This window comes from Pseudoalteromonas sp. J2K-J979 (genome assembly GCF_058169715.2).
Map to the genome: position 1 here is coordinate 3,115,172 of NZ_CM200281.1, position 57,671 is coordinate 3,172,842.

At 40.0% G+C, this 57,671-nt stretch carries 53 protein-coding genes, 1 tRNA gene and 1 pseudogene (2 of these 55 running past the window's edge); 20 read left to right on the forward strand and 35 right to left on the reverse strand.

Annotation, left to right across the window (positions count from 1 at the left end):
* Positions 1-51, reverse strand: partial view of a hypothetical protein gene (locus AC3KVK_RS14185; RefSeq protein ID WP_490311814.1) — the 5' end (the start) only. The gene continues 1,704 nt to the left of window position 1, outside the view; 51 of the gene's 1,755 nt are visible here — the first part of the coding sequence; its start codon is at positions 49-51; the stop codon falls past the left edge of the window.
* A gap of 325 nt (positions 52-376) precedes the next feature.
* Positions 377-601 (reverse strand): annotated as a pseudogene (locus AC3KVK_RS14190) (integrase core domain-containing protein); the annotation flags it as partial.
* Between the two features lie 235 nt (positions 602-836).
* Between AC3KVK_RS14190 and AC3KVK_RS14195 the strand changes: the two are divergent.
* From AC3KVK_RS14195 to AC3KVK_RS14205, 3 genes are read left to right on the forward strand one after another with little or no spacing between them, the layout of a single operon-like run.
* Entirely contained in the window at positions 837-1,760 is a 924-nt protein-coding gene (locus AC3KVK_RS14195; protein ID WP_490311813.1) for a hypothetical protein, read from the forward strand.
* Position 1,761: 1 nt separating this feature from the next.
* Positions 1,762-2,223, forward strand: a complete 462-nt coding sequence (locus AC3KVK_RS14200; protein WP_490311812.1) for a hypothetical protein — start codon at positions 1,762-1,764, stop codon at positions 2,221-2,223.
* A gap of 2 nt (positions 2,224-2,225) precedes the next feature.
* Positions 2,226-4,259 (forward strand): P-loop NTPase family protein, encoded by a 2,034-nt coding sequence (locus tag AC3KVK_RS14205; protein WP_490311811.1) that lies wholly within the window; start codon positions 2,226-2,228, stop codon positions 4,257-4,259.
* A 387-nt stretch (positions 4,260-4,646) separates the two neighbouring features.
* Here AC3KVK_RS14205 and AC3KVK_RS14210 read toward each other — a convergent pair whose 3' ends face one another.
* The 8 genes from AC3KVK_RS14210 to AC3KVK_RS14245 form a co-directional block, all read right to left on the reverse strand.
* Positions 4,647-5,831: a BaiN/RdsA family NAD(P)/FAD-dependent oxidoreductase gene (locus tag AC3KVK_RS14210; protein ID WP_490311810.1), complete on the reverse strand. Its 1,185-nt coding sequence runs from the start codon at positions 5,829-5,831 to the stop codon at positions 4,647-4,649.
* 91 nt (positions 5,832-5,922) lie between these two features.
* Positions 5,923-6,447: a non-heme ferritin gene (gene ftnA, locus AC3KVK_RS14215; protein WP_490311809.1), complete on the reverse strand. Its 525-nt coding sequence runs from the start codon at positions 6,445-6,447 to the stop codon at positions 5,923-5,925.
* A 145-nt stretch (positions 6,448-6,592) separates the two neighbouring features.
* Positions 6,593-7,066 (reverse strand): peroxiredoxin, encoded by a 474-nt coding sequence (locus AC3KVK_RS14220; protein WP_490311808.1) that lies wholly within the window; start codon positions 7,064-7,066, stop codon positions 6,593-6,595.
* A 90-nt stretch (positions 7,067-7,156) separates the two neighbouring features.
* Positions 7,157-9,091: a methyl-accepting chemotaxis protein gene (locus AC3KVK_RS14225; RefSeq protein WP_490311807.1), complete on the reverse strand. Its 1,935-nt coding sequence runs from the start codon at positions 9,089-9,091 to the stop codon at positions 7,157-7,159.
* 139 nt (positions 9,092-9,230) lie between these two features.
* Positions 9,231-9,989, reverse strand: a complete 759-nt coding sequence (locus AC3KVK_RS14230; protein WP_490311806.1) for a class I SAM-dependent methyltransferase — start codon at positions 9,987-9,989, stop codon at positions 9,231-9,233.
* A gap of 66 nt (positions 9,990-10,055) precedes the next feature.
* Entirely contained in the window at positions 10,056-11,264 is a 1,209-nt protein-coding gene (locus tag AC3KVK_RS14235) for a response regulator (protein WP_490311805.1), read from the reverse strand.
* 158 nt (positions 11,265-11,422) lie between these two features.
* Positions 11,423-13,462 (reverse strand): oligopeptidase A, encoded by a 2,040-nt coding sequence (gene prlC, locus AC3KVK_RS14240; protein ID WP_490311804.1) that lies wholly within the window; start codon positions 13,460-13,462, stop codon positions 11,423-11,425.
* Between the two features lie 67 nt (positions 13,463-13,529).
* Positions 13,530-14,204: a DUF2461 domain-containing protein gene (locus AC3KVK_RS14245; protein ID WP_490311803.1), complete on the reverse strand. Its 675-nt coding sequence runs from the start codon at positions 14,202-14,204 to the stop codon at positions 13,530-13,532.
* A gap of 79 nt (positions 14,205-14,283) precedes the next feature.
* On the opposite strand from AC3KVK_RS14245, the gene gorA reads away from it, so the two are divergent.
* On the forward strand, positions 14,284-15,642 hold the full coding sequence (gene gorA, locus AC3KVK_RS14250) for a glutathione-disulfide reductase (RefSeq protein ID WP_490311802.1): 1,359 nt from the start codon (positions 14,284-14,286) through the stop codon (positions 15,640-15,642).
* A gap of 66 nt (positions 15,643-15,708) precedes the next feature.
* Here the strand turns inward: gorA and AC3KVK_RS14255 are convergent, their stop codons facing one another.
* Complete coding sequence (locus AC3KVK_RS14255) at positions 15,709-16,965, reverse strand: EAL and HDOD domain-containing protein (protein WP_490311801.1); 1,257 nt, start codon at positions 16,963-16,965, stop codon at positions 15,709-15,711.
* Positions 16,966-17,145: 180 nt separating this feature from the next.
* Between AC3KVK_RS14255 and AC3KVK_RS14260 the strand changes: the two genes are divergently transcribed.
* From AC3KVK_RS14260 to AC3KVK_RS14270, 3 genes are all read left to right on the forward strand, one after another.
* The gene (locus AC3KVK_RS14260) at positions 17,146-17,913 is read left to right on the forward strand and encodes a substrate-binding periplasmic protein (protein WP_490311800.1); all 768 of its coding nucleotides are present in this window, start codon (positions 17,146-17,148) and stop codon (positions 17,911-17,913) included.
* A gap of 96 nt (positions 17,914-18,009) precedes the next feature.
* A complete protein-coding gene (locus AC3KVK_RS14265; RefSeq protein ID WP_490311799.1) occupies positions 18,010-18,573 on the forward strand; it encodes a PhnA domain-containing protein in 564 nt (187 codons plus the stop codon).
* Between the two features lie 165 nt (positions 18,574-18,738).
* The gene (locus AC3KVK_RS14270) at positions 18,739-19,638 is read left to right on the forward strand and encodes a phosphoribulokinase (protein WP_490311798.1); all 900 of its coding nucleotides are present in this window, start codon (positions 18,739-18,741) and stop codon (positions 19,636-19,638) included.
* 63 nt (positions 19,639-19,701) lie between these two features.
* Here the strand turns inward: AC3KVK_RS14270 and speD are convergent, their stop codons facing one another.
* From speD to rpe, 9 genes are all read right to left on the reverse strand, one after another.
* Positions 19,702-20,508: an adenosylmethionine decarboxylase gene (gene speD / locus AC3KVK_RS14275; RefSeq protein ID WP_490311797.1), complete on the reverse strand. Its 807-nt coding sequence runs from the start codon at positions 20,506-20,508 to the stop codon at positions 19,702-19,704.
* A 105-nt stretch (positions 20,509-20,613) separates the two neighbouring features.
* The gene (locus AC3KVK_RS14280; protein WP_490311796.1) at positions 20,614-21,018 is read right to left on the reverse strand and encodes an OsmC family protein; all 405 of its coding nucleotides are present in this window, start codon (positions 21,016-21,018) and stop codon (positions 20,614-20,616) included.
* An 86-nt stretch (positions 21,019-21,104) separates the two neighbouring features.
* Entirely contained in the window at positions 21,105-21,455 is a 351-nt protein-coding gene (locus tag AC3KVK_RS14285) for a DUF3802 family protein (RefSeq protein ID WP_490311795.1), read from the reverse strand.
* Positions 21,456-21,609: 154 nt separating this feature from the next.
* Positions 21,610-23,076 carry a succinylglutamate-semialdehyde dehydrogenase gene (gene astD, locus AC3KVK_RS14290; RefSeq protein ID WP_490311794.1) on the reverse strand — a complete coding sequence of 489 codons (1,467 nt, stop codon included), beginning with the start codon at positions 23,074-23,076 and terminating at the stop codon, positions 21,610-21,612.
* An 18-nt stretch (positions 23,077-23,094) separates the two neighbouring features.
* Positions 23,095-24,111 carry an arginine N-succinyltransferase gene (gene astA, locus AC3KVK_RS14295; protein ID WP_490311793.1) on the reverse strand — a complete coding sequence of 339 codons (1,017 nt, stop codon included), beginning with the start codon at positions 24,109-24,111 and terminating at the stop codon, positions 23,095-23,097.
* A 76-nt stretch (positions 24,112-24,187) separates the two neighbouring features.
* Complete coding sequence (locus tag AC3KVK_RS14300) at positions 24,188-25,396, reverse strand: aspartate aminotransferase family protein (RefSeq protein ID WP_490311792.1); 1,209 nt, start codon at positions 25,394-25,396, stop codon at positions 24,188-24,190.
* 434 nt (positions 25,397-25,830) lie between these two features.
* Positions 25,831-26,409, reverse strand: a complete 579-nt coding sequence (locus AC3KVK_RS14305) for an anthranilate synthase component II (protein WP_490311791.1) — start codon at positions 26,407-26,409, stop codon at positions 25,831-25,833.
* Between the two features lie 59 nt (positions 26,410-26,468).
* On the reverse strand, positions 26,469-27,473 hold the full coding sequence (gene trpS / locus AC3KVK_RS14310) for a tryptophan--tRNA ligase (protein WP_490311790.1): 1,005 nt from the start codon (positions 27,471-27,473) through the stop codon (positions 26,469-26,471).
* A 103-nt stretch (positions 27,474-27,576) separates the two neighbouring features.
* Positions 27,577-28,248: a ribulose-phosphate 3-epimerase gene (rpe, locus tag AC3KVK_RS14315; RefSeq protein WP_490311789.1), complete on the reverse strand. Its 672-nt coding sequence runs from the start codon at positions 28,246-28,248 to the stop codon at positions 27,577-27,579.
* Between the two features lie 182 nt (positions 28,249-28,430).
* On the opposite strand from rpe, the gene AC3KVK_RS14320 reads away from it, so the two are divergent.
* Entirely contained in the window at positions 28,431-28,745 is a 315-nt protein-coding gene (locus AC3KVK_RS14320) for a hypothetical protein (RefSeq protein WP_490311788.1), read from the forward strand.
* Positions 28,708-28,929 carry a DUF2970 domain-containing protein gene (locus AC3KVK_RS14325; RefSeq protein WP_490311787.1) on the forward strand — a complete coding sequence of 74 codons (222 nt, stop codon included), beginning with the start codon at positions 28,708-28,710 and terminating at the stop codon, positions 28,927-28,929. Before AC3KVK_RS14320 ends, AC3KVK_RS14325 begins: the two co-directional genes overlap by 38 nt.
* Here the strand turns inward: AC3KVK_RS14325 and AC3KVK_RS14330 are convergent, their stop codons facing one another.
* The 9 genes from AC3KVK_RS14330 to AC3KVK_RS14370 all read right to left on the reverse strand — a co-directional run bounded on the left by AC3KVK_RS14330 (position 28,930) and on the right by AC3KVK_RS14370 (position 37,746).
* Positions 28,930-29,748, reverse strand: coding sequence for a Dam family site-specific DNA-(adenine-N6)-methyltransferase (locus AC3KVK_RS14330; RefSeq protein ID WP_490311786.1), 819 nt, complete (start codon positions 29,746-29,748; stop codon positions 28,930-28,932).
* 20 nt (positions 29,749-29,768) lie between these two features.
* On the reverse strand, positions 29,769-31,160 hold the full coding sequence (locus AC3KVK_RS14335; protein WP_490311785.1) for an AAA family ATPase: 1,392 nt from the start codon (positions 31,158-31,160) through the stop codon (positions 29,769-29,771).
* Positions 31,150-32,229, reverse strand: coding sequence for a 3-dehydroquinate synthase (aroB, locus tag AC3KVK_RS14340; protein ID WP_490311784.1), 1,080 nt, complete (start codon positions 32,227-32,229; stop codon positions 31,150-31,152). The genes AC3KVK_RS14335 and aroB overlap by 11 nt, the downstream gene beginning before the upstream one ends.
* Positions 32,230-32,251: 22 nt before the next feature.
* Positions 32,252-32,770, reverse strand: a complete 519-nt coding sequence (aroK, locus tag AC3KVK_RS14345; protein ID WP_086744747.1) for a shikimate kinase AroK — start codon at positions 32,768-32,770, stop codon at positions 32,252-32,254.
* A 151-nt stretch (positions 32,771-32,921) separates the two neighbouring features.
* On the reverse strand, positions 32,922-34,967 hold the full coding sequence (locus tag AC3KVK_RS14350; RefSeq protein WP_490311783.1) for a type IV pilus secretin PilQ: 2,046 nt from the start codon (positions 34,965-34,967) through the stop codon (positions 32,922-32,924).
* Positions 34,968-34,986: 19 nt separating this feature from the next.
* On the reverse strand, positions 34,987-35,517 hold the full coding sequence (locus tag AC3KVK_RS14355; RefSeq protein WP_490311782.1) for a pilus assembly protein PilP: 531 nt from the start codon (positions 35,515-35,517) through the stop codon (positions 34,987-34,989).
* Positions 35,517-36,116, reverse strand: a complete 600-nt coding sequence (locus AC3KVK_RS14360) for a type IV pilus inner membrane component PilO (RefSeq protein WP_490311781.1) — start codon at positions 36,114-36,116, stop codon at positions 35,517-35,519. The genes AC3KVK_RS14355 and AC3KVK_RS14360 overlap by 1 nt, the downstream gene beginning before the upstream one ends.
* Positions 36,113-36,679, reverse strand: a complete 567-nt coding sequence (locus tag AC3KVK_RS14365) for a PilN domain-containing protein (RefSeq protein WP_490311780.1) — start codon at positions 36,677-36,679, stop codon at positions 36,113-36,115. Before AC3KVK_RS14365 ends, AC3KVK_RS14360 begins: the two co-directional genes overlap by 4 nt.
* Positions 36,667-37,746: a pilus assembly protein PilM gene (locus AC3KVK_RS14370; RefSeq protein ID WP_490311779.1), complete on the reverse strand. Its 1,080-nt coding sequence runs from the start codon at positions 37,744-37,746 to the stop codon at positions 36,667-36,669. The genes AC3KVK_RS14365 and AC3KVK_RS14370 overlap by 13 nt, the downstream gene beginning before the upstream one ends.
* 135 nt (positions 37,747-37,881) lie before the next feature.
* Here AC3KVK_RS14370 and AC3KVK_RS14375 point away from each other — a divergent pair, with 135 nt between their 5' ends.
* Positions 37,882-40,359 carry a penicillin-binding protein 1A gene (locus AC3KVK_RS14375; protein ID WP_490311778.1) on the forward strand — a complete coding sequence of 826 codons (2,478 nt, stop codon included), beginning with the start codon at positions 37,882-37,884 and terminating at the stop codon, positions 40,357-40,359.
* A gap of 205 nt (positions 40,360-40,564) precedes the next feature.
* Here AC3KVK_RS14375 and AC3KVK_RS14380 read toward each other — a convergent pair whose 3' ends face one another.
* The 5 genes from AC3KVK_RS14380 to AC3KVK_RS14400 form a co-directional block, all read right to left on the reverse strand.
* Complete coding sequence (locus tag AC3KVK_RS14380; RefSeq protein ID WP_490311777.1) at positions 40,565-41,929, reverse strand: S41 family peptidase; 1,365 nt, start codon at positions 41,927-41,929, stop codon at positions 40,565-40,567.
* Positions 41,930-42,063: 134 nt separating this feature from the next.
* Positions 42,064-44,220 carry a winged helix-turn-helix domain-containing protein gene (locus AC3KVK_RS14385; protein ID WP_490311776.1) on the reverse strand — a complete coding sequence of 719 codons (2,157 nt, stop codon included), beginning with the start codon at positions 44,218-44,220 and terminating at the stop codon, positions 42,064-42,066.
* A gap of 218 nt (positions 44,221-44,438) precedes the next feature.
* Positions 44,439-46,085 carry a chaperonin GroEL gene (gene groL, locus AC3KVK_RS14390; RefSeq protein ID WP_490311775.1) on the reverse strand — a complete coding sequence of 549 codons (1,647 nt, stop codon included), beginning with the start codon at positions 46,083-46,085 and terminating at the stop codon, positions 44,439-44,441.
* A gap of 67 nt (positions 46,086-46,152) precedes the next feature.
* Complete coding sequence (locus tag AC3KVK_RS14395; RefSeq protein WP_086744754.1) at positions 46,153-46,440, reverse strand: co-chaperone GroES; 288 nt, start codon at positions 46,438-46,440, stop codon at positions 46,153-46,155.
* 109 nt (positions 46,441-46,549) lie between these two features.
* Complete coding sequence (locus AC3KVK_RS14400) at positions 46,550-47,047, reverse strand: FxsA family protein (RefSeq protein WP_490311774.1); 498 nt, start codon at positions 47,045-47,047, stop codon at positions 46,550-46,552.
* A 193-nt stretch (positions 47,048-47,240) separates the two neighbouring features.
* Here AC3KVK_RS14400 and cutA point away from each other — a divergent pair, with 193 nt between their 5' ends.
* The 7 genes from cutA (at position 47,241) to AC3KVK_RS14435 (ending at position 53,858) form a co-directional block, all read left to right on the forward strand.
* Complete coding sequence (gene cutA, locus AC3KVK_RS14405; protein ID WP_490311773.1) at positions 47,241-47,558, forward strand: divalent-cation tolerance protein CutA; 318 nt, start codon at positions 47,241-47,243, stop codon at positions 47,556-47,558.
* Entirely contained in the window at positions 47,558-49,348 is a 1,791-nt protein-coding gene (locus AC3KVK_RS14410; protein WP_490311772.1) for a protein-disulfide reductase DsbD, read from the forward strand. Before cutA ends, AC3KVK_RS14410 begins: the two co-directional genes overlap by 1 nt.
* 206 nt (positions 49,349-49,554) lie before the next feature.
* The gene (aroQ, locus tag AC3KVK_RS14415; RefSeq protein WP_490311771.1) at positions 49,555-50,001 is read left to right on the forward strand and encodes a type II 3-dehydroquinate dehydratase; all 447 of its coding nucleotides are present in this window, start codon (positions 49,555-49,557) and stop codon (positions 49,999-50,001) included.
* Between the two features lie 35 nt (positions 50,002-50,036).
* Positions 50,037-50,486, forward strand: coding sequence for an acetyl-CoA carboxylase biotin carboxyl carrier protein (accB, locus tag AC3KVK_RS14420; protein WP_490311770.1), 450 nt, complete (start codon positions 50,037-50,039; stop codon positions 50,484-50,486).
* 26 nt (positions 50,487-50,512) lie between these two features.
* Entirely contained in the window at positions 50,513-51,853 is a 1,341-nt protein-coding gene (gene accC / locus AC3KVK_RS14425; protein ID WP_490311769.1) for an acetyl-CoA carboxylase biotin carboxylase subunit, read from the forward strand.
* Between the two features lie 316 nt (positions 51,854-52,169).
* Positions 52,170-52,246 (forward strand) — tRNA-Ile (locus AC3KVK_RS14430).
* A gap of 430 nt (positions 52,247-52,676) precedes the next feature.
* Positions 52,677-53,858: an alpha/beta hydrolase-fold protein gene (locus AC3KVK_RS14435; RefSeq protein ID WP_490311768.1), complete on the forward strand. Its 1,182-nt coding sequence runs from the start codon at positions 52,677-52,679 to the stop codon at positions 53,856-53,858.
* A gap of 274 nt (positions 53,859-54,132) precedes the next feature.
* Here AC3KVK_RS14435 and AC3KVK_RS14440 read toward each other — a convergent pair whose 3' ends face one another.
* Positions 54,133-54,366 (reverse strand): hypothetical protein, encoded by a 234-nt coding sequence (locus AC3KVK_RS14440; protein ID WP_490311767.1) that lies wholly within the window; start codon positions 54,364-54,366, stop codon positions 54,133-54,135.
* A gap of 531 nt (positions 54,367-54,897) precedes the next feature.
* On the opposite strand from AC3KVK_RS14440, the gene AC3KVK_RS14445 reads away from it, so the two are divergent.
* The 3 genes in view from AC3KVK_RS14445 to AC3KVK_RS14455 are tightly spaced (at most 8 nt apart) and all read left to right on the forward strand, a layout consistent with a single transcriptional unit that may run on beyond the window.
* Positions 54,898-55,734, forward strand: coding sequence for a DUF350 domain-containing protein (locus AC3KVK_RS14445; RefSeq protein WP_490311766.1), 837 nt, complete (start codon positions 54,898-54,900; stop codon positions 55,732-55,734).
* Positions 55,735-55,742: 8 nt separating this feature from the next.
* Complete coding sequence (locus AC3KVK_RS14450; protein ID WP_490311765.1) at positions 55,743-56,558, forward strand: hypothetical protein; 816 nt, start codon at positions 55,743-55,745, stop codon at positions 56,556-56,558.
* Positions 56,558-57,671, forward strand: the 5' portion of a protein-coding gene (locus AC3KVK_RS14455; RefSeq protein WP_490311764.1) for a polyamine aminopropyltransferase. The gene runs 401 nt beyond the window's last position; the window shows 1,114 of its 1,515 coding nt (coding positions 1-1,114); it begins with the start codon at positions 56,558-56,560; the stop codon falls past the right edge of the window. Before AC3KVK_RS14450 ends, AC3KVK_RS14455 begins: the two co-directional genes overlap by 1 nt.

Consider the following 57,671-nt stretch of genomic DNA (forward strand, 5'->3'; position numbering starts at 1 on the left):
AGGGTTTGAAAACGTAGCTCTCTCACTATCAAGAGACATTTCATGGGACATGTTATACCAACAGTCTAGAAAAAAAGCTTGCTCTATTGAAAATCCCTTTGTTAGAATTGCCTTGTCTGTCCGCATTGTTATTTTTATTTATCCGTTCTACAATTTTAATGCAGATACTACACGAATTTTAATTAGTTGCTCAAGGGGCAGCTAATGTACCGAAAGAATGGTCGCCTATTTGGACTGGTGCTTAGTCCCGCAAGTAGACCCGACCAACCTATACAAAAGCCCTCAAAATTGAGGGCTTTTCTTTTTTAAATTTTTCCTAACGTCCGTAATACAGCCTTTGTCAAAGGTGTTTTGGTCAACTCCAGCCGGACACTTTTCAAAAAGAATTTTCATACTCTACTGGTAACTGATCGTTATTAGCTGAGTGCAGCCATTCTAGGTTGTAATACTTCATATATTCAGCAACATCATTTTTCATATGTTCACGAGTTGGTTGAGCCACTTTTAGCAAAAAGTCATGTTTAAAGCTACCAAAGAACCTTTCAACAACAGCGTTATCCCAACAAGCTCCTACATCACCCATGCTTGCTCGCATACCTAACTGCTTCAACATGTTCCGGTATCATTTACTCGTATGTTGTAAGTTCGTTATTGGAAACTTCAGCAACGCCAATAAATTCAAATAATGAAGAACTACATAAATTCATGTTGGATTTCCTTTAAGACGGAGAATTTGCTCAATATTTATCAGTGATATCACAAACTAAAAGCATGGTTTCCAAAAAAGGAATTAGCTTATATAGTGGTCGCTACTTTAGGGAAAAAGAATAATAAAAATGGCAATTCAATTTGAAGAGATAAATAATCCTAAATCTTGGGAAACTTATTTTAAATCTTTGCTTAAATATCGTTACGGTCAAGAGAACGTATTTGACATCCCTGATCAAAATGAAGGGGACTGGGGGGTAGAATGTTATACTGCCTGTGGAAAAGTATTCCAATGCTATTTCCCAGACAAAAATCATTCAGCAACAAAACTTTATGAAAGTCAAAGAGACAAAATCAATAATGATTTGAAGAAGCTGACAGCGACCAATGCTGATATTTGGCAAGATATTTTTGACAATCATGGAATAAAAGTTAAGTCGTGGATTCTAGCTACACCGCGTTATACTAATAAATTACTCGCTCAATATATTGCGAAGAAAACTAGTGAAGTCAGGAATCTAGGGTTGAGTTTCGTTGACGATGATTTTAGGGTTTCGGTACAAACAGATGAAGACTATCCAGTAGAAAAGCAAAATTTGATAAACTGCTTTACCCAAATAAAAATACATGTTGATGATATTTCTGATTCTGACCTAGCTGATTGGATTAGCGAGCAAGTCGGCTTTTTAGCCGACTTACATCCTAAATTAGAGATATTAGCTGATGGTGATTTAAAAGAAATAGATAATCAAAAGTTAGCAATCTCAAACTTTTATTTGACTTACCAAAACATGCTGGACATCTTAGAAAGGGATTATCCACAGATACACTTATCAGTCATTGATTGCGTAAATGCACGGAAACAAAAACTCAAACAGAGAATTTCTTTGTTTGCCAGAGGTAAAGCTCCGGCAGAAATTCTAGAAGAAAATCTTAAGCAACTTGAAAATGACTTAGCTGAAATAATGCCTAATTTTTTTGGTGGTACTCGTTCAGATATGTGTGCAGGTGTTATTGCTGGTTGGTTAATAGAATGCCCCTTGAGGTTTTAAAATGGACTTGAAACAACTGGTTACTAAAAAGCCATTCTATATCAGTGAAAGAAAGGAGTTTATTTCATGTGATTTAAGGCCAAATTGGCGGATCTCGTTATTACTTCTCATTTTACGTTTAGTTGGTAGAGGGAATAAAGCTTCTAGAAACAAGATACACATTGTTAATTGGGCATTGAAAAATGAAGAACATGTTCAAAGTTATCTTGCGTATATAGAAAATGGACAGGGAAAACGCCCGTTTATAAATTTAGACCCGGCAATGGATAAGGCCATTGATTATGCACTGTATTCCAAGTTGCTTAATATTGAAAATAACAGAGTGTTTCTGACCGAAGATGGTATCAAAATAGCAAACAAATTAAATAAAGCTGATGTTTTTAGTTGTGAAAAAAGAGTATTGGAAAAATTAAAACAGGCGTTAACTGAAGATAAAGTAAAAAAAGTGCTTGAAGGGAAATAAATATGTCATTGAGTTTAAAGCGTCTGCTTGTAAAAATTAAAGCAATGGATGGTGGGCCATTCGGTTTAGATATTACCTTCGAACAAGGACTAGTTATAATACGATTGGATAACACTCACGGTAAATCAACGTGTTTAAACTCCATTGCTTACGCTTTAGGTATGGAAAAAGGTATTGGAGCGACGAGTCGTTTTCCGTTTACTCCTGTTATGAATAAAACATTGGTTTTTGAAGGAGAAAGCTATTCAGTTGTTAGTTCCGAAGTGTTTTTGCAAATATCAAATGGTAATGAAGAATACACTTTACAACGGGATATTCATGCATTTGATTGCGATACAAATATAGTAAAAGTTCAGCAAGGAAGTATTGATAATTTTTCCCCAGTTTTAAGCGAAAAGTACTACATAAATAAAGTTAATGATACGAGCAGTGAAAAAGGGTTTTATACTTGGTTATGTAAATTCATTGGTTGGAAATTACCTACCGTGCCCAAAACTGACGGTGGTGAAAGCTTACTATATCCGTCCACTATTTTCCCGTTATTATTCGTAGAACAAAAGCGAGGCTGGACAGGAATTCAATCCACTCTACCTTATTATTTTAAAATCAAAGATGTTAGAAAACGTGCTATTGAATTCATAATGGAATTAGGTGTTCATGATCTTTTAGTTAAAAAGCAAAAACTAAAAATGAAGAACGAGAAATTGCTGGGATATTGGCATCAGTGGCATATGCAGCTTAGTAATAAAGCTAAGTTAGTTAGGGGTGAAGTCGTTGGTTTAAAAAAACATCCTCATAAAGAGTTCTCGCAATATTCGATTGAAGTTGAGATAGCTGTTGATAAAAAAAGAGCTTTATTAGATGACTTGCTAATAACTAAACAAAAAGCCTTGGATGAAGCTAAAAGTAAGCGGGTTAAAGAAAGTGGGAATGACTTTGATGTGTCACGCGTGAAATCGAAGATTGCGGATAAAGAAATACAACAGCAAGTCACCCAAGATAATTTTGACGAAGCAAGTCAAAAACTTCAGTTTCTGGCAACTAATGTATCTTCCGTTAGTACTCGACTGAGTTCACTTAACGAAAATAAGCGGAAATATGAGGACCTTAAAAAAGTCAACGAATTGGCTTTATTTGACGGTCTTAGCATCGATGAAGGGATTTGCCCTGCGTGTGAACAACCTGTTGCCGATGCTCTATTACCAAATATTGTCGAGCATGATGTAATGTCGGCAGATGAAAGTTTGGTGTTCTTAAAAAATCAAATTAAAACTTTTACTTTTATCCTCGATAACTCGACACAAGAGTTTGAGAAACAACAGCAATTTGTTAATGAAGTTAGAAATGATTTATTTGATTGCAAAGCTGAAATACGGAGGTTAAAAGAAAGTATAACTGATGTAAGTAAGACTAACTTAGAAGAGTTTATTCGTGAAGAAGTAAAGCTTGAAGAGCAAATTAAACTGCTTGAAGAAGTAAGAGTTTTTAGAGAACAGGTTAAGGAAAAAATAACTGCACTTCATCGGGAGATTATTTCTACTGAAAAATCAATTAACAACATCCCTAAAGATGGTTTAACAAAGTTAGACAGGCAAAAACTATACAGGTTGAGAGAAATTCTGATATCACACGAGAAAGAATATGGCTTTAGTAGCTTTTCGCCAAATGATCTAAATATTTCTTTTGATTCATATTTACCAACACTCGAAAATTATGACTTAGGTTTTGATACTTCGGCTAGTGACGGTATTAGAATTATTTGGGGGTACTTATTGAGTATGCTAGAACTTTCACGCGAATATGAAATGAACCACCCCGGACTATTAATATTTGATGAGCCGAGGCAACAAGATGCAGACCCCGTGAGTTTTAGTTCTTTGTTAAAGAAAGCGTCAGAGACTAAGAAACATAACCAGCAAGTCATTTTAGCAACATCTGAAAAAACTGAGCCATTGAATAAGGCAACTGTGGGCTTAGACTACAAGCTAATTGATCTCACTGAAAGTGGTGAAAAAATAATGCGCCCATTGAATTAACTGCTAGCGGAAACTCGGTTTTTCCAGTTTGATTTCAAAAGCTAAGTTTGGATTGCCCATCAAACTTAATGTGGCATTGTTGAAACATAGTTTACTTAAAACAGCAAGTGGCAGTATTTATAAGGTAGTGGGCCGAGGTGGTAAAGCGAGTATAGATTACCGAGACTTTGGAGCTACTGCGTAATGGTATTAGCTGTATTAGCCCTGAGCAAATTCATTCGTTGAAAACCGCAACACACCAGCATTAACATAAAGCTGTACGTTGCGGCAGCTATTCTATAAACAATAGCACTTCTTTACTTAAAACAAGCCAGATTGTATCTATTTAATAAACACTTGTGCCTGTTTAGTTCTGAAAGTATCTGTTTTCATTCTGAGCAACTAAAACTAAACAGCGCCGCCGCAGGCGACGCCTGAACTCCAGGCGAACTGGAAGTTGTAGCCGCCAAGCCAACCAGTCACGTCGATGACTTCGCCGATAAAAAACAAGCCTGGGGCTTTTTTCGCTTCAAAGGTTTTTGAGCTAAGCTCGTTCGTATCGACGCCTCCTAAAGTTACCTCGGCTGTACGATAACCTTCTGTGCCATTAGGTTTTATGTGCCATTGATGAATATAAATTGCTAACGCATCTATTTCGCTATGAGTTAGCTGATTCAATGCTTTATCAGGAATATCATGATGTTTTATCATCACCTCGACCAAACGTTTAGGTAGCAAAGTGCTAAGGATATTTTTTAAAGATTTTTGCCCTTGTTGTTCACGTAAGTGATGAATGTGTTCAGCTAAATCCAGCTCTGGCAATAAGTTAATGATCACAGCCTGACCAGCTTGCCAAAAAGAGGATATTTGTAAAATAGCCGGGCCTGATAAACCTCGGTGGGTAAACAGGATATTTTCACGAAATTGCGTGCCCTCTTCACTACTCACCAAGCAATCAACACTCACTCCTGAGAGTCCATCAAAACGTTGTTTATCGTGATCATGCAATGTAAACGGCACCAGTGCAGCACAGGTTGGTAAGACGTTTAGACCAAATTGCTCTGCAATTTTATAACCGATTGGGGAAGCTCCCAATTTCGGCATAGTTAACCCGCCAGATGCCACCACGAGCGATTGGCACTGATAGCTGCCTGCCGATGTGCTGATTTGGTAACCGGCATTTGTTCTGCTCACGGCTAAGACTTCTGAACGCAGCATTACTTGAACACCCGCCCATTCACATTCAGTCAGTAAAATATCAACGATGTCTTGTGCGCTATTGTCACAAAACAGTTGTCCTAAAGTTTTATGGTGATAAGCCAAACCGTGTCTGTCCACCAGCTCAATAAAGTCATGTTGGGTATAGCGACTTAAACATGATTTCACAAAATGTGGGTTTTGACATAGATAGTTATCTGGGTGGGCATTTTCGTTAGTGAAATTACATCGGCCGCCACCACTGATAAGAATTTTTCGCCCTGGCTTTTTGCCCATATCGAGTACCGCCACTGATCGTCCGCGATATCCGGCTGTTGCAGCAGCCATTAATCCCGCCGCCCCTGCACCGATAATGACTACATCAAATTCTTGCATTATAAAAAACCCTATTCACTGTGTCGCAAAATCTAGCCGATAAAAAAAGGATGCCGATGCATCCTTTTTCTATAATGGCGATTTTACCGCATTACGCTGCGGGATCCATAATAGAAGTTGAACCTGATTTCGCAAGTTCAGCTAAGTCTTTGTCTATCCAGAATAATGCTTTGCCATCTTCACCAACTAATTCAATTTTATCGATGATACCTTTGAATAGTTTTTCTTCTTCATGCTGCTCTGCCACATACCATTGTAAAAAGTTAAAGGTCGAGTAGTCATGTGTAGTGAATGCGGTATGAGTCAGTTCGTTAATTTCTTTGGTGATCAAGCATTCATGCTCGTAAGTGGCTTTAAAGATCTCACCTAAGCTCGAAAACTCATGAGGCGGCGCTTCAACCGTACCTAAAATTGGCAATGCTCCCGTCTCACTCACGTATGTGAATAGGCGGTTCATGTGATCCATTTCTTCACGTGCATGTTTGCGAAGTAATTCTGCTGCCCCTTCAAACCCTTTATCTTCACACCATGCACTCATTTGCAGATATAAATTGGAAGAATAAAACTCAAGGTTAATTTGCTCGTTTAATTTTTCGACCATAGTAGGTGCTAGCATGAAAATTCTCCTCTAAAAAATGAGGGTGCATTGTTGGTGATCTAACAAAAAAAATCAAGTTAACTGATTGCTCTATTAACTTGATTTTTAATATTTTTTGCTGATTTTATTTGATTGTAATTCGCATTACGAACCAAGTTCGCATTTAAAGTTGCGCCAATATTTGCTCAGCTTTTGATACTTCAAATTCTTTGCCTTGTTCCACAGCTAAATAGCTCACTACTGCATCATCAACAATCATGGCATAACGTAATGCACGTGTCCCACCAAAGGCGCCGGTTTCTTGAGAAAGACCGATGGCTTTACTAAAACTGGCATCACCATCAGCGAGCATAATCAATTGCTCTGCATTTTGGCTTTCACCCCACGCTTTCATCACAAATGCATCGTTAACCGATAAACAAATAATACTGTCGACTCCCTTGGCTTTCATTTCATCTGCCAAGACAACATAACCTGGTAAATGTGCTGCCGAACAAGTTGGAGTAAAAGCGCCCGGCAGAGCAAATAAGACCACTTTTTTTCCTGCAAACAGATCTGCGGTGGTTGGATTACTCATACCATCGGCGGTTAAGACATTAAATACATGTGTCGGAAGTGACTGTCCTACTGTAATCATCTGAGTTCCTTAATTTAATTTGTTAAGTACAACTCATTACTTGTAACCCATCAGCGTGCTAAAAGCCAGTGACTCTCACGATATTCGGCATTAATTGAGCCCTAAACTGTGTCGCACGCTTTGCATTTGTTTTTGCAAGCTTTGTTGCACTTGTCCGACTAACTCATTTGCTTGAGTGACCTGGCTTTTCATTTGCCCCATAGCGCTGGAAAAGTTTTCGAGTAAATTATGCTGATTAGCAGCTACTTGGCTGGCATCTTTTGCGACTTGACTGGCTGACTGTGCATTGATCGCAACTTGCTCTGAGTTTAGTTTCAATTGCTCTGCATTACTGGTTTGGCTTTGCGAATCTTCCGAGAGCGCGTTAATTTGTGTTGAGACTTGCTGCGAGCTTTGAGTCAATAAATCGAGCTGACTTTTAATATCTGCTAATGAGCTTTGAGTTTGTTGGGCTAACTTTCTCACCTCATCTGCGACCACAGAAAAACCTCGGCCATGTTCACCCGCCCGAGCGGACTCTATCGCCGCGTTGAGCGCTAACAAGTTTGTTTGCTCTGCAATTGATTGAATGACATCAACCACATTGTGCACATCCGACACACCTTTAAGTAATTCGTTTAAACTTTCCATACCTTGGCGAACTTTAACGTGCGTCGAAGAGCTCGCAGCCAACATTGACTGCGCATATCCAAGACTATGATCCATCGCGCTAAAAGTATTTTGTGCATTGTTTTCTACTTTGGCGTTCACTTGGTTGAGTTGCTCCGCCATATGTTTAATATCAATTAATAAGCCTTCATTGCGCTCAACTTGATCAAAGGTATGGTGTGAATGGCCACTAATATTATTGAGATTATCATTCATGTCTTGCATAAACTCATTGATCAACCCTAACATCTGTTCACGTTCAGCCAATTGCACTCGCTGCTGCTCAATCAGTTGATTAAAGTACGCAGTAATTTCACCTGTTTCGGTATCAGCACGGCTGTTTTCGAGCGCTTTGAGTTCGCTAGTTTCGAGTAAGCTTTTAAATGCATTACGTAAATTTCGCAGTGGATTGAGCACCTGTTGGCGCTGGGTAAAATACACAGCAATCGCTAAAATAAACAGCCCGCCAATATTAGCCGTAAAAATCAGCAGCACTTGCTGCTGTGTAGATTGCTGCTCAGTCAGTAAGTTTTTCTCTGCAACCAGCACCGTTTTGGCCAACTCCGCGATTTCTTGGCGCAGTGCATCAATCCCTTCAAGGCGCTCTTTTGCTTGCTGGGCGGTACTCCTTAAGTCACGAATAAACCGGTTCGGCCAGCTACTCAGTTCGGCTTTAATTTCATCTGATAATTCCTCTTTTTCGTCATCGAAAAACAGGGCATCTTCCTCGTCATTCTCTAAATACAGTTTGAGGGTAGGTAAATCATGAATCTGGTTAGCTAACATTTTTAACGACTGCACCACCTGCTTTACGTTATTTTCACTCTCAATCGAATATGCCTGATTCAGAGTATGGCTATACATAGCCAAATTTAGCGTCTGCGCAGCATAATCGGCAGCTAACACTGAGTATTTGTTCGCTAAGGCTTGTTTATCTTCGGCTGTTTTTTGTGCGTAGTTTGTCAACGCGATTGCACTGCCTGACATTTGCCTGATAGCGTTATCAATCAAGGCGTTTTCATTTCCTGATAATTTACCTAACGCCCGATATTTCGTTTCGATACCCTGTTGCAAAACCGCAAACTGTGCTGTCAATTGCTGCTGCAGTGCCATTGGCAAGCTAGCTAATTGTTCTGCTTCGATTTTGCTAATTAACGTTTGTGCTTGACTGAGTTCTTGGCTGTCACCCGATACCAAGTAATCTTCTATTTGACGAGATAATTTCACCACTAACGCATGTTTAACGGTGTTGTAAGACTGAGTTTGAGCCATTAAGGCCTGCTGTACCGACACAGCCCAAAATAAAGTGACGGCCAAAATAACACTGGCACTGAGCAAAAGTACCGCAAGCAATCGAGTAAAAGAAGAAACGCGCATTACATAAGCTCCTATGGGCTAGCTAATCGCGCCGACAGTACCTGTTTTGCATGACGTTTTTATTGAATATTTATGACAAAGTGAGTTAACGCAACATTCAAGTCGCAACCCACTGAATTAACTAATTAATCGTAAATTATTAATTAGTCATTGCCGCTTTGATATAGACATCAAAACGGTTTTTCTTGGTCGCTATCACCATTGATGGCTTTTGTTGATTTAAATCTGGCGCATAATCAGGGCGCTTTACTACCACTCGCTTATTCGCTAACGCTAGCGCATCAGGAAGCAAGGCATCTGCATCTAAATCTTGACCCACCAAATCTTGAAAAACCCGCATTTCTTTTTTAACTAATGCTGATTTTTCACGGTGGGGGTACATAGGATCGAGATATACCACATCAATGACATGAGATGAGTTAGGTAACAATTGATGGCTACTACCAAACTCCATTTGCATGTTTTCTTGCATCCACTGGCCAATTTCAGCATCTTGATACGCGCGCTGTAAACCATCATACAAGAGTGCAGCCACAATAGGATTACGTTCATGCAAAATCACTTTACAACCTAACGCAGCAAGCACAAAAGCATCACGTCCAAGCCCTGCGGTCCCATCAAGCACTGTGGGTGTCACACCTTTATTTAACCCTACCGCTTTCGCGATGGCTTGGCCTTTTCCGCCACCAAACTTGCGCCGGTGGGCCGCCGCACCCGTGACAAAATCAACTCGGATCGCTCCAAGCTTTTTTTCATCTGTTTTATAAAGACTTAAACCTAGCTCATCGTAATGAAGCTCAAAGAGATTATCGGGATTGTGCCAAGCAGCTAAGTTAAATTGCTGCTCTATTTTATTTAGATAAGGGCGAAGTTCTGCAAATGGGCTGTGGATAATCAAAGCACGGCTCTCTCAATAGTGGACCTGTGCATTATACCCAAAGCGATAAAAAACTGCTGTAGTTGATTAAAATAATTCGATGTCGATTTGAGAGGTCACTTCGTTAACAGTTTCTTCTTGGTGTAATTGTGAAAACTGTTCGAGCATTTGCGCTCGTTGCACCATGATATGCTCCATATACGCAATCACATCATTAAAAGACGATCGCATTTGTTGAGTCATTTCTAAATGCGCCTGTAACTCTTTCATTGTGTGCTTAACAGAGTTTAAAACGAGATCTTCTTGCTTACTTTCAAGACCAAGTGTCGGGATAGTTTTAATAAAGTTACTGTAAAGCACCTTAACCATATCAACAGACACTTGCCCATGAGCATAGACTTTTTCGACTTGAGTACGTAATGTGCTATCAACCAAGTTAAATGTTTCGGTAATTTCGTCGGCCTGCTCCATAATGAGCTCATTAATTTCCATCGACATTACTTTGGCATTGGTTGCCTCTAATACATGTGGGAATAAATCTTTATAACGGCCATACGTGGCTGCATCATCAAGCGGCATGTTTTTCACTAATAGCGATACTTTGGGATAATTAACGATTGTCCGCGCGCCAAAATCGATAAAACGATCGCTATCTTGACACTTTTCGAGTAACTCTTGTTCAAGAGGGCACACCGCATCATGATTACTAAAATACGCAGCCCCTTCTTTATACCAATAAGCCACCACAACCTGTAAATCGAGCGGATTAAAAAATTCAAAAAAATGGTCACTTAATCGCTCTAATGAATGAGCATTGTAAGTTTGGCCAACATAGCGCATAACTCGCCCCATATCACTAAAATCAGTCAATGCCATTTCAGCTGTTGATTCAGCTTGAGCCACGTGATTTTTTAATCGGGTTGATTGCTGCCGATACTGATAGAGCACTTCAATTCGCGCCAATAATTCATCTTTAGCAAATGGCTTCACTATGTAGTCATCCGCACCGGAGTTATACCCTCTCACGCGATCTTCAAGCGCGCCACGGCCCGATAGAAACATCACAGGTATTTCATTGGTTGAGCTGTCTTTTTTTAGTTGTTGGCACACTTCGTAGCCTGTCATACCCGGCATTTCAACATCCAGTAAAATAATATCGGGGTTATGACGGATCGCTGCGCGGATCCCTTGTTCGCCATTTTCGGCCTGAATTACCTCACAATAATCGGATAAGGTTTGTTCGATTAAGTTTCGAATAAACTTATCATCATCAATCGCGAGAACCAATTTAGACATACTAGCGCTTCCTTTTTTTAAAAACGGCTTGGCATTTAATTTCGTTTAAAAAGCATAGTACGCTACTAGATGTTTGAAAAATTTTTATAGCAAATCAACGGTTAGTCTGCCCTGAAAATGAAAAAGCGCCAAATGGCGCTTTTTCATATATCGGTCTTTTATGCTGCTATGCCGCTATGGCGTAGCAATGCATCAATTTGTGGCTCTCGTCCCCTAAAGGCTTTAAACAACTCCATCGGCTCTTTTGATCCACCCATCTCTAAAACGGCGTGCATAAAGTCTCGCCCTGTTTGGCCATTAAAGACGCCTTCTTCTTCAAAGCGAGAGAACGCATCGGCAGATAACACTTCAGCCCATTTATACGAATAATAACCAGCACTGTAACCACCCGCAAAAATATGGCTAAACCCATGCTGGAAACGATTAAACTCAGGTGCTTTAAACACCGCAACACGTTGGCGCACTGCATTAAGCGTATTTTGTATATGACTTTGTTTCTCAGGAGTAAAGTCAGCATGAATATGAAAATCAAATAAAGAAAACTCTATCTGACGTAACATTTGCATGGCTGACTGGTAGTTTTTAGCCGCCAACAATTTATCGAGCAATGCTTTAGGAAGTGGCTCGTTACTCTCATAGTGGCCAGAAATAAACGCCAACGCTTCTTCTTCATAGCACCAGTTCTCAAGGAACTGACTGGGCAATTCAACCGCATCCCAAGCAACCCCATTGATACCCGATACTGCGCCTGCTTTTACTTGCGTGAGCATATGATGAATACCATGACCAAACTCATGGAATAACGTCGTCACTTCATTATGAGTGAATAATGCAGGCTTATCGCCTACGGGTTTATTAAAATTACAGACTAAATATGCGACAGGGTTTTGTAATTGCCCATTGGCGCGAACTTTGCGCCCCATGCAATCGTCCATCCATGCTCCGCCACGCTTGTTATCACGCGCATACAAATCAAGGTAGAATGACCCTCGATGTTGCCCTTGTTCATCGGAAATCTCAAAAAAACGAACATCAGGGTGCCAAGTATCAATACCTTTAACTTCTGTCACTTCAATACCAAACAAGCGTTTCACTGTGGCAAATAAACCACTTAAGACACGATTTTCTGGGAAGTACGGGCGCAATACTTCATCAGAAATTGCATACTTTTGCTGTTTGAGCTTTTCACTAAAATAACCTAAATCCCATGCTTCGAGTGAATCAAGATTGGCGGTCTCTTTTGCAAACGCAATTACTTCAGCTAACTCTTGCTCAGCTTGTGGTTTTGAGCGCTCAGCTAAATTATCTAAAAAGTCAAAAACTTGCTGTGTATTTTGCGCCATTTTAGTCGCCAAAGAAAGTTCAGCGTAATTAGAAAAATCCAGTAACAGAGCAAGCTCATGACGCAGCGCTAATAATTCATCCATGATAGCTGAGTTATCAAACTCATTGGCATTAGGACCTTGCTCTGAAGCTCGTGTTGCAAATGCAACATAGGTTTCTTTTCTGAGCTCTCGATTGTCCGCATAGGTCATGACGGGTAAATATGACGGAAAATCTAATGTAAACACCCAGCCTGTCAGCTCTTTGCTTTGCGCAGTGTGCGCCGCCAGTGCTAATGCAGATTCTGGTAAGCCACTCAACTGGCTTTCATCAGTAATATGTTTTTGCCATGCTTGTGTTGCATCCATGACATTGTTGCCAAATTTAGCCGCAAGCTCAGATAAGCGACGACTGATTTCACCATATCGTTTTTGCTTATCTGCAGAAAGTGAAATTCCTGATAGCTTAAAGTCTCTCAGCGCATTATTGATAACTTTTTGCTGCTCTGTGGAAAGTGACGTAAATTCAGCCGAATCAAAAATAGCTTGGTAAGCCTGATATAGACCTTGATGCTGACCAACAAAAGTCGAATATTCAGATATCAGTGGCAAGCATAAATCATATTGCTCTCGTAACTCAGGACTATTAACCACAGAATGCATGTGCGATACCGGCGACCATAAACGCGATAACTGATCGTCCACTTCTTCTAAAGGCGTTATAAAATTGTCCCACGTAAAAATCTCGTTGTTTAAAACCTCATCGATGGTCGTGCGACATTTTTCGATTCCTTGTTTAAGTGCTGGAACAATGTGCTCTGGTTTAATTTGTGAAAACGGGGGTAAACCTTCAAGGTTGATCAGTGGGTTACTCATATTTAGTCTCTTTGCGTTAACGTGCATTAATGATGAAGTTGGGGCTAAAGAAAAAAAAACAACTCTCTTAAAAGGGTTGCTCAAGGGCAAAACACAAGTAGCTCATTAAAGGCACGGCTTTTTTGTAGCGCTCTACTGCCATTTCAACCAACGTGCTAGAGCAGGTTTGCTGTGACGTTAGCGAACTAATTGCAATAAAATCTTTGCGTTTGAGCTCTTCGAGCAATGGGTGTTCTTTATCAAACCCTCGAGGTGGGCGCTTTAAAGAGTCCCCTGACATTACATATGCAGATTGAAACTCTGAATTAAATACTGCTTTTTTATAGCTATTGGGGTTTTCATCAATGCAATGGCGAATTTTATTTAACGCTTTGGATTCTGGCCGCCAAATGCCTGCGCCGACAAAACATTGCTGATTTGAAAGGTGGAAATAAAATCCCGGCGCGTGTACATCTTTCCCCATAAAGTGGCGAAACTGGATCCCGACATTTATTTTGTAAGGGGTCTTATCTTTGCTAAAGCGCGCATCACGATGAATGCGCATTAAACTTCCGCCTACTTTTTTATCGGATGCGACGAGGTGACTTGAAATCTCAGCCAAAGGGGCTTGCATTTGGCGAATGAAGTCCAGTGCGGGCTCCCTCACGTATTGCTCGTAGTGATCTTTTCGCTGGTTAAACCAATCTCGGGTATTATTATGTTCTAACTGTTCGAGAAATGTGAATGTTTTATCTGTAAACATAGGTCTCCTAATTTATTCTTTCTTTTATTTACTTAATGTTATGCTAAAGCGAATAACATTCAACGGTTAAGGATACAAAATGGCACAACATTTTGATTATATTGCAATTGGTGGTGGTAGCGGTGGTATCGCATCAGCCAACAGAGCAGCCATGCGTGGCGCCAAAGTCGCCCTCATTGAAGCACAACACATGGGTGGAACCTGTGTGAATGTTGGCTGCGTCCCTAAAAAAGTAATGTGGCATGGCGCGCAAGTCGCTGAAGCCATAAAGCTGTATGCACCTGATTATGGCTTTGACGTTGAAATTAAAAACTTTAATTGGTCAAAACTCATAGAAAGCCGCCAAGCTTATATTGGTCGAATTCATCAAGGTTATGACAAGTACCTCGCTAGCAATGGCGTGACTGTGATCAATGGATTTGCCAAATTTATTGATAACAAAACCGTCGAAGTAAACGGCGAACACTACACAGCAGATCATATTTTAGTGGCTGTGGGTGGTCGCCCAAGTATTCCAAACATTCCTGGCGCAGAACTCGGTATTGATTCAAATGGATTTTTTGAATTAACCGAACAACCAAAGCGCGTTGCAGTGATCGGTGCAGGCTATATTGCAGTTGAGCTCGCGGGTGTATTACATGGCCTTGGTACTGAAACACATTTATTTGTGCGTAAACATGCACCGCTGCGCAGTTTTGATCCACTGATTGTCGACACACTTACTGAAGTCATGGCTGCTGAAGGGCCAACCTTACACACACATGCAACCCCGAGTAAACTCACCAAAGAGTCTGACGGGAGTGTTACTTTGCACCTTGAAAGCGGCGAAACGCATACTGTTGACCAAGTAATTTGGGCGATAGGTCGCCACCCTGCCACAGACGCCATCAACATTGCAGCTGCGGGGGTTGAGCTCAATGAACACGGTTATGTAAAAGTCGATGAATACCAGCAAACGACTGCTAAAAATGTCTACGCTGTTGGCGACATAATTGAAGGTGGAGTCGAATTAACACCTGTTGCTGTCAAAGCGGGCCGCCTCCTTTCTGAACGGTTGTTTAACCCTGAGATGCCTGATGCAAAAATGGATTACAGCTTGATCCCTACAGTGGTGTTTAGTCACCCGCCAATCGGCACTATTGGCTTAACCGAGCAACAAGCGATTGCACAATATGGTCAAGATGATATCAAAGTGTACACGTCGAGCTTTGCCGCGATGTACACAGCTGTGACTCAACATCGTCAACCTTGTAAAATGAAACTTGTTTGCCAAGGTGCGAACGAGAAAATTGTCGGCTTACATGGGATTGGCTTTGCGGTCGATGAAATGATTCAAGGCTTTGCCGTCGCAATGAAAATGGGCGCAACAAAAGCTGATTTTGACTCAGTTGTCGCCATTCACCCGACAGGTTCAGAAGAGTTTGTGACTATGCGCTAAGCGCAGTATTATAATTGAATGATTAAGGGCAACCCTTTAATCATTCAATTAATCGCACAGTTTGCTTCACCGAATAAATGATAACGTGTCATCGGCATATAACAAGGCTGCGACGTAGGTTTTACCAATATGACGAAAGCTTGGCTTTTGTGGTAAAAACGCAGCGATCATTTGTTCATGATCATCAATTTCAATCGCTTTTACTAGCATCAGCATTTTTCCGATGGAGCCACTGTGGTCTAGCAATGCCGATACACAGGCTTCACTGAGCAAAAATTCTTCACAGATTTCCGCGATGGATTTATCGAGTATTGCATCGAGTACAGAAACAAGCCCCACTAAGTATCCCGTGTTCATCACTTCTTCGCCATGCTCTTCTAGCATATCAGCGATAAATCGAGCCCGAGTTAAGCCTAATTTGGTCAACTCAGATGGTTTATCTTGCCCTAATTCACTTAATGTCAGGACTGTAATAAATTGGCGAATTAAATCTTCGCCTAAATAGATAATCGCTTGTGATAATGAGCTAATGGAAGACTTTGCAGATTTACACGCGCCATTAGCCATTTTCAGCACCCGTGCAGTTAAACTAATATCTCGCGCTACTTTGTTCTGAACTTGCGTAAAATCAAGGCTATCTTGAAGCACTAGTTTCATCAAATCAATGACGACTAGTTTGAGTGGCGTGATATTTTTTAGGTTCATCATTTCTGGTTTTGCAAAAAAGTAGCCCTGATATAAATCAACCCCAACTTTAACCAGCTCTGCGAAGGTGTGATAATCTTCAATCCTCTCAACAACTATTTTTGTTTTAGGATAGAGCCGCTTGAGCCTTTTTACTTGTAGTAACGTGCGCATGAGCGGCGTTTCAACTTCAAGTTTAATATAGTTCACTTGACTCAGTAATGGCTGCCACTTCTCATCCCCATCATAATCATCAAGGGCAAAGATGTAGCCTTTTTTTCGCATTTGTTCGATATACCCGCTGACCTTTTCGACCTCATTCGTCCGCTCAACAATTTCGATCACTGCTTGCTTTGGTGACACCAAATTAGGAAGCTCAAGAATTAACCCTGATGTTGATAAGTTGATAAAAGCTCGTTGGTTATTCGTTAGTTTATCAATCCCATGCAGCAGTAATGCATCAAAAAACATTCGTCCTGTTGCCTGTTCATCTGTCAGGTGGCTAGGGAAAAAATTAGCTGCTGAATCGCGATAGAGCAATTCATAGGCATAAAGCTGTCTCTCGGCATTAAAAATTGCTTGTCGTGCAATAAATTGTTGTTCTATTTCGGGAACTTTTACGTCTAAAGGGTTTTCCATATCTCATCTCAATAAATCAATAACAACAGAAAAAAGACTCTGCCCATTGCTTGACTTAACTCTAGTCTATACCAGGCATAATTTCACAAAGAGACTCTATTTATAGAAAATAGCCTCTATTTTTTGAGTTTATCTGCATTGTAGGTCACTCTTAATAACAAGGTACCTTTCGGAAGCTGTATGCTTAAATTACATTGGCTAGGACTTTTTTTAATCTCGATAAGCGTAGGCGCATTTCCTGCTGATGACGTACGTCTGAAATATGATCTCAGTGCATCAAACGGCCTCATTCCATACTATAACAATGACCCAGATTTCCCTGGTATTTTTCCTGAGTTCATCCAACTATTATTAAAAGAAGCAAATATACGAGGTGAGGCGGTTGTTCTCCCTCCTGCACGTACTCAGTTGGCTCTCTCTAGAGGTGAGCTCGATTTTGATATAATTAGCCCTAGTTGGTTTAAAAACCACCAAATTCCAAAAGGCTTTATTCTTTCTGACCCGCTTTTAAAAATGACCGAGCATTTAATTTATCTGCCGAGTAAGAAACGAATGTTTAAAGACATCAAGTCGATTCGGGGTCAAACGATAGGCACAGTAAGGGGCTACTTTTACCATGATGACGATACGTTTTTTCGCTTTGACTTGATATCTGAAAAAGAAATTATTCAAGCGTTGTACAAAGATCGTATCGACGTAGGTATTTCTGGTGACTTACCCGCTTTATACTGGTCGAGAAAATTAAATATCCCAATTCAACTGGGGCCCATTCATTCTGAAGGGTATGTCCATCTTCGCTTAAGAGATGAGCACCAACACTTGTTACCACAACTCAATAAAGCGCTGAATCATTTACTCGAACAGGGCACTCTTGATGTGATCGTGCAACGTTACTTACAAATTATGGCCTCTCCTTCAAGCGCTCCTTTTGCGCCATCAGAAAAGTAGCAACCTTACTTTTTATCAGGGAATGGGGCTGTGTGACTCGCACTTAACCCGTCTAGGAGTATAATGTCGCCTTTTAAAAATCCAGGAACGCATACAATGAGTATTGAACAAGCTTTAATAGAACGTAGTGATAATAAATGTGAACTGTGTGGCTCGTTACACGACCTATCTGTTTATGAAGTCCCTCCTGTTGCTGAAGCACATTCAGATAAATGCATTTACGCCTGTCTGGTATGTAAAGATCAGATAGAAAAAAATACCGATTTAATTATTAATCACTGGCATTGCCTGAATGACAGCATGTGGAGCCAAACCCCTGCGGTTCAAGTGATGGCGTGGCGAATACTCAATCGCCTTACAACAGAAGGCTGGGCTAAAGATCTCCTTGATATGCTTTACCTAGAAGACGACACCAGAACCTGGGCAGAAAAAATAGTCGCTGAATCGGATGTTATTACACATGTCGATAGTAATGGCGTGATTTTACTAGCTGGCGATACAGTCACCCTCATTAAAGACTTAGACGTAAAAGGTAGCAGCTTAGTTGCTAAACGAGGCACAGCTGTACGCAATATAGGTCTCACCAACAATCCAGAACACATTGAAGGCCGTGTTGAAGGACAGCGTATTGTTATTTTAACTAAGTACGTAAAAAAGTAATGTATGCGATCCATATCCAAAGCATTTAAATAATCACATCCAATCACCCTTTACTAAGTTTTCTAACACATGTTGGGTAGCCTTTACCCAACATCTCTTGCACTCCCTCTTGACCTTGCTAACTCATAGCTTTATAAACGTTGTATCAAATAAATTGGTGCTACTATGTCAGCTAAACATCCTATCATTGCCATCACCGGCTCATCAGGTGCAGGAACAACGACCACGACTAACGCGATAAAACATATTTTTCGTAGTTTGAATATTGAAGCCGCTTTTGTCGAAGGTGATAGTTTCCATCGTTATACACGACCTGAAATGGACAAAAAAATCAGAGAAGCCCAACAAGACGGCCGTCATATTAGCTACTTTGGCCCAGAGGCCAACGACTTCGGTGCTCTTGAAGAGTTATTTTCCACTTACTCAGCCAAAGGCGAAGGTAAATCTCGCCGTTACTTGCACACCTTTGATGAAGCGGTGCCCTACAACCAATTACCAGGTACATTCACACCTTGGCAGGATTTGGATGCCAATACAGACATTCTATTTTATGAGGGCCTTCATGGCGCAGCCGTTGACGAGAACCATGATGTTGCTAAACATGTTGATTTGCTCATTGGTATGGTTCCCATCATCAACCTTGAATGGATCCAAAAGCTCATTCGAGACACGAATGAACGCGGCCACTCTCGTGAGGCTGTGATGGGCTCTATCGTGCGCAGTATGGATGATTATATTAATCACATTACGCCACAATTTTCTCGCACTCACATTAACTTTCAGCGCGTGCCAACCGTTGATACCTCTAACCCATTTAGTGCTAAAGATATTCCATCATTAGATGAAAGTTTTGTAGTAATACGCTTTAGAGGGATTGAAGATGTGAACTTCCCATATTATTTACAAATGATTGATGGCAGTTTTATGTCGCGCCGCAATACTATGGTGGTCCCTGGAGGAAAGATGGGCTTAGCCATGGAGCTGCTACTACGTCCATTAATCGAAGATATTATCAATAAAAAACGCGGTCTTGCTTCGTTGCAGCCTTCACAGTTACCCATCTAATCACGCTGAATTTGACATAAAAAAAGCTGCAATCATGCAGCTTTTTTTATGTCAAAGGCTTATTTAAATCGGATCTGGCAAGTTTCGCCCGTAGAAGATTTCTTGCATTTCGCGCGTTAGTTTTGCCCGTATTTCGTCTTCTTCTTCCTGACTTAAGTCGTCGGTTGTCATACCAAATAAATACATATTAAGATCGGTTTCTTTTAACATCATCTTAGTATGGAATAAGTTTTCTTGGTACACATTCACATCGGTCATCTGATACGCATCTTGCGTATCTTCAGTCATAAAGTTTTGAATAGAATTGATCGCATGATCAATGTAATGCTTTTGCCCATCAACATCACGTGTAAAGCCGCGTACACGATAATCAATCGTTACAATGTCAGACTCTAAAGAATGAATTAAGAAGTTTAACGCTTTTAAAGGAGAAATAACTCCACAGGTTGAAACTTCGATATCTGCACGGAACGTACAAATACCATCATGCGGATGAGATTCTGGATAGGTGTGAACACAGATGTGACTTTTATCTAAATGCGCAACCACTGAGTCAGGTAAAGGGCCTGGTGTTTCATCTTGATCGACATCATTAATGATCGGCTCTTCAGAAACTAAAATAGTCACACTAGCGCCTTGTGGATCATAATCTTGACGAGCCACATTCAGAATGTTTGCACCGATAATATCCACCACTTCGCCTAATATATCAGTCAGACGGTCGGCATTATATTGTTCATCAATATACTCAATGTATTCTTTACGTTGTTGTTCAGTTTTTGCGTAACAAATGTCGTAAATACTGAAGCTTAAACTTTTAGTTAAATTGTTAAAACCGTGGAGTTTAAGTTTTGTAAATGGTTCGTTCACGATAAACCACCCTCATATCTGACTGAGTAAATCTGCGCAAAGCAGCATGAAAAAAGATTGCGGATTTTATACGAATAATCCCTCATGACAAAGCTTTATTTTTGCCTAGAGAGAAACAACTTCGTGGCTGTGAGTAATATCAACAGTTTTATCAAGCATTAATGCAACTGAACAATATTTTTCTGCAGATAGAGATACTGCACGAGCGAGGTGTTTATCAGAGACATCTCGACCTGTAACAATGAAATGAAGATTGATTTTTTTAAACACTTTAGGAGCGGTTTCTGCGCGTTCAGCGGTGAGTTTTACTTCTACATTGCTAACATCTTGCTTCGATTTTTTTAAAATACTCACAACATCAACTGAAGAACAACAACCAACAGACATAAGTACCATTTCCATCGGGCTAGGTGCAGCACTATCGGATCCCGTATCAAAGACCACATTGTGACCTGAATTCGATAACCCTATAAATGTATCCCCTTCGACCCATTTCACACTCGCTTGCATGTCTTTCTCCACTTGTTATTTTTATGGCTCATTGCCCAAGCAAAGTGTATGGATTTACCATCAGAGTGCAAGATAAAAAAGACCAATTAGCTTCCAGCACTTGAAAATGCAGAGTCAAAGAGGTTTTTAACAAGTCCAGCAAATTCATCAATAAACTCTTTTTGCTCAACCGTCACAGGTTGATTAATGACACCTGAGAGCACTTCTTGTAAATCATAAACGATGCCATCTATTTCTCTCACAATTAAGCTGCGCTGCTCTGTCGTGAGCCCTTTATGTTGCTGACAAAAAGTCATGATTTGCTCGGCGATATCATCTTCTATAAACGAAATCACCGTGTTTCCTCCCTTAGCCACCTCTCCTGACTTCTCAAAAATAGATAAGTTTTGAGTCAAATACATGATGAGCTCATCATAACCTGGCGTATTAGTCACCATAATGGTTCCTGTCTCTTTTTTGATAAAATGCAATACCATTATTTAAGCAGAAAGCCTGATGAAATACTAGGCACAAGGCTTTATTAGCTTTGCACCTGACTGATTGAAATCTAACTACAAAAAAAGCAGCTTTCGCTGCTTTTTAATCATGGGTTTATATCGATAAACCGGGACTTAACGTCGCAGGCATGCTGACCTGCTCAAGCTCAACCGAAGCAACCGGATAAGCGCAGTAATCGGCGGCATAAAATGCACTAGCTCGATGATTACCTGATGCACCAATGCCACCAAAAGGCGCCGCACTTGATGCTCCTGTGATAGGACGATTCCAGTTTACTATCCCAGCACGAATACGACGTAGAAAGTGCTCGTAATCAGCCTCGTTATCACTTAATAGGCCTGCAGATAACCCAAAATCAGTATCATTACCTTTGGCAATCGCTGCATCAAAGTCAGTGTAGCGGAATACCTTTAACAACGGACCAAAATGCTCGTCATCAGGGAAGTTAACCACGTCAGTACAATCGATTATGCCAGGAGTTACAAAGCCCGTTCCAGCTGTATGCTGTAACTCAACTAATACCTTAGCACCTAAAGCCACCAACTCTTGCTGTGCTTTAACCATTGAAAGCGCTGCTGCCTCTGAAATCATTGATCCCATAAACGGCTGCACTTCATCATTATAATGACCCACTTTAATCGCTTTAGTTGCAGTAATCAGCTGATCTAAAATCGCATCACCTTGCTCATTTTGGCTTAAAAACAGTTTACGTGCACATGTACAGCGCTGGCCGCTTGAAATAAACGCCGATTGGATAATGTCATGCACTGCAGCTTTAGTATCTGCAACATCTTTGACGATCAATGGGTTATTACCACCCATTTCTAACGCTAATATTTTGCCTGGCTGACCAGCAAATTGCTGATGAATGAGGTGACCTGTTCGCGAAGATCCCGTAAAGAACAAACCATCAATACCACGATGAGACGCTAAAGCTTTGCCCGTTTCAACTTCGCCTTGAACCAAATTTATCACACCTGTCGGTAAGCCTGCTTTTTCCCAAAGTTTCAAGGTGAGCTCAGCAACCATTGGTGTCAATTCAGATGGCTTGAAAACCACTGTGTTACCTGCCAATAACGCAGGCACGATATGTCCGTTAGGCAAATGCCCGGGGAAGTTATACGGGCCAAAAATAGCAACAACACCATGAGCCTTATGACGAATAATCGCCTTACCTTGTGGCATAGGGTTTTCGACCGTCCCTGTGCGCTCTAAATATGCTCTTTCAGAAATTGCAACTTTGCCTATCATCGCGCCAACTTCTGTCGCGGTTTCCCATAACGGCTTACCCGTTTCTAGTGCGATTGCTTCAGCTAATTGCTCTTTGTTCTCCGAAAGTTGCTCTGCAAAACGCTTAACCACAGTTAGCCGCTCTTCAAAGCTTAAATCTGCCCAAAGGTAATATGCTTCACGAGCTGAATGAACAGCGATATCTACTTGGCTGGCATCGGCTGCGCTGGCTTGCCAAATCACATCATTTTTTGCCGGGTTCAGGGAACTAAATAATTCACCTTGGCCTTCAACCCATTGACCATTAATAAACTGAGCAGCGTGAGACATCTCAATTCTCCATTAATTTTATAATTCAGCAATACTAATTGTATCGCCAGCTTGAACGAGTAAAGCATCGGCAATTTGCTGAGAAATAACCACTGTATCGGTATTAAATTCAACAGAAAGATCTGCCAAAGTTGCTCTAAATTCTACTAAACCATCATTGGACAGCATGATTTGAGATCCACCTTGATTGTCACCAATCACGACTTTGCGCTTTTGTGCAATACGAACTGTGCGTATATTATCAACCTTCGCTTCAACCGTTGGACCCGCATCAAAAATGTCGACATACCCATTGAAGGTAAACCCTTCGTTTTTCAGTAACTGGATAGCCGGGCGCGTTTTATCGTGCACTTTACCAATAACCGCTTGCGCATCTTTACTCAATAAGTTCACATAAATCGGGTATTTTGGCATTAACTCAGCGATGAACACCTTTTGACCAATCCCTGTTAAATAATCAGCCGTTGGAAAGTCCATTGAAAAGAAATGCTCTTCAAGCCATTGCCAAAATGGGCTACGTCCTTTGTCATCAGAAATACCACGCATTTCAGCCAATACCGTGTCTGCAAAACGTTGCTGATGCGCCTTAATAAACATGAAACGCATTTTTGACAATAATTTTCCATTACCACCTTTACGAAATTTATCTCGCAAAAACAGGGTACATAACTCAGTCGCTCCGGTGTAATCGTTACACAAAGTTAAAATATCAACCGCTTTATAAACATTGAGCGTACGTGATGAATGAATCACTTTGCTTAAGTGGTAATGGTAAAAAGCATCATCAAGACCCACTGCGGCTTCAATTGCAGAAGTGCCGACAACTAAACCAGTTTCAGTATCTTCAAGTACAAATAAGTAACCTTCGTCTTCTGGTTGAGCGACCTGTTTAGCAAATGAAGCTTCTGAACGGGCTATTTTCTTTGTTAGTAGTTCTTCATTAACAGGTAATGAAGTAAAACCATGGCCAGATTCATCCGCGATTTTTAGCAATTCAGCATAATCTGATTTTCGGATAGGGCGAACGATCATCATGATGGCGCTTACTCCCTTATATGTAAGTGACGGTAAAATGTGGGCAAACAAGAAAGCTTACCCACAGATAGGATAATTACTGAGCGTTTACGACTGAAGCGACTGCTTTTTCAAAACGCGCCATTCCTTCACGAATATCAGCTTCAGGAATAACTAACGAAGGAGCAAAACGAACCACATTTGCGCCTGCAACCAACGCCATTAAGCCATTAGCAACACACGCCAACATAAAGTCACGCGCTTTACCTTGATATTGCTCGTTCACGACTGCACCTAATAACAAACCTTTACCTCGGACTTCACTAAATACATTATATTTAGCATTCACTTCTTCAAGCAATTCGCGGAATAAAGCTTCTTTCGCTTTTACTCCATTAAGTACTTCCGGTGTATTGACTGTATCAAATGCCGCTTCAGCAACAGCACATGCGAGTGGATTACCACCGTAAGTTGAGCCGTGCGTACCGACTTTTAGGTGTTTAGCAATATCGGTAGTAGTGATCATCGCACCGATAGGAAAGCCACCACCTAATGCTTTAGCTGTCGTTAGAATATCCGGTGTCACACCTAATCCTTGGTAAGCATAAAGTTCACCTGTACGGCCAACACCAGTTTGCACTTCATCAAAAATAAGTAATGCATTGTGCTTGTCACATAAAGCGCGAACGCCTTGAATAAATTCAGCCGTCGGGCTGACAATCCCGCCTTCACCTTGTAATGGCTCTAACATCACAGCACACGTATTATCTGAAATCAACGCTTCAAACGCAGCTAAATCATTGTAAGCACAGTGATCAATATTACCTGGTTTTGGACCGAAGCCATCTGAATATGCAGCTTGACCACCAACGGTGACAGTAAAGAAAGTACGACCGTGAAAACCTTGATTAAATGCAATAATCTGAGATTTTTGCTCACCATGGTTATCCAAAGCCCAACGACGAGCTAACTTAAGTGCCGCTTCATTGGCTTCTGCACCTGAGTTTGCAAAGTAAACCTTATCCGCAAAAGTGGCATCTACTAATTTTTTCGCTAAACGAATAGCTGGCTCATTCGCCATTACGTTGGCAACATGCCATAGCTTTTCGCCTTGCTCTTTTAATGCTGAAACAAGCGCTGGATGACAATGACCTAAACAATTAACCGCAATACCGCCCGCGAAGTCGATATATTCATCACCGGCTTGATCCCAAACTCGCGAGCCTTCACCACGGACTGGGATCACCGCTGATGGGGCATAGTTAGGTACCATTACTTCGTCAAATAATTCGCGATTTACAGTCATTGTATTTCCTCTATTAGTGAGTACAAACTCGATAAATAAAATGATTTTTTATCATTAGCTGTACGCCGTCTCTGATATCAAAGACAAGATTTAGATTACCATTATTTCAAAAAAAAGCGCTTATGTCTTGCTGCAAAAAACGCTACACGCCTTTATATTCAAGGGTTAAGATAATATTTCAGTGAATATGCATAAGTATTTAAGCCATTCCATGCAAAAGCCTTTTAGGCGCTATCCTAGATAGATTTAACTCTCCAAATGAATACTGCATTAATATACGGCAATTATTTTCAAATAAATGATTAGTTTTAGGGCAAAATCAGTATTTAGCCTCTTCATTCTAGCTCAGGGCCACTTATTTGTAAGTCAAAGTATGGATGAATCGATAATGCGAATTGATAAAAAACGTCGCGTTTCTAAAAAAGGTTTGCTTGCTATGAATACGTTTTAATAAAGTTAGATAATAGCGCTAAGCCCGACTCAGTCAAAATCGCTTCAGGGTGAAACTGAACTCCCTCTAGCGGAAGCGATTTATGTTTAAGCCCCATAATTTCAACCTCCCGCTCATGATCGACCCAAGCTGTGACTTCTAATTCCGCAGGAAGCGAGTTCAGCTCCACAATCAACGAATGATATCGACACACAGTCAAAGGATTATTCAGCCCTGCAAATACACCCGAGTTGTTATGTCTAATGACAGACGTTTTGCCATGCATTACTTCTTTGGCTCTCACTATATTCGCCCCTAAGGCTTGCGCGATGGTCTGATGCCCTAAACAAATTCCTAAAATAGGGTAATCGAAACGGCATTTATTGATAACGTCGAGCGATACACCCGCTTCTGAAGGGGATTTAGGGCCTGGGGAAATGACAATGTGATCTGGGTTAAGCTTAGCAATATCATGAACTGTTATTTCATCATGGCGCTTAACCACAACATGTTGGTCAAGTCTTTGAAAGTACTGGACCAAGTTATAGGTGAATGAATCGTAGTTATCGATCATTAACAACATAAATAATTCTCTGATAAACAAAAGCCAGGCGTTGCCTGGCTTAATAACAACGATATTGATTACGGACGAGGAATAAACCCAACCGCATCATAAACGGCTTTTAGTGTTTTCTCTGCTCTTTCGCCGGCTTTTTCCGCACCTGCGCGCATAATTTGATCGAGTCGAGTTTGATCTTCTCTAATTTCATGGAAACGAGCTTGAATGGGCTCTATCATTGCAACAACAGCATCTGCAGTATCTTTTTTCAAATGACCGTACATTTTCCCTTCATATTCAGGAACTAACTGCTCGATAGAGCGCTTAGTTGCAACGGATAATAGCGTTAATAAGTTAGATACCCCGGCTTTTTCTTGAGGATCAAAATAGATACGCGCTTGCTCATCAGAGTCCGTCACTGCTTTTTTAAGCTTTTTCTCTATTTTTTTCGGCTCATCTAGCAGCATTATATAACCATTCGGATTCTCGTCTGATTTAGACATTTTTTTGGTCGGATCTTGCAAGCTCATCACTCGCGCGCCAAACTCAGGAATATAAGGCTCAGGAATTTTAAAGACATCACCATAAATATTGTTAAAACGATTAGCAATATCACGTGTTAGTTCTAAATGCTGTTTTTGATCTTCACCAACAGGCACCTGATCGGCTTGATACAGTAAAATATCTGCTGCTTGCAACACTGGGTAGCTGTATAAACCAACGTTAATGTTATTGGTATTTTTTGCTGACTTATCTTTAAATTGAGTCATACGGTTAAGCTCACCCATTTGTGCATAGCAATTAAGTACCCAGCTTAATTGAGCGTGCTCTGGCACTTGAGACTGAACAAATAATGCCGACTTTTCAGGGTTTATGCCACACGCTGTATATAAAGCAATACCATCTAGGACACGCTGTTTCAACAGTTGAGGCTCTTGGCGCACGGTGATTGCATGCAAATCAACCAACATGAAAAAACAATCATGATCTTGTTGTAAGGTCAGCCATTGATTAATTGCACCAATATAATTACCAATCGTCATGCCGCCAGTTGGCTGAATGCCACTTAATACAACAGGTTTACTCATGTTTGTTTTTCTCTCTTTAAAATGATAAATCGTACTTAACTATGCGTTGATTACCTAGGATTTTAATCCTTTGTTAGCCATCAGCAAAGTGAAATACGCGTTTTTATTTGACTTGTGCTAATTCCGCTCTCATTTGATCGATGACAACCTTATAATCGGGTTGATTAAAAATAGCCGAGCCCGCGACGAACATATCAGCACCCGCTTCGGCAATTTCTTTAATATTTGCAACATTCACCCCTCCATCTACTTCTAAGCGAATGTTTCGACCCGAAGCTTTTATCAGGGCTTTGACTTGTTTAAGTTTATCAAGGGTCTGATTAATAAAACTTTGTCCACCAAAACCAGGATTAACTGACATCAGCAAAATCACGTCTAGTTTATCCATCACATATTCTAAATAAGAAAGTGGTGTTGCTGGGTTTAATACTAAACCAGCTTGACATCCCTGCTCTTTAATTAGTTGCAGAGTGCGGTTAATATGCTCACTCGCTTCTGGATGAAACGTGATAATACTCGCCCCAGCTTTTGCAAACATAGGTATCAAGCTATCTACAGGTTTAACCATTAAGTGCACATCTATAGGTGCTGTAATACCGTAATCTCGAAGTGCTTGGCAAACCATAGGACCGATTGTTAAATTGGGCACATAGTGGTTATCCATCACATCAAAATGAACAACATCAGCTCCTGCAGCCAAAACTGCGTCAACATCCTCACCTAAGCGAGCAAAGTCTGCTGATAAAATCGATGGTGCAATTAGAAATTTAGACATGATCACCTCTCAAATAATAGGGTTGCTAATGTATACTATTTTATTTTGAATTTCACCTTTACAAACATTTAACAAATGATTAATATTATTTATATTCGCATATATATTATTTATCATTCTTCTTGTTTTTTACCCTTTATTTGATTAAGCTTTGAACACGTTTTATACGAAGGGGAATAGCTATGATAGTTAAGGGAACAAAACGAATGTTGGTTGCATCATCTGTAGCCTTATTTTCAGCGACTACTTTTTCTGTGATTACCACCCCAACCTCTCAAAATACACAATGCAGCTGTACGAGTAATTATTCGAACCAATATGCGTATAACCGCGCTTTAGCACAATGTCGTTTAGACAATGCTTCTAATAAAAGTTGGTTTTCCTGGCTCAAAGGAGACAGCCGAAGCGCTCAATTTCATTATTTGGATTTGTTAGAGCTACTGAGTCATTCCGAAAAAGATGCACCATCATCAGCGCAATTTACACCAACAAACTAAATTGAATAATATCCTTTCAATTTTGCAGAGTATTGCAGCTGCGGCTTTTGGAGTGCAAAGCGAAAGAAAGCGACAATCCGATGCCACTGAACATTCAGCGGTTACATTAATCGCCGTAGGCATGATCTGCCTTACTATTTTTATCTTTTCTCTCTATTTATTAATTCAGTTTATTCTAGCTTGACTACTTACTATACAAAGCCATTAACTCATCCACTTTATTTCTAGAACCGCCTTTAGGACTGATCGTCCTTTTTACTTGTATCATATCAAGTGATGCCTGAGCGTAAATTTTTCTTGTCCAAACTGTATCATGATTAGAAATTAGTACAGGAGTATTAAACCTAAACGCACTTTGCTCAGCTAGATTAGCTAACTGAGCCTGATCATCTAAACTGAATCCGCCTTTTGCATACGAAGTAAATGAAGCTGTTTTACTCAAAGGCACATAAGGTGGATCACAATACACGACAGAAGAACTAGGGAGATCCTGAAATACATCAGAATAACTCTTACAGGTAAACGTTGCTTTTTGAGCCTTTTCGGAAAAGAAGTACAGCTCCTTTTCAGGGAAATATGGCTTCTTGTATTTACCAAAAGGCACGTTAAAAATACCTTTTAGATTATATCTACATAAGCCATTGTAGCCATGCCTATTAAGGTATAAAAATAAGATTGCACGCTCATAGGCGTCTTGACATGCATTAAACTGAACGCGATATTGATAATAAGCATCACTATGATTATTTAAATCGACAAAAAGCTTACGTGCATCACTAATAAATTCATCTGGCTCGTTTTTTAATTCATTATAAAGATTAATTAAATCTGCATTGATGTCATTAAGAATATAATGCTTAAAGTCTGTATTTAAAAATACAGAACCAGCCCCTACAAAAGGTTCAATTAGGGTATCAGCCTCAGGTAAGCGTTTGGCAATTTCTTCTACTAAACTGTATTTTCCACCGGCCCACTTTAGAAAAGCGCGAGTTTTTTGTTTCATTTATTAATTTGCAATCTTTTTTAGTTAGGCTGTAAACGAGCAATTTCTGCTTGTATCGTTTTTATCGTTTTAGAAAAGGGAGCCAATTCCAATAAACTAGCTTCTAGCTGTTGTTTAGCTTCCTGACTCTGCGTGATATTTTGGTATGGCCCTATCGTCACCACCCACCATGGCGCATTATTTCGCTGTGTTTGATATATTCTAACCTGATTGAGTGTGTGATTCATCAGAAACTGCTGTAATGTTTCTTCATCACTCACCGCTATAAGCTGTAGCATGACCAACTGCTGTGATTGCTCAACAAACCATTGATTATCATAAGCTACCGTTACAACAGGTGTTGATAATTCTATCGCTTTTTCGGGTTTATAATCAGAGCTGAATTCTTTTTCAATATTTGGCTCTTCAACTAACTGCAGTTTATTCGCCATCAGCTCATTTAAGATTGCTTGAGTCGAGTTTTTGTTTTCTGGCAGAGTAGAAGTAAAAGGCTCTTGCTTATTAGATAAGCGTTCAGTATTTAACTGCAAAAGTTCATTTACATCACTGACACTGGCATTAATTGACTCTGGTTTTTTTTCATCAACTAGCCCTGCTGAAGTCGTTATTTCTGAAAACTTATCAGTAGAAAGTACCAGTGGTACGGGGTTTAAAGTTTGTTCTTCTGCTTCTAGCAACACAGGCTTTTGATTCTTCAACACTAAAACATAAAACGAAGCTGAAATAACAAGTAAGAAAATCAAAAGTATTGAAATTGCTATTACGTAAACATGCTTTTTCGATGAGCTTGCAGCCTCAGTTTGTTTGCTCTGAAAGTCTTGCCAAGCTAGTAGCAATGTTGGATTGCCGTTTGCAGAGTCTAGAAAACTGATAAAAACAGGATCATAACGATGTGGTAACTCGTCATAGTACATAGCTAAAAATTGTCGGCTTTCATCTGGACTAATTGGCTCTAAATGGATGTGAGTAGCTGAGGCTATTGGAACTGGCTTATTTGCAGCTAATAAAAACTTAACGTATTGAGAGTGTTGCTTAGCTACCAACTCAAATTCATTTAACAATAGATCGCTGCTGTGCTGAACATTATCTAGCACTATCAAAAGATATTGGGCATCTCTGTGCTGAAATAACTCATTAAAATTTTCTGAGAAACTAAGCGTTTGATCGATTAAAGGGGAGGAAAAACATTGTTCGAGGACTGAGTTCATGACTGAGATATCAGTCATTTTAGCCGTTAGTTGTACGTATGATTTTGTATGATTTTGATATTTTTCTGAGACAAAAGATTCAAGTAAATAACTTTTACCAATACCTGACTGGCCGAGTAAACATATGATTGGCTGACCATACTCATATTGAAGCTCGATACGATCTACCAATGCCTGACGACTAGGTAGAATCTTAGCTTGCATTAGGAGATATCAGCTCCTGCAGTTCATTCAAAGTAACATCAGAAACCAGTTCACACTGACCAAAACATTTTGGTAGGATAAATCGAATCGTTCCTTGTTTATTCTTTTTATCTTTCTTCATATGCTTAATAAATGCCTCGTATGTCACATCTGATGGAAACGAAACAGGTAAGTCAAAACTTTCCAATAAGCGTTGAACTCTTGTCACTTCAACTGGTTGCAACTTCCCTCTATTTTCACTCAATTGACATGCCATCATCATACCCGCAGCAACAGCCTCACCGTGGAGCCACTGCCCATAGCCCATTTCAGCTTCAATTGCATGGCCAAAGGTGTGCCCTAAGTTGAGCAATGCTCTAACGCCTTGCTCTTTTTCATCTTCAGCGACAATCAACGCCTTAATTTCACAACAGCGGTATATAACATGCTGCAATGCGTCATTATCTAGACTTTTCAATTTAGAGACATTTTTTTCTAAGTATTCAAATAGCTCAGTGTCATAAATTAAACCGTACTTAATTACTTCAGCCATTCCCGCTGAAAATTCACGAGCAGGTAATGTTGAAAGGCTGAGCGTATCAATCAGCACCATGTCAGGTTGATAAAAAGCACCAATCATATTCTTGCCTAGCGGATGATTGACCGCTGTTTTCCCCCCTACTGAAGAGTCAACCTGAGAGAGCAGTGTCGTGGGTATTTGAATAAATGGAACACCCCGTTGATAACAAGCTGCAACAAAGCCCGTAAGGTCACCTATCACTCCACCACCTAAGGCAATTAAACACGTATCACGCCCGCAATTATTCTCAAGCAAAAACGCTGAGACTAACTCAAATGAAGCAAGGTTTTTATGCTGCTCACCATCAGGTAAAACAATATGTAATGGGTTATATGACGCTAGCTGCTCTAGAAGTGTGTCCAGGTATAGCGGCGCGACAATATTGTTTGTAACAACAACCGGCCTGTTACTTTGAATGAACTTAGAAAGGTCAACCCCGGACTGGTAAATTCCGGGGCCAATATAGATTGGATAACTACGCTCATCTAAATTAACGGTCAATTCAAGCATAAGCGTATTTCTCCTTTAACTCTTAAAAATCGAGTTTTTCAATAATTTGATTTGCAACTACTTTTGCACTTTGTTCGTCTGTGCGAACAACAATATCAGAAACCTCTTCATATAAAGGAACACGTTCTTCTGACAATCGCTCGAGCACTTCTCTCGGATCTTCCTCTGTTTGCAACAAAGGACGTTTTTTATCTCTTTGAGTACGAGCGACTTGTTTTTCGATTGGAGTTTCCAGGTAAACCACAATACCACGTGCTGATAACTTATTGCGGACATCTTTACTGATAACTGAGCCACCGCCAGTTGCCAGAACAATACCCTGCATTTCAGTTAAATCAGAAATTACAGTTTCTTCACGACGTCGAAAACCTTCTTCACCTTCGATGTCGAAAACCCAAGCAATATCTGCACCTGTACGACGTTCGATCTCTTGATCAGAATCGAAAAATTCGAGGTGTAGTTGCTCTGCTAAATGACGACCTATAGTGCTTTTACCTGCACCCATTGGACCCACTAGAAATATATTACGTTTTTCAGCCATATCTGTTTAGTACAATCGAACTCTAAAATTTAAAATAAACCCCGCCTACTGAGCTGGCCCCAAAAATTAAGGGGCTGATTATCTCAGTATTCGAATAGGTATTTCAAGTGAAATGAAATAAAAAGGCCCATATGGGCCTTTTTATTTTTCGTTAGTCTTTTAAAATCTTTGGTGTAACGAAGATAAGTAGTTCTTTTTTCTCATTTAGTTCGCTTGTCGACTTAAACAAGGTACCAAGGTAAGGAATATCCCCTAATAGCGGCACTTTTTTAGTGCTACTAACTATTTGCTGCTGATAAATCCCACCTAACACCACTGTTTGGCCATTTTCGACCAAAACTTGCGTTTGAATTTGCTGCGTATCAATCGCAACGGCAGGGCCTGTTGGTGTTTGCACTGTATCACCTCGTGTATCTTGCGTGATAACTAAGTCTAAAATCACTTTATTATCAGGCGTAATATGTGGTGTTACCTCTAAGCTTAATACTGCCTTTTTGAACTCTACCGTTGTTGCACCACTCGAAGCAGCTTGAACATAAGGAATTTCAGTACCTTGTTCAATTCTGGCTTTTTTCTGGTTTGCCGTAGTAATACGCGGGCTTGCGATAATTTCAGCTTTATTCTCTTGCTCAAGAGCTGATAATTCTAAATCGATTAACGTACCATCAGCGAGTTTTGCAACATGCATCCCGATGCTACCAGCTGGGCTACTTACAGGTAAGTTAACATTTAAGCGCTCTGTTAAAGATGGAATAATGCCTTTAGATATTTTTTCAGCTCCAGTAATAGTCCCTGCAATACCATCAGTCATTTGCTGATCACTAAATCCCCAACGTATTCCCAAATCTTCTTGGACATTATCTCGTACTGTGACCATTCTAGATTCAATCACAACCTGCTTAACCGCAACGTCTAATGTTTCGACCATACGACGAACATTTTCGATACTCTTGGCTGTGTCTTTAATTAAGAGAGTATTTGTACGTGGGTCTACTGAGACCGCACCTCGAGCAGAAATAATAGAGTTTCCTTGTGAGGTAAGTAAACCTGAGAACTCTTCAGCTTTAGCATAATTGAGTTGTATATACTCACTATAAAGTGGCTCTAAATCTTCAACGGCCTGCTTAGCTTGCAATTCTTTCGCTTCTCTTGCTGCTAACTCTTCTGTTGGAGCAACCATCAAAATTGATCCATCCATGCGCTTATCTAAACCTTTTACTCGAAGCACGATATCAAGGGCTTGATCCCATGGAACACCATCTAGTCTAAGAGTGACATTACCCGATACTGAGTCACTGGTTACCAAGTTAAAGCCATTTAAGTCAGCAATAATTTGCAATACCGAACGAATCGAAATGTCTTGAAAATTAAGTGACATGGGCTTGCCTTGGTAGTTTTTACCATCACCTAAGAAGCTCTTTTTAGATGTATCTTTCTCAACGGTTAACGTAAAAATATTATCTAACTGCTGATAGTTGTAATCAAATTCACTCGTTGTATCGATCACGATACGGCTATTAGCCCCGTCTTTAAACGTTTCAATCGTGCTAACAACTGTACCGTAATCCATTACATCTAACTGATAGAGAAGATCATCAAGAATGTCCGTATTGTGGAAAACAGCCACCACTTTACCTGCTTGTTCACTAACATCTATCGCAGCCATATTTTCTTGCATGAAGATCAATATACGGGCTTCACCTTTTTCGCCGCGGCGAAAATCAACAGCTTGAATCTTGTTAATGTAAGTTTGAGAATCATCGATAGAGGCTGTTTCTGCAACGTCTTGTGTTGGGTTATCTGATACGTGTAAATAAAATAAATTTTTATCCGTACGCGTCTGGTAAATTTTTAGGTGGTCTAAATAAATAGTAACCTTAAAGCCATCATTTTGAAATTCATGAGTGACTCTTTTAACACCCGCTTTATTAATTAATACTTCGGTTAAATTTTCTTCATAATCTGCTTCATCAAAAAATAACTCAATACGAGCTGGCTCACTAAAAACCTGAATTTTTGGTTCAATATAGATCTCTTCATCGAACACAAATTCAATTTCTGTTTCGCCCTCTAATAGCGGGTTGTATCGTACATCGTATAACAAAGGCACGGCACTTGCTGAAGTGGCCATCAGTAAAAACAATAATGAAATTATTGCTGATAGTCGTTGATTCAACTTAGTTATTCCCTTGTGCATATAATTAAGCCCTATTTTATTATTGGGATGCATTGCCCGCCTCCACTATTTCTACTTTTGTCAGGCGTTCTTTCCAACATCCTGCACCATCAGGTATCATTTCTAATAATTCTATATAACTACTTTTAACCTGCAATACTCGACCATGATATAAGCCCATGTAATTACCACGAGTAACTCGGTACAAAGTATCATCAGAAGCAGTTATTAACGCCCAAGTGTTTATTCCACTCCCCAACGTCCCTTTCATTGCGATGTTATCAAGCGGATAACCTTCCAATGGTTCCTTCTTACGTTTTGGATCTGGATGCAGGCAATTTTGCACTTGCAGCAAATTATCTTGAATAACCTCAGGCTTTGGAGCCACAAATGGGCTACGCAACTCTTGAGCATTATAAACAAAATGCTCAAATTTAGTTATTTCTGGGATAGGTTCTACTTTTGCTTTTGTTCCCGCACGTACTTGATTGATAAATTCTTGTTGTTCAGTGATATCATCAAAACAACCTGTTAACACTAAAGGTAACACAATATACATGATTTTTTTCATTATTGTGCCTCCTCATAACGATAAGTCTTCGCTACAACACTAAATTGTAGTCGTTCATCACCGTTCGATTTTATACTGAAGTCATGAAGGCTCACAATACGAGGTAATTGTGCAACCTTACTAACGAACTCTCCAAACTCATGGTAACTACCCACCACTTCGATTTTAATGGGTAGTTCAGTATAAAATTCTTTTTCAATCTCCGGTAACCAGCCAATCTTGTTAAATGTTAAGCCACTTGTGGTTCCAACATAAGATAAGTCATCAAGCAAACCTGGGGTTTCATTCGATGTCGGTAAGCGTTTCAACAACTGAGAAAACTTATCCTCCATCTCGATCATTTGCTGTTTATAAATTTCTAAGTTGCTCGCAACCGCATATTTGACTCGAAAAGTAGTTCTAAGCTCTTCTTCTTTCTCTAGTGCTCGATCGTACCCTTCAATTTCACCTGACACAAAAAGGTTATAAGTGAGTAAAGACACTGCAGCCGCAGTAATAATGCCGGTGATAATCTTCACAACAAGGGGCCATGAGCCTATGTTTTCAAGATCTAATTCACTCAGATCGATCTCATTGAGGGCATTTAAATCTATTTTCATTTTTCGCCCTCACCGATTTGCTCAAATGGTTTAACACTAAACTGCATATTAAAATCACTTAATAAGCGAGATTGCTGCTCTGCTGCGGTAATATCTTGCATGACAGGTCTTTCAAATAAATATGAGTTTTCTAACTGACGTAACATAGATGACAAACGGTTGTTAGACTCACTTTTACCGATGATTTGCAAGGCTCTATCGCGACGCTCTAAGCTAGTAAGATAAACACCTGACGGTACCATTTTGGCTAACTCATCCATAATTTGCGTACCCAAATTTCGGCTACTTTGCAATTCTTCGATTAAGCGCATACGTTGCTGAAGGCTTTCTTTCTTTTTATCAAGCTCTTTGATTTCAGCAATTCGTTTATCAAGAACGACTATTTCAGCTGACAAAAAGTTATTTCGAACATTCTGCCCTTCTTTCATTGAGCCATAGACCATACTGATAGCAAACATCGATCCAAATGACACCAAGGTGATCAAAAACAAAATCGATAAAAATTGCTTTTGTGCTTCTTTACGTGACTCTTCGCGCCACGGTAAGAGGTTTATATGTGGCATGATGAAAAGCTCCTTAACGCTAAGCCAGTCGCGACAGCCAACTGCGCTTTATGTTTATCTAACAGCTCTCTGTCAACACCAGGAGCAAGCTCCATTTGGTTAAAAGGATCGATAATTATTGAGTGAATTCCTAATTCATCCACGAGCAATTTATCAAGGCCACGAATTAAAGACGTTCCGCCAGACAACACAATGTAATCTATTTGGTCTTTTCCGCTAGTTGTTAAAAACATTTGTACCGCGCGCCTGACCTGCTGCAAAAATGCAGTTTGAAATGGCGCCAATACCTCAAACGTATAGTTAGGAGGCAAGTCACCACTTATTTTGGCCAACTCAGCTTCATCAAAGCTTTTGTTGTAATAAGATACAATTGTATTTGTATATTGCTCACCACCAAATACTTGGTCTCGGGTATAAACAGTGTCACCATTTTGCACCACGCTAATCAATGTCATCGCGGCACCAACATCGATGAAGGCAACCGTTTTATTGGGGGCATCATCCGGTAAAGAAGAATAACACAGATCAATTGTTCGACTTAACGCATACGCTTCAACATCGACGACTTTGGGCATAAACCCACCGCCATCAATTGCACCAACTCGAGCTTCGATGCTTTCAGTCCGAGCGGCAGAAAGAAGCACATTTACTTTTGATGGGTCAGCTTCGTTAATATGAAGCTTCTCGAAATCCAAACTGACCTCATCTAACGGATAAGGAATAAGACTATCGGCTTCAATTTCTATTTGGGATTCGAGTTCAGCATCAGAAAGCGCAACATCCATAAAAATAACTTTCGTTATAACGGTTTGACCAGACACCGCCACTGCTGCCTGCTGAACACTTTTAGGCATTTTTTTGCGAATTTTGCTAATTACACGAGAGACAGCTTCGATATCTTGGATTGAACGCTCAACCATCGCACCTTTAGGCATTGGCTCAATTGCTATCGCCTCAAGGCGCATGTGAGCGTCTTTTTGGCTGAGTAAGACAGCTTTTACAGAGTGTGAACCTATATCGATTCCTACCATCCATACCACTGGCTTTTTTATTAGATTTGTTAACATAACCCTAACGCTATCCCTATTTTTTTATAATTATAATAACTTTATAAAATCTAGCGAAAAAATTTTATTCATTTTTTAATCAGGATATACTACCAGTGTTAAAACCTAAATGGGAGTCTGTTGAAGGATATTTAAGTGACTTTATTTAAAAACATTTTACGTTTTCTTATCATTTGTACCGTTGTCGGTATTTTAGGGATCGTTTCACTTTACTATTACGTCAAATCTGACATTCCAAGTGTCCAGGTTTTAAAAGATGTACAGCTGCAATCTCCACTGTTAGTTTTCAGTAAAGATGGCAAGCTAATCAATCAATTCGGCGAGAAACGCCGTATCCCATTAACGCGCGAACAAATCCCGCAAGATCTCGTCAATGCACTCATCGCAACGGAAGATAGTCGCTTTTATGACCACCCAGGCATCGATCCGATTGGTATTTTACGCTCCGCTATCGTTGTTATTTCAACTGGAGAGAAAAAACAAGGCGCAAGTACTTTAACAATGCAGGTCGCGCGTGGCTTCTTCTTAACTCGAGAAAAAGCCTATATACGCAAAATAAAAGAAATTTTTATCGCGCTTCATATAGAACAACTTTTGACAAAAGATGAAATTCTGACTCTGTATTTAAATAAAATGGAGTTTGGCAACCGTGCTTTTGGTGCCGGTGCTGCTGCACAAGTTTATTATGGTAAAGACATTAGTGAATTAACACTTGCGCAACACGCAATGATCGCAGGTCTTTTGCAAGCACCTTCAGCTTTAAATCCTATTCGTCATCCGCAAAGAGCTAAAAAACGTCGCAATATCGTTCTGGCGCGAATGTTAGACGAAAAATACATTACTGAAGATCTTTTCAAAAAAACCATCCAAGAGCCAATTACAGCCAAGTTTCATGGTGCTGAAATTGAAGTATCCGCTCCTTATATATCAGAAATGGTTCGAGCTGAAATGGTTCGCTTATACGGTATTGAAGACGCTTATAATAAAGGATTCCGCGTTTATACTACAGTTCATTCGACCACCCAAATGGCAGCCGAAAAAGCGGTCATTGAAAACTTAGAGCGTTATGATGTACGCCATGGTTACCGCGGCCCAGAACAATACTTATGGAATTCAGAAACTGACAATAGCTGGCTGCCAAGCGATATTTTAGACTTCCTTTCCGAGAAGCAAGAAATTAATGATCTAAAAGCGGCGGTAGTTACCGAAACATTTGAACAAAGCATGACCGCTTTGCTCAAAGACGGTCAATTTGTCACTATCGATTGGGATGGCTTAAAGTGGGCTCGTCCTTATTTACGTAATAAAAAGCAAGGTTCAGCTCCTTCTACAACTTCGGATATTTTACACCCAGGTGCATTTGTTTGGCTAAAACCACTTCAAACCGGTCAATATCAATTGTCGCAAATTCCGCAAGTATCCGGTGCGCTTGTTTCATTAAACCCGCAAGATGGTGCCATTGAGGCCATTGTTGGCGGCTACAGTTTCGAGCAAAGCCAATACAATCGTGCCACACAAGCTAAACGCCAAGTGGGCTCAAATATAAAACCTTTTGTCTATTCAGCTGCGCTAGATAATGGCTATACCTTAGCTAGCATTGTCAATGATGCCCCAATCAATAAATGGGACAAAAGTAACGGTACGGCATGGCGGCCAAAAAATAATCCTGAAATCTATATCGGGCCAATTTTAGTTAGGCGCGCACTTGCCGAATCAAAAAACGTCATTTCTGTACGATTGTTAAGGGGCGTGGGTCTTCACCAGACTGCAGATTACCTGCTTAATTTTGGCATTAAACCGCAAGATATTCAGCGCAATGAATCTTTGGCACTTGGTAGCATGGCGCTCACACCACTTGAGCTTGCAACAGGTATTGCGACCTTTGCAAATGGTGGGCACCTTATCAATCCATATTTCATAGAAAAAATACATGATGCGAATGATGAAACACTGGTCGTTGCACAACCGGCCATTGCATGCGCACAGTGTAGCGATGAAGAGATCAATGAAAACGCCAACTTTAGATATGCACCACGCGTTATCTCATCACAAAATGCATTTTTAATTGCCGATGCAATGAAAAGTGCTATTTGGGGAGGTGGTAGCTGGAAACATAAAACATCATGGCGCGGCACTGGTTGGCGAATTCAAAAGCTCAAACGCCATGATTTATCAGGTAAAACAGGTACAACCAATGATGCGGTTGATACTTGGTTTACCGGGTTTAATCGCAACCTTTTAACCACTACTTGGGTTGGTTTTGATAGCCCAGGCATCCCTCTTGGCCGAACTAGCTACAATAGCAATCTCGGAAAAGATCAAACCTTTGGTGGAGAATCAGGCGCAAAAACAGCTCTACCAGCTTGGTTAGCGTTCATGGAAGTTGCACTGCAAGGCATGCCTAGCGCCCCCGTTTATCAGCCTGATGGGCTTGTATCAGTAAGAATCGACTATGCAACGGGTCTATTAAGTGAAAAAACAGATCACACTAGCGGTTTTGAATATTTCACTAAATCAACCGTACCAACGCAATACGCTCAACCTAATAATGACGCTATCTTTGAAGTAAGTGAGCCTGAACAAACTAACGAAACTGAAGAAGAGCTGTTTTGATGAGCACCTGTCAAACATACAATCGCTCTATCACTGACCTCGACACGCTGAGGTTGATTTATAAAAAATGATTAATGTTAAAACCTGCACTTTATTTACGTCATAAAAACCCGCTAAACCGGGTTTTTATGCTCTTCTACATTTTTGCATTAAATCTCCATTAATATGCTTTTCATAAACTTATGCATACTGAGGATTTCATACTTTAAAAAACCTCTCTAGGCTGTGCATTACGCAGGTTAATTAACTTATTCACTAACTGTACAGGAATAGTCTTGTCGTAATTAATCACTAAATCAGGCTCTACAGGATTATGATTGTCTCCACCTTTTGGCCGTTCTAAATAGAAAAATGGGCTGACTACTTTTAGTTGAGAGTGAGTTAAGGTCATCGCTTTTGTTCCGCCAGTTTGACCACTTTTCCCACCCGTTTTCTCACCAACTAGCACGCCAAACTGATGATCTTGAATGACATTCGCGAATAATATTGATGATGAATACGTAAAAGCGCCAATTAAAACAGACACATCGCCTGTAAACTTTTTAACGTGAGCATTCACTTGTCTAAAGCTATTTTCGCTTTCAACAACATCCCCAACTTGACGCTTTTCAGTCGCCCGACCTGTTAAAACTTTAAATTTATTATGACTGCCAGTTCTCCAAGTTTTATCAGCAATAAAAGGTAGAATACCATCAATCCAAATCGCGTCGTCACCACCACCATTTTCACGTACATCGATGATGAGATGCGTAATGTGACTGCGCTGAATTTGCTCAAATGCATGGTGTAAAAATTCAATCACATCTTTATAGTCTGCACCCCAGCTAAAGGTATTGAGCGTAATGATCGCATTATTTTTATCTAAAATCTCAAATTTGAACTCTTCAGAAAAAGTCTTCTTTAATTTAAATTTCACCCGACTTGAAGTGAAAGCTTTACTTTGCTGCTGACCATACTTACTGAGCGTTAAGTCAAATGACTCAATGTCACCATAATATAACCAAATGTATTCAGCTAAATGCCTTTGCAATAACGCTCTTCTAAAGCGAACACTATCCCCATTCGTTCTTTCTAAAAGCGGTTGAAGGAAATCTTTGGTTTTTTGACCATTAATAGAGGTAATTTCATTTCCTCTATATTCGGTCTCTTCACCATCTGGTTTTGACTTGATTAGCAATCTTTCTTGATCAAACATGACTTGAAACGGAAATAGCCCACCGCCACTTTCGATGTGTTGATTAGCGAATACTTTCAGGTTAGGTAATTTAATCACCGTGTGGCCATCATTTAATACTGAATTAAAAACGGTGACCTTTTTCCAGAAATCACGTACAGAAATCGGTTTAGAAATGCTTTTTTTTAGCTGTTCAACCTCAGTATAAAAAGCATCAACATTGTTAACAGTGTAAGAAAGTTGCGGATGTGTACTGTCAAGAAATAACAGCCATTGCTCTAAATCTTCACTCACTTGATGCGGTTGTAACATCATAGATAAGCGATCTTTTGCCTGCGAGCTTGTACTAAAAAAGCATAGTAAAACGATTAATGCCCACACAGTGTATCTGTTCATAAATGTCCTTTATCAGTAATTTTTTGTCTGCCAAAAATCATACTTAAAAAGAACAAAAAACAATTCAGGAAAACCTTTGGAAATTCCTTGGAAAAACAAAGTTTAAATATACCCAACAAATTCAGAAGGTTAAATTATGGAATAAATCTAACTATTTCTGATTCGTCTCTTTCACGAAACGAAAATGTGCACATTGAACGCGCTGAGCTACATTTAAGAAATCCAACATGGCCATCGAAAGCTAAGTTATTATCAAGCTGCTTAGCCGCATTCAAATCAAATATTTTAAATTGATTATCAGTTGCCCAAATAAGGGTGCTATCGTCCCAAATATCCCAAAAGGTATTAAACTTTATATTAATTTCATCAAAAATTTTAACTACAGTCCCTGTTTTTAGATCTTTTTTCCAGAGCCCTTTTTCATGAAACTTACTAAAAAATAGAGCCCCATTAAATTGCCGTGCAGAAAATGCGTTTATATTTAAATTGATGATTTTAAGCGTAAACAAATCTAGTGATTTCAAGCTCCAGTACTCGTTATTACCCTCAGAAAAAAGCAACGTTCCAGCGTCAGAAATACTAAAATTAAAAACTTCATGCTGCTCTTTCGAGAGCCACTCTAATTCATTCAAGCTGAGATCATATCGAAACAAACGCTTCTCAGATAATCCATACACAGTATTTGTTTCTATTGAAAATTCGAGTTCTCTGGCATGTTCGGGCAAATTCACCTGTTTATGCTGTTGAAAACCTTGCTCTGTTTGTTGCCAAAGCTGCTTTGAACCAGAGCGCTCTGAAAGAAAATACACACTATTTTCAGGGCCGAACATCGCATTAAAATCGTAATATGGACTGTCTATTAGTGGTTGAATGGTAAATTCATCGAACTCATTTTTGGATAAAGACCAAATAGCATTTTTGATGCTAACTTTTTTAATCGCATAGAGCTGCTCTACAGCTACAACAGGATAATTACAGGAGAAATCTATTTGAGCCAACTTTGTGGTGTGTTTAAGGGCCACATTGTAAGACCATACTCCCTCGTTTTTATCACAATACACAAAGTGCTTGTTGTCCCACCAGCCCACCTTAGCAATCAAGTAAGGCAGCTCAAGAACCACTTGAGTTTGGCTATCTTGCGTATTCGTTAATAAAATATGGCTTTCTTGCCAAAGTACATTTCTAACAACAGCTAAATACTTTCCATCAGGCGATACTGAAAAACCATAATCCCCCCGCCCTGAAGTTGTTGGCGAGGTAATACTACGCTCAAATCCAGTTCTCAGATCAAGTTGGTAAACTTTAAAAGGATCGGTTAATTCATTAGCCCGCGAGAAATAAACCTGATTCCCATCGTTGGAAAATGCGGTTGTTGACCAAAAGCCTCCTTTGCCGCAATTCGTTAGCTTACGGGTTTTTCTCGATTCAAGTTTAAAGTCCCCAAAATCAGCGAGCCAAACCTCACATCGCTGTTTTGTTTGTTTATGAAATACAATTTGTTTCCCATTATTAGAAAAAACCGGAGAACCAAAGTAATAATCACCACTCGCGGTCAATATCTGCTTTTGACCTGAGTTTAACTCTTGAATAATTAAGGAAGGTTGAACATTTTTACCTTTATTTACATAAGTTAACCAACGCCCATCTCGACTCACATCAAATTCATTTTCTCTGCCACCTTCATGAGAAAGCACTTCATAATTACTGAGTAAGTAAGCACCATCCACCTTTGGAGAGCTTTTATTTAAAGAATTACCAATGAGATAAAACATAATAATCAGAGCTAAAAAAGTTACACACGCAATTAACCCTAACGTTTTTTTAAGCCTGAAGGTTTTACTATTCGCATCCACTTGAAGTGAAAGGTTTAAGGTATTAGGTTGTTGTAAAGCCTGACGAAACTCGAATGGGTTTTCATCTAATTTGTTTGTGTCGGGCTCTTTTTCGTCACTAATTATCAACAATTGTCCATCGTCAACAACACTTACAGGTTTAGAGTAACGATACCCCCGCTTAGGCACAGTCACGATGAGCTTATTTTGGGCTTTATCGCAGCCAATGATTTTTCTTAATTCAGATATAACCGATGAGATGGTACTTGCATCTTTATGAGTCGTTCCCCACACTTTTAGCAACAACTCATCATAACTAACTGTTTTTCCTGCAGAAGAGATTAACGTTAAGAGACATGCGCTTAATCGAGAAGGAAGCTGTAATATGCGTCCATCACTGTAGGTTAATTCTTGGCTATCTGAATTAAACGTCCAATTTTCGGACTTATAGATTGTCATTTAGGAAATGATATTTTTATAAATAATCAAAGTAGTACCTTATGAGAACATCCTATTTCAACGGTTTCAAGCACTATTATCTAGCATCATTACCACGATAAAGGCTCAATCGCCACTTTTGAGGTTGTATTATTTGACTCAAGAAAAAACCCGAGCATTACTGCTCGGGTTTTAAACGTCAATGAAACTGAATGCGTTTCTATAAACGAGAAATGATTTTACATCATGCCGCCCATTCCACCCATACCACCCATGCCGCCCATATCTGGAGCTGAAGAAGCATCTTGTGGAATTTCAGCAATCATCGCTTCAGTGGTAATCATCAGACCCGCAATTGATGCTGCAAATTGTAATGCTGAACGCGTCACTTTTGTTGGATCTAAGATCCCCATTTCGATCATATCGTTGTATTCACCGCTTGCAGCGTTATAACCATAGTTACCTTCGCCACCTTTAACGTTGTTTACAACAACAGATGCTTCGTCACCTGCGTTCGTCACGATTTGACGAAGTGGTGCTTCCATTGCACGAAGCGCAACTTTGATACCGTGGTTTTGATCTTCATTGTCACCACGAAGCTCTGCTAGCTTGCTAGCAGCGCGAACAAGTGCAACACCACCACCAGGGACAACACCTTCTTCAACCGCTGCACGAGTTGCATGAAGTGCATCTTCTACGCGATCTTTCTTTTCTTTCATTTCAATTTCAGTCGCAGCACCAACTTTAATTACTGCAACGCCACCAGAAAGCTTAGCCATACGCTCTTGTAACTTTTCTTTGTCGTAATCTGATGTTGCTTCTTCGATTTGCGCTTTGATTTGAGCAACACGGCCTGTGATGCCTTCTTCTTCACCTGCACCATCGATAATAGTTGTATCATCTTTAGTGATCACAACACGCTTTGCAGTACCTAAGTCTTCTAATGTCGCTTTTTCAAGTTCTAGCCCGATTTCTTCAGAAATGACTGTGCCGCCTGTTAATACTGCAATATCTTGCAGCATCGCTTTACGACGATCACCAAAACCAGGTGCTTTAACTGCTGAAACTTTTACGATACCGCGCATGTTATTCACTACGAGTGTTGCAAGCGCTTCACCTTCAAGGTCTTCAGCAATAATTAATAACGGCTTACCCGCTTTTGCTACGCCTTCAAGTGTTGGTAAGAGTTCACGGATATTTGATACTTTTTTATCCACTAAAAGAATAAATGGGTTATCTAGCTCAACCACACCTTTTTCTGCATTGTTGATGAAGTACGGAGATAAATATCCACGGTCAAACTGCATGCCCTCTACAACATCTAATTCAGTTTCTAATGCTTGACCATCTTCAACCGTGATAACGCCTGATTCACGGCCTACTTTTTCCATTGCAGTTGCAATGATTTCACCAATTTCAGTATCAGAGTTTGCAGAAATAGTACCCACTTGTGCAATCGCTTTTGCATCAGCACACGGTACAGAAAGAGCTTTTAATTCCGCAACCGCTGCAATCACGGCTTTGTCGATGCCGCGCTTCAAATCCATTGGATTCATGCCTGCAGCAACAGCTTTTAAACCTTCATTAACGATTGATTGAGCAAGAACCGTTGCTGTCGTCGTACCATCACCCGCAGCATCATTGGCTTTAGAAGCAACTTCTTTCACCATTTGGGCGCCCATATTTTCAAACTTATCTGCAAGTTCGATTTCTTTAGCAACTGATACACCATCTTTTGTGATGATTGGTGAGCCAAATGACTTATCGATTACGACGTTACGACCTTTTGGACCCAGTGTTACTTTAACTGCATCTGCTAATACGTTAACACCCGCTAGCATCTTGCTACGTGCATCACCTGCAAATAAAACTTCTTTTGCTGCCATCTTTTAATTCCTCTAAATTCTTTATTTTCGTAAAAACATTAAAATATGCTGATAGGCTTGGATTAAATTAACCCACAATACCTAAGATGTTGTCTTCACGCATGATCAAGTACTCTTGACCTTCAATTTTTTCATTCTTTTCGATATAAGAACCAAATAAAACGGTGTCGCCAGCTTTTACTTCTAACGCACGGACTTCGCCGTTTTCTAACACGCGACCATTACCGACAGCAACCACTTCACCGCGGGTTGATTTTTCAGCCGCAGAACCTGTAAGTACGATACCGCCTGCAGAACGAGTTTCTTCTTCTAAGCGCTTAACAATTACACGGTCGTGCAAAGGACGAATATTCATTGGATTGTTCTCCTAACTATCTCTGTTGTTTCAGAAAAAATTAACTAAGGTTTAATATGACTTCATAAATGGGGATTGACTAAACAAATCCCAAGTAAAAAATTAAAAATTATTCTTTACGCTGATACTCACCCTCTAACGCATCGTTTGATTCAAGCCGTTGTTCAGGTACTTCTCTAAAATCTTCAGCCTCGTAGGTATTTGGCTGAGACGTATTTTGGTAATAAAAACTTTGCGACTGGCCTGACATTTTAACCTGCGCATTTTTAGCAAGCTGTGCAGCTAACTTATTTCTCACCGCAGGTGTAAGCAATAATAAACCGAGCACGTCGGTCATAATACCTGGAGTTAATAGCATGACACCTGCAATAACAATACACACACCGGCCAACAATTCGTTCGCAGGCATTTGTCCCTGAGCCATCTGTAACTGCGCATTTTGCAATGCGCTGACGCCTTGCTGCTTGACTAATTTAGCGCCGATAAATGCGGTCGCAATCACCAATGCTAATGTGCTCCAGCCCCCAATAACCTCACTGACTTGAAGTAATAATGCAATTTCAATAATTGGGATAATAATAAATAATATAAAAAGGGCTTTAAACATAACGATTCTCTTTTCTAAATATGAAAGTTAAATGGGGATCGTCGGGTCTTATTTCAAGTGAACACGTTGCGATGTAACCCCATCACGACATATGTTATTCGCTGAACATCCTCTTTTACTGATTTATAAGTAAAAGTACGTTATAAAAGAGCAATCTAGTTCAGTTATTTTTACGTATTACCGAGGTGTTTGAGTGTCACAATATTGTTTAATTTTCTGTACCTGTACAAACAAAGCTGAAGCACGCAACATTGCAACGCATTTATTGCAAAGCAAACTTGTCGCCTGCGTTAACATTTTGCCTGAGGTCGAATCACTTTACATTTGGCAAGACATGTTAGAAACCAGTACTGAAAGTAAAATGATCATAAAAACACAACAAACTAAAGTGAATGATGTGATTGCTTTAATAAAACAACATCATAGCTACGACGTACCAGAGATTCAGGCGATTCCTGTTATTGCTGGTAACCCCGACTATTTTAACTGGATTGATAAGGTAATCAGTTAATGCGAATTATTGTACTTATTTTGAGCCTCTTTTGGCTTTCTGCTGTTCAGGCCAATAATATTTTGGACGATCTCATAAATAAAGATCAGCCGGTTTTTCTTAAAGTTGATCAAGCTTTCAAGCTGGACTTCGATCAACAAGGCAATCAATTATTTATTGCTTTCGATATTGCCGACGGCTATTACCTCTACAAGAAAAAACTACAACTTGCAGGTAAAGAGGCCACTTTTACTCAGCCCCAATTGCCCGACGGCAAAATGATAGAAGATGAGTATTTCGGTAAAACTGAAGTGTATTTTGATGAGTTTGTGACCGTAGTTAAGTTTGACGAAATTAACGAAGGGGCCGAGCTAAAAATCCGCTATCAAGGATGCGCTGAGGCAGGCCTTTGTTACCCACTCGAAACTATCAGCATTCCGCTAGTTAGTTATCACACTAGCACTCCTTTAAATACAAACACTGTTAATGCATCAACTCCAAAAAATACTGACACAGGCACAGCCCCCTCGTTGACTGAACGCTTGGCCGAGCAAAGCTTGTTGACTAATTTAGCTGTGTTCTTTTTTCTTGGATTAGGATTAGCACTCACTCCGTGCGTTTTTCCGATGTTCCCGATCCTATCCAGCTTAATCGCAGGGCAATCAGGCACGCTATCAACTAAAAAAGCGTTTATGTTATCGTTTGTTTATGTACAAGGTATGGCCATTACTTACGCAGCACTCGGGCTCGTTGTCGCAAAACTGGGTGGCCATATCACCGCTTATTTACAGCACCCTATTTTATTAATTAGTTTTAGCATCTTGTTTGTAGTGCTAGCCTTTTCGATGTTTGGTTTCTTCGACATCAAATTACCCGACTCATGGATGACAAAACTAACCCAGCTGAGTAACAAGCAAAAAAATGGCCAATATGTTGGGGTCTTTTTAATGGGGATACTCTCTGGATTAATCGCCTCACCTTGCACCACCGCTCCTCTTTCTGCGGCTTTATTATATGTAGCACAAAGTGGCGATTACGTTTTTGGGGCCGTAACATTATATGTATTGAGTTTAGGTATGGGTGTCCCGCTCCTACTTATGGGTACATCTGGCGGCAAGTTACTCCCTAAAGCCGGAGCTTGGATGAACCAAGTCAAAACTTTGTTCGGCTTTATTATGTTATTAGTGCCGCTTATTCTACTCGAGCGTATTGTCGACTTTAAGATTATTCTCACCTTAGGCGCGCTGCTCTTTATGGCGACTGCTATTTATCTTTATTACTGGCAAATACAAACGCAATCAGCCAAAGCTAAAACGATCTTATGCACTAGCGCATTTGTGCTTGCGTTTACTGGCTTGAGTGTTTTGAAAAACCAACTTTTTCCAACGGATATTCCTAATCAAGCTACGGAACAACTACAAATAAATAACCAACCGGGTACATTTACTACGATTAAAGATCTTGCTGAACTTGATGAAATGTTAGTTCGAGCAAGGCAGGAAAACAAAATTGTGATGCTCGACCTTTATGCTGAGTGGTGTGTCGCCTGTAAAGAGTTCGAACATAAGACTTTCCCAGACGAGCGTGTTCAAACTGAGTTTAAGCATTACATGTTACTTAAAGCTGATCTTACTGAGTCTGACGAGGTTACAATGCAGTTTATGGAACGCTTTACAGTCTTTGGCTTACCGAGCATTTTATTCTTTGACCTACAAGGTAATGAAATAACCGAACAAAGAGTAACTGGCTTTCTAAATGCGGCCGAGTTTAGTCAACATCTCAAACAATTACGGCATTTGCAAAACCTATAAACAAAAAAGCGACTCAATGAGTCGCTTTTTTGTTACAAACGCCTACTGGCTGATTAGACCAGTATTTTGCTGCTATTTTCTTCGAACGCTCTATAATAGTGCGCTAAAGTGAAAAAAAGTTGCTATTTACTGCTTTAAAACATAATTTAAAGCACAGAAAAGAGAAAACAGTTTATTTGGCTTACTTTAAAGGATGTTCACGCATAATGACTGCAAAATCTAAGATTTTAGTCCTCAACGGGCCAAACTTAAACATGTTAGGTAAACGAGAGCCACAAACGTATGGCTCTCAAAGCTTAGCAGATATTGTGGCATTGTTAACTCAGCAAGCGGAGTCACTCAATGTTGAGTTAGAGCATCTACAAAGTAATGCCGAACATGAGTTGATCGATAAAATTCATTCAGCCTGGCGTCAGATCGATTTTATCATTATCAATCCAGCAGCTTTCACCCACACCAGTGTCGCCCTTCGGGATGCATTATTAAGTGTGGAAATACCATTTATTGAAGTGCACTTATCTAATGTGCACAAACGTGAGGCCTTTAGGCACCATTCGTACTTTTCGGATATTGCTTCAGGCGTCATTGTTGGATTCGGAGTAATGGGTTACCAAATGGCATTAACTGCTGCCGTTAACCAATTACAAAACTAATATTATTAATTGCTAACCCAAAGGCGGGGTATTCGATGGATATTCGCAAAATAAAAAAATTAATCGAACTTGTTGAAGAATCAGGTATTGCTGAGCTTGAAATCACTGAAGGTGAAGAGTCAGTACGCATTAATCGTAGTAACTTCAGTAACGCTCAAGTATTTGCTGCACCACAGCAACAATACGCTGCACCAGCACCTGTTGCCGCTCCAGCCGCGGCTGCAGTAGTTGAAGCGTCTCCTGTTGAAACAGGTCACACAGTGAAATCACCAATGGTGGGTACATTCTATCGTTCACCTTCTCCTGAATCTGCATCGTATGTAGAAGTTGGCTCTTCAGTCAATGTTGGTGACACTATGTGCATTATCGAAGCAATGAAAATGATGAACCAAATCGTTGCTGATAAATCGGGTGTTGTTAAAGCTATTTTGGTTGAAAACGAAGATCCAATTGAATTTGATCAACCGCTATTCATCATTGAATAATCGAGCAAGTTTAGAAGGCCAACTCTATGTTAGATAAAGTAGTTATCGCAAATCGAGGTGAAATAGCACTTCGTATATTGCGCGCCTGTAAAGAGCTCGGTATTAAAACCGTAGCGGTTCACTCTACAGCTGATAGAGATTTAAAACACGTACTTTTAGCTGATGAAACCATTTGTATTGGTAAACCAGCTGCTTCTGAAAGTTATTTAGATATTCCGCGCATTATTGCTGCGGCTGAAGTAACCGATGCAGTCGCAATTCACCCTGGTTATGGTTTTTTATCTGAAAATGCGGACTTTGCAGATCAAGTCGAAAAAAGTGGTTTCATTTTTATCGGACCTCGTGGCGACACCATTCGTATCATGGGCGATAAAGTCGCGGCAATCGAAGCAATGCGCAAAGCTGGTGTGCCGTGTGTACCTGGCTCTGACGGCCCACTAACCGCTGATAAAGATCGTAACATTCAGATTGCTAAACGCATCGGTTACCCAGTGATCATCAAAGCTGCCGGTGGTGGTGGTGGTCGTGGTATGCGTGTTGTTCGTAGCGAAGCTGAACTAATTGATTCAATTGCGTTAACACAACAAGAAGCGAAGCAATTCTTTGGCAATGGCATGGTTTACATGGAAAAATTCCTAGAAAACCCACGTCATATCGAAGTGCAAGTGTTGGCTGATGGTCAAGGTAATGCCGTTCATTTAGGTGAACGTGATTGCTCCATGCAACGCCGTCATCAAAAAGTTGTCGAGGAAGCACCTGCACCAGGCATTACAGCTGAAATGCGTAAGTTTATCGGCGAGCGTTGTACTCGTGCATGTATCGAAATTGGTTACCGTGGCGCTGGTACATTTGAGTTCTTATACGAAAATGGTGAGTTTTATTTCATTGAAATGAACACCCGTATTCAGGTTGAGCACCCAGTAACCGAAATGGTCACAGGCGTCGATTTAATCAAAGAACAGCTGAAAATTGCGGCTGGCCAACCATTATCGTTTACTCAAGACGATGTTGTGATCCGTGGTCATGCAATTGAATGCCGAATTAATGCCGAAGACCCTGAAACATTTATTCCTTCTCCGGGTAAAATTACTCGCTTCCACCCAGCCGGTGGTTTAGGTATTCGTTGGGATTCACATATTTACGCTGATTACACTGTGCCCCCTCATTATGATTCAATGATTGGTAAGTTAATCACCTATGGTGAAAATCGTGATGTTGCCATTGCACGTGCGAAAAATGCACTTAATGAACTTGTTATTGATGGTATTAAAACCAATACCGCTCTTCACAAGCTCATTATGGCGGATGAAAACTTCCAAAACGGCGGCACTAATATCCATTATTTAGAGAAAAAATTAGGCCTTTAATTTTATTTTCTAAGTTTCATGTAAAAACCAGTACCAGTGTGTACTGGTTTTTTTATAGCTCATGGTTTCAACCCTAAGCCTTATCGTTTCACCAAATTTCCATAGCTTATGTAAGATCGCAACCCATAACAACTATCATTTATCAGCCAGGTATGGGCTTAATTTTATATCAAGAGTCAGAAAACACCCAACACTGCACACTATATAAGCAGTTGTACTGCTTATTCATAGATTTACGCTTTTTGATAGTGACAAGCGAAGTAAAAATTTTTATACTGCTCCCCGCTTAGTCAGTTTATGATTAACGCATCTAAATGGCCCCTTAGCTCAGTTGGTTAGAGCACACGACTCATAATCGTTAGGTCCCCAGTTCGAGTCTGGGAGGGGCCACCACTATAAAAGACTTTCGTTGTAATTAACCACTAACTAAAATCATTTAGTTAGCTTACGTGATATCCACTCATAAATAACAAGGCTCTGAGTACGATACAACAATCGTTTGTGCTATCGAAAACAGCAAAGTGTTAGACAGTAGCATGTTTTACACTGCTATTACCCGCTATAGAAAGCTAACATTAATTGCAGGTGAATATAAAGTAGCCTTAGACGCAGTCAAATTTGAGCTGTTAGAATCCCATTTAAGTGTTTGAGCCAAACAGCTAGATAAATTGGTATACGCGGCCAGTAGATACAAGATACATGCTTGCTCGAATCAGATATTGGGTCGAACATTAGTGTTTATATTATGATTTGGATTTCTGCTTTTAGATAAGCGATATTACCGTACATCGAGATTTTCCCCAAAACCGTCAAGTTGTATGCCATGATTGACGAAAGTATTATTTTAAGGAAGATGAAATTGAAGTATATAAAACAAATATGGATCTTATTTACATTTTTACTCAGTACAGCAACCATAGCTCAGGGCACACAAGAGAAGGTTACTCTATCTCACCCTAATTTTGAAGAACACCTCTCATTTGATATAAACCTTCCGGCTGGTTATAAAAACGATATTGGCAAGTCCTACATTGTATTATTTGACTTTCATCATTATGCACATACCTATCTAAGTGGTATGCATGATTGGATGAGTCACAATGGCGAGTGGCCTTGGCTCCGAACCATAATAGTTACACCTAGCATCGGAAATCCAGTAGGCAAATTGTTTGATGTAACTGGAAAAAGTACCCCTATGTTGGATTTTTTCGAATCCAAACTTTTCCCCGCCATAGATGCAAAATATAGAACTAAACCTTTCCGCATTATTAGTGGCTTTCGTCGCAACGGCAGTATTGCACTATCATCTCTTCTGAACAAACCTGACCTGTTTAATGCCTATTTTGTGATAAGTCCAGAACTTGAAAATAATTACGCAGGTATATTATCAAACGCAAAGGACAAATTAGCAAAACTAGATAGAAAGCCTCGCTTTTTGTTAATCACGACAGGTGAATCAGTCAAAGAAGACCATCAGATAGATTCTTATGAGCAGTTGTTACGTATGATCAACGAAAACACTCCAGCTTCATTAGATGTTCATAAGCGAAATTTAAAACAGCATTACCACATGTCAATGCCTCTAGTCGCAACAGTAATGGGGGTTGAGCTTTTATTTGATGATATCCACAATGGCTTAGATCCAGACTCAGAAATAGCCAAGAAAGGTCTAGAAGCAATCGTCAAACACTATGAGTGGTTGAGCAAAGAAAAGTATGGATTTGAGGTTTCACCTTTGCTCTCTCTCAGAAATCGAGGAAATCACTTATTAAATAGCGAACCACAACAGGCCATTAGTTTATTTGAAAAAATGAGGAAGTTATATCCAGATGATGCTTATGTCACCTATTACCTAGCAAATGCTTATGCCACAATCTATGACTTTGAAAAAGCGATTGCTTTGCAAAAACAAGCAGTTCAAATGTCAAAAAATATGCGTACATGGCATCAAAAACGTCACAAGGGATATTTACAATCTTTTGAAGAACAAGCTGCTCTTAGGTAAGAGCAGTTAGAATACTTCCAATATTAAAAAACAAAAATTACTGGGGTTGGCTCACTTACAAAGTTGATGGTGGCCTCTATAATTAACGGCTGCAATTACTTCTAATGAATTTAATCTGACAATTTGAGTTAAGGTTTTTTCGAATTATATTTACAAAGCATATCCAATACTTGCTCTTTAGTCACACTAGAGTCCGTTAATACCCTACTCAGCAGCACTTCAACATCTTTGTGCAAGACTAGCGACTCTAGCTTAATGTTTGCCAAAGCCTGTTTCAAGGTGTTTGGATTATTAAATTGAACAAGTATTCCCCTTTCTCCATTTCGGTCGATTCGTTAACATCATCAGGTATATCAAAATTTCCTGTGCGAATCTGACTATAAAACGGATGGTTATCAAGCGTATAAGACTTATCTTCGCAAGAAGACTCTGGCGAGAGTTCAAGTTCAGACTCAAAGTCGATATCAATATCTGATAGCGATGGATAGTTTGTGTCTAACTGTTTCATCAATAGCCTCCTCACCTAATAAATTATAGCAAAAGCCACATAAACAGAATAAGTGTTACCCACTAACTAATAAAAACTCAAATAGATAACCCAAAAATAGGAATCCTGCTGCTGTGAAACAGCTGGGGGAGTGGCTTAGCTCATGCTGAACACTTATGGAGATGAGCGATTTTGTCAATGATTGCTAAGCAACAGCAAAGTTGCTTGTCATTTACAAAAGTAAGCAAAGATCCATATAGTGGAATGCATAGATAAGACTCGCAATATTAAATACAACCTTGCGGTTGCATTTAATTACAAAGTAACACCAACTAATTTTTAAGGCCAAGATACCCATTTTACAATGGATTCAACGGAGCGGACGGACAGTCACCGAAATCAACTTGAAATATCTTAGCCCTATATAAGCGTTCGAGCCTGGGAGGGGATACCATTTTTATTCCTTAGTTTCACTTTTGCTCGATTTTCATTATTTGTCTCTGTTTCTACTTATGTTACTATCTTGCGAAAAATAACATAAGAATCATAGATATGGATATTTATATAGATAATTACTTATTAAACAGTGCTTATTTAGGTCTGTTTATCGCAGTGCTACTCGTTGCTAAGTGGGTTTACAATCTCACTACGCCATATGACACAGTTAAGCAACTTTCTGAACATCAGAATACCTCGTTGGCTATATCTATTTCTGGCTATTTATTTGCTGTCAGCATTATTTATTTTTGTGTATTAGCAGGGCCAAGCCAAGGTTTACTCAATGATTTAATCAACGTGAGTATTTACAGTGTATTAGGCATGGCTTTACTGGTTTTATCACGCTGGATTAATGATAAGTTTTTACTGCATGCCTTTTGCAACACTGAGCAATTAATCGATAAACAAAATTTAGCCACCGGCATTGCGCAAGCTGCGAGTTACTTAAGTAGTAGTTTACTGATTGGTGGCGCGTTAGCTGGAGAAGGAACGTGGCTCTCTGCCGCTATCTTTTATTTATTTGGGCAAGCCTTATTAATTGTCTTTGCAAGGCTATACGACCTCTTAACTCGTTTTGATTTGCAAGTACAACTTCAGCAACAAAATTTAGCAGCTGCGGTAAGTTTTTCTGCAACCTTAATCGCTGTGGGTATCATTTTATTTCACGCACTGAGCGGCCAATTTATCTCTTGGCAGCATAGTCTAACCCTCTTTGCGATTGATAGCGCAATTGCATTTATCGTGCTGCCATTTATGCGCTTACTGTTAGATAAAGTATTACTGCCTCATATTGTGCTTGATACCGCTATTGCAGAGCGCAATATCGCCGTTGCGGTCCTTGAAGGGTGCTTAGCAATTTGTATCGCTCTCGCCATTCTTGTTACTTTGTAGGTATCAAAATGACAACAGTAAAACTTTTTATCATCGCGATAGTGACTTTTATTTGTGCGTGGATCATTGATAATGATGTGGCCTCACCCGAGAATGCCAAGCCTTATGCAGATAGTGCCAGTTACAGTAATCTCGATACGCCCTACCCATTTGAGGTAAATCGCGATGGTCAAATGATGCGATTTGAAATAAAAGGCCATTTACCACTCAACTCTTGGAAAAGTATTGATATCGAGATATATGATAATGAAGGTAAGTATCTATTTGCCTACACTGATGAGCTATGGGCTGAAAGTGGTCGTGACTCAGATGGTTCTTGGACGGAATACCACACTCAAGTTCATTTAGATCAACGCTTTCCGAAGAAAGGGCTGTACCAAGCTTTTCTTACTGACAGCTCATCGAGTAAACAAGCCAGTCAAAACTCTTCCTTTCGCTTTCGAATTCTAGCAATCCGCGGCGATGCAGGTAAGATGAATATCATCCTCTGGCTCAGCGGCTTAGTGGTAGGCTTTTGTCTGCTGATTTTTATTCATCGTCATGAACAAGAAAAAGATACGTTAGAATATAAACCAATCAAGCGCCTTTCAGTTAAACAACTGGATGCAATGAAAACGGCCCCAATGAAAGTCTGGCCGGTTTTATTGCTCTTTTTAATCCCCACAATGCTCACCAGTGTATGGGCTTACAGTGACGATGATGATGAAATAAATTGGCTTAGTTATTCATATAGGCACAGCCATATTTATGTCGACAGAGAATTACGTGAACACAGTATCTCAAGTGCACAGTTTCGCACCGGTGGCGCTCGAGGCGGCAAGTAATGCTGCGTGAAAGCCATATCCTGCTATTTAGTATTTTTGTAGCCGGTTTATGTTCGATCATTTATGAGCTATTAATCGCAACAACTGGAGCTTATTTTCTTGGCGATAGCATTACGCAGTTTTCACTCACCATTGGTATTTATATGGCCTTTATGGGAGTCGGCTCATATTTATCGCGTTGGGTGCCTGACCGCTCTTTACTTAGCTTATTTATTGGATTTGAACTAGCTTTAGCCTTGCTGGGTGGCATGAGCGTGCCTATTTTGTATTTTTCCTATGCGTTCGGCTTGCCACTGCAAATGTGCTCAATCCTTCTCACTGCTGTAATTGGTATCCTTATTGGGTTAGAAATTCCATTACTAAGCCGCTTGATGGAGAAACATTATACACTCAAAGCAAACCTATCTAATGTGCTCTCCATTGACTATTTTGGCGCGTTATTAGCAACGTTGTTATTTCCGTTTTTGTTTTTACCTTGGTTGGGTGTATTTAAAACGTCGCTCGCTTTCGGTCTGATGAATCTATCAATCGCACTGGTACTGCTGTGGTACTTTATTGATCACTTTAACGTAACACGTAAAAAAGTGCTCAAATTGGCTTTAATCGTCGTGGCAACTATTTTACTGGCGACATTTATTGCCAGTCATCAGTTGAATAAACTATGGAATAGCCAAGTGTATGAAGATCATGTTGTTCACTCTGAGCAGACTCCCTACCAACAAATTGTGCTAACACGTAACAAAGACGATGTCCGTCTTTACCTCAATGGCGGCTTACAATTTTCATCAATTGATGAATACCGCTACCATGAATCGCTGGTGCATCCGGCGATGGCTAGGCTCGATAAGCCAAAAACCGTGTTAATTTTGGGAGGCGGGGATGGCTTAGCTGTGCGAGAACTACTTAAATACCCCTCTTTAGAAAACATTGTTTTAGTCGATTTAGATCCTGCTGTCGCGCAGCTCGCAAAAAACAACCACTATTTAACCCAATTAAACCAGGGCGCTCTAAGCAGCCCAAAAGTTGAAATATTGCATCTTGATGGGTATGTGTATACCGAGCAAACCGAGCGCTTATTTGATTTAATCATTATCGATTTACCCGATCCAAAAA

Bases quoted from the DNA above. Each gene is read 5' to 3' on its own strand.
- AC3KVK_RS14280 (WP_490311796.1), bottom strand. From the start codon at position 21,018: ATGCAAGCGAGTGTGAAATGGGTCGAAGGGGATACATTTATAGGGTTA.
- gorA (WP_490311802.1), top strand. From the start codon at position 14,284: ATGGCACAACATTTTGATTATATTGCAATTGGTGGTGGTAGCGGTGGT.
- astD (WP_490311794.1), bottom strand. From the start codon at position 23,076: ATGTCTCACGCTGCTCAGTTTATTAATGGTCAATGGGTTGAAGGCCAA.
- astA (WP_490311793.1), bottom strand. From the start codon at position 24,111: ATGATGATCGTTCGCCCTATCCGAAAATCAGATTATGCTGAATTGCTA.
- AC3KVK_RS14355 (WP_490311782.1), bottom strand. From the start codon at position 35,517: ATGAAAAAAATCATGTATATTGTGTTACCTTTAGTGTTAACAGGTTGT.
- AC3KVK_RS14195 (WP_490311813.1), top strand. From the start codon at position 837: ATGGCAATTCAATTTGAAGAGATAAATAATCCTAAATCTTGGGAAACT.
- accB (WP_490311770.1), top strand. From the start codon at position 50,037: ATGGATATTCGCAAAATAAAAAAATTAATCGAACTTGTTGAAGAATCA.
- AC3KVK_RS14220 (WP_490311808.1), bottom strand. From the start codon at position 7,066: ATGATTACAGTAGGACAGTCACTTCCGACACATGTATTTAATGTCTTA.
- rpe (WP_490311789.1), bottom strand. From the start codon at position 28,248: ATGTCTAAATTTCTAATTGCACCATCGATTTTATCAGCAGACTTTGCT.
- AC3KVK_RS14325 (WP_490311787.1), top strand. From the start codon at position 28,708: ATGCACCATCATCAGCGCAATTTACACCAACAAACTAAATTGAATAAT.
- aroK (WP_086744747.1), bottom strand. From the start codon at position 32,770: ATGGCTGAAAAACGTAATATATTTCTAGTGGGTCCAATGGGTGCAGGT.
- AC3KVK_RS14335 (WP_490311785.1), bottom strand. From the start codon at position 31,160: ATGCAAGCTAAGATTCTACCTAGTCGTCAGGCATTGGTAGATCGTATC.
- ftnA (WP_490311809.1), bottom strand. From the start codon at position 6,447: ATGCTAGCACCTACTATGGTCGAAAAATTAAACGAGCAAATTAACCTT.
- accC (WP_490311769.1), top strand. From the start codon at position 50,513: ATGTTAGATAAAGTAGTTATCGCAAATCGAGGTGAAATAGCACTTCGT.
- AC3KVK_RS14305 (WP_490311791.1), bottom strand. From the start codon at position 26,409: ATGTTGTTAATGATCGATAACTACGATTCATTCACCTATAACTTGGTC.
- AC3KVK_RS14350 (WP_490311783.1), bottom strand. From the start codon at position 34,967: ATGCACAAGGGAATAACTAAGTTGAATCAACGACTATCAGCAATAATT.
- aroQ (WP_490311771.1), top strand. From the start codon at position 49,555: ATGACTGCAAAATCTAAGATTTTAGTCCTCAACGGGCCAAACTTAAAC.
- AC3KVK_RS14200 (WP_490311812.1), top strand. From the start codon at position 1,762: ATGGACTTGAAACAACTGGTTACTAAAAAGCCATTCTATATCAGTGAA.
- AC3KVK_RS14260 (WP_490311800.1), top strand. From the start codon at position 17,146: ATGCTTAAATTACATTGGCTAGGACTTTTTTTAATCTCGATAAGCGTA.
- AC3KVK_RS14450 (WP_490311765.1), top strand. From the start codon at position 55,743: ATGACAACAGTAAAACTTTTTATCATCGCGATAGTGACTTTTATTTGT.
- AC3KVK_RS14395 (WP_086744754.1), bottom strand. From the start codon at position 46,440: ATGAATATTCGTCCTTTGCACGACCGTGTAATTGTTAAGCGCTTAGAA.
- AC3KVK_RS14265 (WP_490311799.1), top strand. From the start codon at position 18,010: ATGAGTATTGAACAAGCTTTAATAGAACGTAGTGATAATAAATGTGAA.
- prlC (WP_490311804.1), bottom strand. From the start codon at position 13,462: ATGAGTAACCCACTGATCAACCTTGAAGGTTTACCCCCGTTTTCACAA.
- groL (WP_490311775.1), bottom strand. From the start codon at position 46,085: ATGGCAGCAAAAGAAGTTTTATTTGCAGGTGATGCACGTAGCAAGATG.
- AC3KVK_RS14440 (WP_490311767.1), bottom strand. From the start codon at position 54,366: ATGAAACAGTTAGACACAAACTATCCATCGCTATCAGATATTGATATC.
- AC3KVK_RS14235 (WP_490311805.1), bottom strand. From the start codon at position 11,264: ATGTCTAAATTGGTTCTCGCGATTGATGATGATAAGTTTATTCGAAAC.
- AC3KVK_RS14380 (WP_490311777.1), bottom strand. From the start codon at position 41,929: ATGAACAGATACACTGTGTGGGCATTAATCGTTTTACTATGCTTTTTT.
- AC3KVK_RS14255 (WP_490311801.1), bottom strand. From the start codon at position 16,965: ATGGAAAACCCTTTAGACGTAAAAGTTCCCGAAATAGAACAACAATTT.
- AC3KVK_RS14210 (WP_490311810.1), bottom strand. From the start codon at position 5,831: ATGCAAGAATTTGATGTAGTCATTATCGGTGCAGGGGCGGCGGGATTA.
- trpS (WP_490311790.1), bottom strand. From the start codon at position 27,473: ATGAGTAAACCTGTTGTATTAAGTGGCATTCAGCCAACTGGCGGCATG.
- aroB (WP_490311784.1), bottom strand. From the start codon at position 32,229: ATGCTTGAATTGACCGTTAATTTAGATGAGCGTAGTTATCCAATCTAT.
- AC3KVK_RS14410 (WP_490311772.1), top strand. From the start codon at position 47,558: ATGCGAATTATTGTACTTATTTTGAGCCTCTTTTGGCTTTCTGCTGTT.
- AC3KVK_RS14330 (WP_490311786.1), bottom strand. From the start codon at position 29,748: ATGAAACAAAAAACTCGCGCTTTTCTAAAGTGGGCCGGTGGAAAATAC.
- AC3KVK_RS14385 (WP_490311776.1), bottom strand. From the start codon at position 44,220: ATGACAATCTATAAGTCCGAAAATTGGACGTTTAATTCAGATAGCCAA.
- AC3KVK_RS14205 (WP_490311811.1), top strand. From the start codon at position 2,226: ATGTCATTGAGTTTAAAGCGTCTGCTTGTAAAAATTAAAGCAATGGAT.
- AC3KVK_RS14320 (WP_490311788.1), top strand. From the start codon at position 28,431: ATGATAGTTAAGGGAACAAAACGAATGTTGGTTGCATCATCTGTAGCC.
- AC3KVK_RS14270 (WP_490311798.1), top strand. From the start codon at position 18,739: ATGTCAGCTAAACATCCTATCATTGCCATCACCGGCTCATCAGGTGCA.
- AC3KVK_RS14360 (WP_490311781.1), bottom strand. From the start codon at position 36,116: ATGAAAATAGATTTAAATGCCCTCAATGAGATCGATCTGAGTGAATTA.
- AC3KVK_RS14370 (WP_490311779.1), bottom strand. From the start codon at position 37,746: ATGTTAACAAATCTAATAAAAAAGCCAGTGGTATGGATGGTAGGAATC.
- AC3KVK_RS14245 (WP_490311803.1), bottom strand. From the start codon at position 14,204: ATGTTTACAGATAAAACATTCACATTTCTCGAACAGTTAGAACATAAT.
- AC3KVK_RS14435 (WP_490311768.1), top strand. From the start codon at position 52,677: ATGATTGACGAAAGTATTATTTTAAGGAAGATGAAATTGAAGTATATA.
- AC3KVK_RS14285 (WP_490311795.1), bottom strand. From the start codon at position 21,455: ATGGTGACTAATACGCCAGGTTATGATGAGCTCATCATGTATTTGACT.
- AC3KVK_RS14300 (WP_490311792.1), bottom strand. From the start codon at position 25,396: ATGACTGTAAATCGCGAATTATTTGACGAAGTAATGGTACCTAACTAT.
- AC3KVK_RS14400 (WP_490311774.1), bottom strand. From the start codon at position 47,047: ATGTTTAAAGCCCTTTTTATATTATTTATTATTATCCCAATTATTGAA.
- AC3KVK_RS14445 (WP_490311766.1), top strand. From the start codon at position 54,898: ATGGATATTTATATAGATAATTACTTATTAAACAGTGCTTATTTAGGT.
- AC3KVK_RS14225 (WP_490311807.1), bottom strand. From the start codon at position 9,091: ATGCGCGTTTCTTCTTTTACTCGATTGCTTGCGGTACTTTTGCTCAGT.
- AC3KVK_RS14365 (WP_490311780.1), bottom strand. From the start codon at position 36,679: ATGCCACATATAAACCTCTTACCGTGGCGCGAAGAGTCACGTAAAGAA.